This is a genomic window from Sporomusa malonica (genome assembly GCF_900176355.1).
Taxonomy (GTDB): Bacteria; Bacillota; Negativicutes; order Sporomusales; family Sporomusaceae; genus Sporomusa; species Sporomusa malonica.
In genome coordinates, this window is record NZ_FWXI01000001.1 from 288,358 (window position 1) to 345,019 (window position 56,662).

The window sequence follows — 56,662 nt, forward strand, 5'->3', positions numbered from 1 at the left end:
ACATTCTACGCTGTGTTGGTGGACTGGATATTGTTGCAATATGCGCGGGTATGATTGAGTGCGCACAGCTCAAAACACCTTTTGTTATTGATGGCTTTATAACAGCAGTTGCATTTGCTTGCGCTGCTAGAATTAATAAAGAAGTGGAACACTATGCCTTGCCTTCACATATGTCCAAAGAACCGGGTATGGCTTACGCTATGCTCCTCGGAAATATTTTGGCTGACGATGTGCCGATTAGAGCCAATCTGGCTTTAGGAGAAGGTACGGGGGCAATATTGATGATAACAATGCTAAAAACGATGACTTACACTATCTACAATATGGCAAGACGCTCTGATATTGAACCAAGTAATTCGGAGTTGCCGCAACTGGCCGCGATTTAGCGTTATTTTTGCTGGTAAGCAGGAATTGACGGTCATTGTAGCAAAATTATCCCCTTTAAACATGTTCTAAGTTGAAGCAGGGGGAAGTTTTTGTGCATAACTACAACAGGTTTGCTTTGGCTGAAATAGTCAATACTCAGATATTGCAAGAGATCCAGGATAAATTTTCGGAAACTACTGGAATAGCGGCCGTTGTTGTTGATGCTGACGGCAAGCCTGTAACCAAACCGAGCAAATTTACCGATTTTTGCAGCTATGTTCGTTCTTTTCCCGAAGGGTTGGCACGATGTATGGCTTGTGACGACCGGGGCGGGCGGAAGGCTATGGAATGGCAGCGCCCGTTTGTCTACCATTGCCATAGCGGGTTAACCGATTTTGCTGCCCCAATTATTGTGCAAAATGAATATGTAGGCGCTTTGTTAGCTGGCCAAGTTGTACTGCCACAAAAAGATTTTAATACCAAACATGAAATATTTAAACGTTTATCTCATATGGGGATGAATGATAAAATCTTATCAGAATTGTTTGATGCAGTTGAGGTTACACCGGAAAACCGGCTTAAAGCGGCTGCTGATTTGCTGCATATCATGGCAAACTATATTGTGGAAATGGGAGTTACCAATATCGTCCAGAGAAAGTTGATGGAAGAGCTCAAAGCAAAAGCTGAGCTGGAGAACTTGCTACGCGCCGCTGAAATGAAAGCCCTTCAATCACAGATTAACCCGCACTTTCTCTTCAATACACTAAATACCATTGCCCGCCTGTCTTTATTGGAGGGAGCGGAGCGGACACAAGAAGTTGTTCATGCTCTCGCAGATCTGTTGCGTACTAATTTGCGGGATATTGAGGAAATGCGCACACTCGAAGAAGAAATTAAATCAATTGATGACTATTTAACTATTCAAAAGGTGCGCTTTGGTGACCGGATCCAGGCATTTATCGATATCGACTCTACCATGCTGAAAACATCGGTTCCCGCCTTGAGTTTGCAACCATTAGTCGAGAATGCCATCATACACGGTCTTGAACCGAAACGAGATGGCGGGTCGATTCGGATTAGCGGACACACCGAAAGCGATAAGGTAGTCATTGTTGTGTCAGATACTGGGGTCGGTATTTCACCAGAGCGGATTAGTACCATTTTCAAAGTGGAAAAACGGGCCAGAAAAGGCCATACGACCGGACTCGGAGTAATCAACGTACACAAGCGTATTCAGCATTATTTCGGCGATCAGTTTGGTTTAAGTATAGAAAGCAAAGTAGGCGAGGGTACTGATATATTTATACACTTGCCCACCTGCTCCTAATTGCAGAACATAAAAGGAGAGGTATGTATGTATACACTCATGATTGCCGATGATGAACAACTTGAACGCCAGGCGCTCAGATTTATCATTGAAAAAAACTGCCCGGATATACAGGTGATCTTAGAAACTGGAGATGGCAAAAGCGCTATAATGGTAGCTGCTGCAGAAAAACCGGATATTGTTCTCATGGATATTCGGATGCCGGAAATGAGTGGTTTGGAGGCAGCCCGCACGATACGGTCAGAACTGCCAGATACGACTATTGTTATGCTTACTGCTTTTGATGAATTCAGCTATGCGAAAGAAGCCCTTTCGATCGGAGCTGTGGAATATTTGTTAAAGCCGCTGCGACCTAAAGATTTATTGGAGACATTACATGCGGTTACCGAGAAAATCGGACAGCGAAAACGCAAAGAACAGCAAGAAGCTGAGCTCAGGAAGAACCTGGATGAGGCCATGCCGTTTATCAAAAACTCCTTTATCCACGACCTTGTATCAGGCAAGGTAACGGACTTAGCCAATTTCCGTGAGCGAGCGGCTTTTCTTGGTATTACAGCCGATTCTGGCGCAATATTGGTTGCTAATATTGATAATTTTAGGCAAATCACCTGTAGTGCTTCAGAATTGGAACGGCAGGTAGTCAAACAGCGCGTATACCAGCAGGTTTGTAAAATTGTTGGCAAAGAGATTCTGGTTATCCCTTTTGGCGGTGACGAGATTATTATTTTGATGGGTTATGAGGGTGAGGTTAAGCCAGAGCAGGTTGAACACCAGGTAAGAGAGACGGCCCAGAAGATTAGAGACGGCATAACAGAGCTTGGAGTTAGCCTGACGATCGGAATTGGCCGCTACTATAGTGATCCGCTGCAAATCCATAAGTCATATCTTGAGGCAGTAAGCGCCGAACAGCAAAAATTTTATATGGGAGATAATCAGATTATCCACATTGATGATCTTCCTCACCTCAGCGCGGTATCATTTCGGTACCCCTTCAATTATGAGCGGAGTCTGCTTGATAAAGTTCGCTGCGGTGAGCGGCAGCAGGCGAAAGAAGCCTTGCGTCAGCTTTTACACGAGATTTTTTCGGCCAAGGCCAGTATTGAAACAGTAAAAGCCTGTGTATTAGAGCTCTTAATTGTGTTATCAAGAGCTGCTGTGGAGGGCGGAGCCAATCTTGAGCAGCTGACGCTGCTAAATTTTAACTGCATTAATCACTTAATGGGCTGCGCTGACCGGGAAGAAGTACGCCGCTGGATTTTGGATGCTTTGGACCAATTTATGGATAATATGCTGGAACACCGCACAAGTATGAATGTGAGATTGATTAACAAAGCTTGTGCATATATCGTTGAAAATTTCCATAAAAGTATATCCTTAGATGAGGTTGCGCAGACAGTTCATCTGAGCCCCTATTATTTCAGCCGGATTTTTAAGGCAGAAAAGGGCTGCAATTTTGTCGACTTTTTGACAAAAGTAAGGATTGATAAAGCAAAGAAACTGCTGCAAAACCCGGAGCAGACGGTTGTTCGTGTAGCAAGCGAGGCCGGTTACCAGGATGCCAGCTATTTCTGCCGGGTATTTCGCCAGGAAGTTGGGGTTACACCCAATCAATACCGGACCCAACTTAAGAACAGTAATAAAGCTAGCAAAGTGGATAATCTTCCACAACAACAACCTTCTAAAATACAACAATAAAATACGATTGACCTGCCTGGTGTTGCCAGGGGTTAAGATGACCATAAAAAAGACTGTGAAAAACAGTCTTTTTTTGTTTTTATCCGCAAAAGAACAATACATCACAACGAAATACCATGAAGGTAAAAAAACAGCATTGCTTGTGGAAATAGTGCCTTGCCGGAGTGCGCAAATATGTCCTGTGGTCTGGCGACTTCATCTCAAGGTAATTTTGCAAAAAAAGCAAATTAGTATGGAGAAAGGAAATATTCAGTCAATCCACATTGGTACGATTGTGAGGTATTGGTATGATTCAAGAAAAGCCGCGAGTGGTGCAGGAATACGTGCCAGGCAAACAGGTAACGCTGGCACACCTGATCGCCAATCCCAAAAAAGAGTTATGTGGAAAGTTAGGTATTGTGGATACCGGCGCAATCGGCATCTTAACAATTACCCCCTGTGAGGCAGCCATTATTGCGGCAGATGCAGCCACAAAAACAGCAGCTGTACAAATTGGCTTTATGGACCGCTTTACCGGTTCGGTGGTGATCACCGGTAATGTCTCAGCTGTGGAAGCCGCGTTAAAGCAGGTCATCAATCTATTAGCAGACGGACTTGGGTTCTCAGCCTCCAAACTGACAAGGTCGTAATAGCAATATGATTATGTTGGTAGGTCCTGTGGGCGCAGGTAAAACATCTTTGATCAATGCACTTAACCAAGATTGCCGCAAAGCCGAAAAAACATCAAGTATTTGTTTCTGCGATGGAGCCATCGATACACCTGGCGAATATGCACAAATGCCGCGCTTCTACTCGGCATTGGCGGTGACAGCCACCGAAGCGAAAATGGTGCTTATGGTGCAGGATGCTACCGATATCCGGATAACACTTCCGCCAGGTTTTGCCGCCATGTTTCCGCGGCCGGTAGTGGGAGTGGTCACAAAGATAGATGCCCCTGGCGCTGACCAGGAAAGAGCTAAGCTTCGTCTTTTAGAGGCGGGAATCCAAGAGCCTTTCTTCTATGTTTCCGCATACACTGGAGCAGGCTTGGCTGATTTAACAGAATATTTCGTACGAAAGGAGGTGTAAACAGTGAGTGAAGCGTTAGGTATGATCGAAACCAAGGGTTTGGTAGGAGCTATTGAGGCTGCTGACGCGATGGTAAAGGCAGCGAATGTTGTATTGGTAGGTTATGAAAAGATTGGCTCTGGTTTGGTCACTGTTATGGTACGTGGTGATGTCGGTGCCGTTAAAGCTGCTGCTGATGCTGGTGCGGCTGCCGCCAGAAATGTTGGTGAAGTTGTTTCTATTCATGTTATTCCCCGTCCTCATGTGGACGTTGAAAAGATTCTTCCTAAGGTTAAGTAAGTCATAATTTTGGAGGTGTAATTACATGCAAGATCAGTTGATCGAGAAAGTAATGGATGAAATTAAAAAGCGCATGGAAACAGGTGCGCCAGCCGCTCCTGCTCAAGAGGCAGTAAAAGCAGCTGTTAACCCTGGTATTACCGAATTTGTTGGAACAGCCATCGGTGATACCATAGGTTTGGTTATCGCCAACGTAGATCCCATTCTGCATGAAAAAATGAAACTTGATCCTAAATATCGCTCAATCGGTATTCTCGGTGCCCGTACTGGTGCTGGTCCGCACATCATGGCTGCTGACGAAGCTGTTAAAGCCACCAATACCGAGATCGTAACAATTGAGCTCGCCCGCGATACCAAAGGCGGCGCAGGTCATGGTTGCCTAATTATATTCGGAGCCGAAGAAGTATCAGATGCTCGCCGCGCGATCGAAGTTGCCCTCAAAGAGCTTGATCGTACATTCGGTGATGTATACGCTAATGATGCTGGCCATCTTGAAATGCAGTACACTGCCCGTGCCAGCTATGCCATAAACAAAGCTTTCGGCGCTCCTATTGGCAAAGCATTCGGATTAATCGTTGGCGCACCGGCTGCAATTGGTGTTCTGATGGCCGATACAGCTGTAAAAACTGCCAGTGTTGAAGTGGTTGGTTATGCTAGCCCTGCAGGCGGCACCAGTTATTCCAATGAGGTTATTCTCATGGTAACCGGTGATTCAGGCGCAGTACGTCAATCAGTCATTTCGGCCAGAGAAGTAGGCAAAAAATTACTAGAAGCTATGGCTGGTCCGGCTCCGTCCGTAACAACGCCATACATCTAAGAACAGGGGGGAATTGAGATGAAAAGATCAAAACGTTTTGAAATGTTGGAAGCCCGCCCTGTAAACCAGGATGGTTTCGTAGTCGAGTGGCCTGAAGTTGGCTTGATGGCTATGGGCAGCCCCAACGATCCTAAACCCAGTATAAAGATAGAAAATGGCAAAATCATTGAGATGGATGGAATTCCTCGTTCGCAGTTTGACTTTATCGATCAGTTTATCGCTGATTATGCGATTGATACCTCGATCGCTGATAAAGCAATGGCTATGTCAGATACTGAAATAGCCAAAATGCTTGTTGATATTAATGTATCGCGTGACGAACTTGTAAAAATAATCCGTGGTTTGACTGCAGCTAAGATTGTTGCTGTACTCAACACTATGAATGTTGTGGAAATGATGATGGCTCTGCAAAAAATGCGGGCCAGAAAGATTCCTTCCAACCAGTGCCATGTTACTAATCCTCAGGATAACCCAGTTTTGATTGCTGCTGATGCAGCCGAGGCTGCTATGCGCGGTTTCGATGAAATGGAAACAACCGTAGCTGTTGTTCGCTATGCACCGTTTAATGCTCTGGCTCTGCAAGTCGGCGGCCAGGTTGGACGCGGCGGCGTACTGATCCAGTGCGCTCTGGAAGAAGCAACAGAATTGCTCTTAGGTATGAGAGGCATTACTGCTTATGCCGAAACCATCTCGGTTTATGGTACTGAAAATGTATTCGTAGACGGTGACGACACTCCTTGGTCTAAGGCATTCTTAGCCTCAGCATATGCTTCCCGTGGTCTGAAAATGCGTTTCACCTCCGGCACAGGCTCTGAAGTTCAAATGGGTTATGCTGAAGGCAAATCCATGCTGTACCTTGAAGTCCGCTGCATCATGTTAACCCGCGGCGCTGGCGTACAAGGTCTCCAGAACGGTTCTGTCAGCTGCGTTGGTGTACCTGCTGCTGTTCCGTCTGGTATTCGCGCCATTCTTGGCGAGAACCTCACAGCTGCCATGCTTGATCTGGAAGTTGCTTCCAGTAATGACCAAACCTTTACCCATTCGGATATTCGCCGTACTGCCCGTACCCTGATGCAAATGCTGCCAGGCACTGACTTTATTTGCTCAGGCTATAGCGCAACTCCGAACTATGATAACATGTTTGCCGGCTCTAACTGGGATGTTGACGACTATGATGACTGGAACATCATCCAGCGTGACCTCATGGTAGACGGCGGTCTCAAGCCGGTATCAGAAGAAGCTGTTATCGCTGTTCGTAATAAAGCAGCTAAAGCCATCCAGGCAGTGTTTAAAGAGTTTGGCTTCCCGGCGATTACTGACGAGGAAGTGGAAGCTGCCACTTATGCTCACGGCACCAAAGATATCATTAAGCGGAATGTCATTGAAGATTTAAAAGGCGCCGAAGACATGATGAAGCGCGGTATTACCGGTGTGGATATCGTAAAAGCTCTTGCGAAAAACGGCTTTGTCGATGTTGCTGAAAGCGTACTTGGCACTCTCAAACAGCGTATTTCCGGCGACTATCTCCATACTTCAGCCATTCTTGACAAACAGCTCAAGGTTATCAGCGCCGTAAACTGCAAAAATGACTATAGCGGCCCTGGCACAGGCTATCGCCTCAGTAAAGAGCGTTGGGATGAGATCAAAGACATACGTCAGGCGATTAAACCGTCTGATTTTGACGTGTGATTGTAGGGGAGAGGTGGAGAGAAAATGCAAATTAACGAACAATTGATTCGCGAAATAGTTGGGCAAGTTCTCGCCGGCATGGTACAGCCAGCAGCTGCTCCAAAAGCAGTAGCTGGACGCTCCATGACTCTGGTGGAAAAGGGTGAAGCCCGCCCTGGTACCAGATCTGATGAAGTTATCATTGCCCTGGCTCCGGCCTTTGGCAAATATCAAAATAAAACGATCGTGGATGTACCCCATAGTGATGTACTGCGCGAAATGATCGCCGGTATTGAAGAGGAAGGCGTAAAAGCAAGAGTTGTCCGTGTCCTTCGGACATCTGACGTAGATTTTGCTGCTCATGACTGCACTAAGCTTAGTGGCTCGGGTATTGCCATTGGTATCCAGTCCAGAGGCACTACGGTAATTCATCAAAAGGATTTAGCGCCGCTCAGTAATCTTGAATTGTTCTCTCAATCCCCGCTTTTGGACTTAGAAGCTTACCGGCAAATTGGTAAAAATGCGGCCAAATACGCCAAGGGTGAGTCTCCGACTCCGGTACCCACCAAAAACGACCAAATGGCACGGCCTAAATATCAGGCAAAAGCGGCAGTGCTTCATATTAAAGAAACCGAACACGTCGTTCCCGGCGCTAAGCCGATTGAACTCGAAGTACAGTTTTAACTAGGCGGAGGTGAAAAGAAATGTCTGAAAATAAAATGTTAGAAGATATTGTTCGTGAAGTATTAAAGTCGATGGTTGGTGCTCCTCAAGCTGCCGGAGTCAAAGCTGCTGCGCCTGTTCCTTCAGCCACTCTTTGCCCGGAGCGTGATTATCCGCTTTCCCAAAATCGTCCTGAACTGCTCAAAACTCCTACCGGCAAAACCCTTGACGAGATTACTCTTGATAAGGTTATGAGCGGTGAGGTTAAATCTGAAGACGTTCGTATTACCCCTGAGACCCTCAGACTGCAAGCCGAAATTGCAGATGGTGTTGGCAGATACCAATTTGCCAATAACCTGCGCCGGGCTGCTGAAATTGTTGCTATTCCTGACGCTCGCGTGCTCGAAATTTACAATGCACTGCGCCCCTACCGTTCTACTAAACAAGAACTATTTGCTATCGCTGAAGAAATGGAAGTAAAATATAGCGCAAAAATTAACGCCGCTTTTGTGCGAGAAGCCGCAGAAGTTTACGAACGCCGGAATCGTCTCAGAGCGGACTAAGGTGGGAGCCACATGCCTATAATTGCAGGCGTGGATATTGGAAACTCCACAACTGAAGTTTGTTTGGCCCGGATTGAGCAAGGTCAAATAAAAGAATACCTAACAAGCAGTATTATCAAGACAACAGGGATCAAAGGCACGCTGGCTAATGTACCTGGCATTGTTATCGCCCTGCAGGAGGCACTGAGAAACTCCGGTTTGAATTTGACTCATTTGGATGAGATCAGGCTCAATGAAGCTACTCCGGTTATTGGTGACTTGGCGATGGAAACAATTACTGAAACCATTATTACCGAGTCAACCATGATCGGGCATAATCCTTCTACTCCTGGAGGCATTGGTTTGGGTGTCGGGATGACCGTGACCTTTAACCAGCTTCCGGGGGTAGCCTCAGGCGAAAAGGTCATCTGCCTGATCCCTAAGGGAATTGATTATGAAGATGCGGCTGCGGGGATAAACTCGGCAATGTCTCGGGGTGTTCACATTCAGGGCGCAGTTGCCCGGCAAGACGACGCTGTGCTTATTGTCAACAGACTTAAGGTTAAAATCCCTGTTGTTGACGAAGTAACCTTGATTGAAAAAGTCCCGGTTGGCATGCTGGCTGCAGTTGAAGTGGCCGAAGCCGGCCAAACCATTAAAACGCTGTCAAATCCGTATGGCATTGCTACTGTGTTTAACCTAACCCCTGAGGAAACAAAAATGGTTGTTCCGATAGCCAGGGCCTTAATTGGCAATCGCTCGGCAGTTGTTGTCCGGACACCGGAAGGTGATGTCAAAGCCCGTTCCATTCCGGCAGGCTTCATCACTGTTGTGGGACAGAAGGGCAAAGCCGATGTCGATGTTGAAGCAGGTGCAGCCGCCATCATGGAAGCTGTGGAACGTGTACAACCGGTCATAGATGTACAGGGAGAAGCTGGTACCAATGTCAACGGTATGCTGGAACGGGTTCGCCAGGTCATGGCTGAACTGACCAGTCAGCCGGTTACGGAGATGAAAATCCAAGATGTATTAGCTGTTGATACCTTTGTGCCGCAAAAGGTGCAAGGCGGTTTGGCTGGTGAATTTGCGCTGGAAAGCGCAGTCGCTCTGGCGGCTATGGTCAAAACCAGCAGGCTCCCGATGCAGCAGATTGCCAACAAGCTGAATAATGAGCTGGGTGTACGTGTCGTTATTGCCGGTGTGGAAGCTAATATGGCCATCCGTGGCGCCTTAACAACACCAGGCACCGATAAGCCGTTAGCCATCCTGGATATGGGCGGCGGCTCAACTGACGCGGCTATCATTACCAGAGACGGACGGGTGCATTCCATTCATTTGGGCGGCGCTGGTGATATGACCACAATGCTGATTAACTCCGAGCTAGGCTTACATGATTTTGACTTGGCTGAGGACATTAAGAAATATCCCCTGGCCAAGGTTGAAAGCTTGTACCATGTCAGGCTGGAAGACGGTACAGTAAAGTTCTATGATAGTCACCTACCCCCGCACGTATTTGCCCGGGTAGTTATTCTTAAAGAGGATGGTATGGTTCCCATTCCATTTGATCACGCCCTTGATAAGATTAGGCATGTGCGGCGGGAAGCTAAGAAACGCGTTTTTGTCACCAATTCACTTCGTTCCCTGGCACGGGTTGCACCTACCGGCAATATCAGACACATTGAATTTGTCGTATTAGTAGGCGGTTCAGCCATGGATTTTGAAGTAGCTGATATGGTGACAGATGCACTGGCTGAATATGGGATTGTTTGCGGACGAGGCAATATCCGTGGTAGTGAGGGACCGAGAAATGCCGTTGCTACCGGTTTGGTACTGTCTTATCTCGATAGTGAGGCGTAAATAATATGCAGTCAGATAAAACATCCCAAAAACCTAGCATTATTATTTGCATATTTCCTCATGAAGGGTGCGCAGCTAAGCTGCGTGAAGTTCAGGCCGGTATGGAGGAAGAAGGGGTGCCTTGTTCTCTCCTAACCGGTGAAGAAGTGGATGCCATCGCTCTTGCCTACAGGGGGGCTTATGCTTCGCCGCTCGGGGTAGGAGTAGGCATCAGTACTGAGGGAATGTGTATTCATTACCAGAAACTGCCTGAGCGCCAGCCGCTGTTTGTTTTAGATGGTGAGGACAATTTGGCAGAATGGCGGCGTTTTGGTTATAATGCTGCACGTCTGGTCAAAGGGCTTCCTTTTAAAAGCAAACAGATAGAAGCAGCAGGTAACCAATTGGATACCTCTCAATTATATGCGAGTGTTCGCGAAATTGTCCTTAAAGTACTGCAGGAATTTGCTCAAGGCCATGGGGAGGTGAATACATGGTCAAAAACGCCTTAGGTCTGATTGAAGTAGTGGGCTTGGCTGCCGGTATGGAAGCAGCCGATGCCGCGATTAAAGCAGCTAATGTTGAATTACTTGGCTACGAACTTACCAAAGGTGGCGGAATGGTTGTTATCAAACTATGTGGAGATGTAGGAGCTGTCAAAGCGGCCGTTGATGCGGGTGCTGCTGCAGCCAGTAAGGTCAATAAAGTTTTTTCCACACACGTGATACCCCGTCCGCACCATGAACTGGGCGCAATTGTAATTACTAAGGAAACTGTAGGCAGAAAGCAGGCTGACCCTGCACCAGTAGAAGCCTCGCCACAGTGTGAACAGTCAGCTCCGGCTGAGACTGTAACTCTGGTCGAGCCGGAATCAACTGTGCAGGCAGAGGAGAGCCCGGATATCGAGCCTGCTGCTGAAGCAGAAATAAAAGAGGAACCGGTCCTTACAGTGAATCCGGCTGAGATTTGCAACCTGTGCGGCGATCCTGCGTGCTCACGCAAAAAGGGCGACCCCAGGGTGACTTGCATCCATTACGACAAGAATAAGGAGGATGAATAGTATGCGCGGAGAGGCATTAGGAATGGTGGAAACCAAAGGTTTAGTTGGCGCTATTGAGGCTGCTGACGCCATGGTAAAAGCCGCAAACGTAGTTTTAGTTGGTTATGAAAAAATTGGTTCAGGTTTGGTTACCGTGATGGTGCGCGGTGATGTAGGTGCTGTAAAAGCAGCTACTGACAGCGGTGCTGCTGCTGCCCAGCGTGTTGGTGAACTGGTATCTGTTCACGTTATTCCCCGCCCTCATACGGATATTGAGAAAATTCTTCCTAAGGCAGAGTAATCAGTATAAGTGCTAAGCACTGGAGGTGAGAGGATGGACCCAAAATTACTTGAACAGATTGTCAGCCAGGTACTGGCTGCAATACCTAATGTAGAGCAGGCAGAAAAAGGTATTCCGGTAGGTGTATCAAATCGTCACATCCACCTCTCTGCCGAGCATATTGAAACCTTGTTTGGCAGCGGTCATACCCTTACCAAGGAAAAAGACCTGAAACAGGTAGGTGAATTTGCTGCCAAGGAGACAGTTACCTTGGTTGGTCCTAAGGGTGTTATGCGAGGTGTCCGGGTATTAGGCCCGGTTCGCAAGTTTACCCAGCTGGAGATATCCCGAACTGATGGATTTAGTTTGGGTGTAATACCGCCGCTTAGAGACTCAGGCAAAATTCAAGGATCGCCTGGTATTGTCCTGGTCGGACCCAAGGGCGCAGTTACGCTTACAGAAGGTGTTATCTGTGCTGCCAGGCACATTCACATGCAGGAGGCCGATGCGCGGCAGCTTAAGGTTGCCGATGGTGATCGCGTCACTGTTCAGGTGAATGGCGCCCGAGGTGGAAGCTTCGGCAATGTACTGGTTCGGGTACATCCGGACTTCCGTCTGGAATTTCACATTGATACAGATGAGGCCAATGCCGCAGAGCTTAAGAACGGCGACATGGTTACTCTGTGTCAGGTGGGGGAGAAATAGCGTGGACAATGAAAAACTTGTGGAGTTAGTTACCGCTGAGGTATTGCGCCAGCTTAACCTAAGGGCTGGCTCGGTATCCATGCAGCCTGACGGCCCGCACTATAAAGCGCTGGCTATTTTCACAGGTGGAACCATTGGACTTGAAACAAGCCTGGAAGAACTAAGAGCTCTGCAGGCCATAAACACTGAGCTTACCGTTGTTCTTTCAGAAGCCGCTGAAAAAATCATAGGGATAAACTGGATAAAGGAAAAACTGGGTAGTCACGTGCAGGTTGTTACTACCCAGTCCCCTTATCCAGGGAAATATTTACGGGCCGCCGATATTGTGCTCGTCCCTGTGTTAACCCAAAATACAGCGGCAAAACTTGCATATACCTTGTCAGATACAATGGTATCTACCTTGATTTTTCAGGCTTTAATGCTTGGTAAACCGGTAATCGCCGCGCAAAATGCGGCCGATCCGGAGGATGGCTGGCGGATACAAAAAAGTATGGAAAAAGCCTCGCCGGCGCTTAAGGCAGCACTGCGGGGAAATCTGAATAAGCTTGAAACCTATGGAATTCAGCTTGCGCCTGTGGCAAGCCTGGCTGAAAAGGCAAAAAAAGTATTAATCCCAGTGATTAAGCCGCAAGCGGTGCAGAGCCCGGAAAAAGTCTCAAAAAGAAAAGTAATTGATGCCGATACTGTTAGACGTGCTGCACAGAGTGGGGCGGCTGCTCTTAGTGTTCCACAGGGGACGATTATCACTCCTTTAGCACGCGATATCGCCAAAGAATGTAATATAGAGATTATTTACAGCTAAAGCAGGAGGGTGAATAGAGATGTGGGTAGGAAAGATAATCGGCACACTTGTAGCTACACCTAAAGACGACAGCCTGACCGGTAGTAAACTGCTTATCGTGCAGCCGATACGATTCGGCAATCGTCCGGCCGGTACCCCGATTGTTGCGGTAGATACAATTGGCGCCGGTACTGGTGAAACTGTACTTGTCGTTGATGGAAGTTCTGCCCGGCATGTAACAGGCAACCCGCAAGCAGCAGTGGATGCAGCCATTATCGGCATTATTGACAGCATCGAAATCAATAAAAGCTTACTCGAGGAGTAATGTACCATGAAAGTGTACACCAAAACAGGTGACGAAGGAAAAACCAGCCTGCTGAGCAAAGAGCGGGTATTTAAAGATAGTATCAGGGTACACGCTTACGGTACTGTGGATGAAGCCAATGCGGCCATGGGCCTGGGGAAATCTCTCACAGATAAAGAGTGGGTTATTGATATCATTCATCCGATTCAGCAGGAACTAATATTGCTAAACGCTGATTTGGCGACTGACAGTGTAACCGGCAGCAATAACTATCGTATTACCCCTACTCATGTCGAGCGCTTAGAAAGCATAATCGATACATTAGAACAGCAGCGTATTCCGCAACCGTACTTTGTTACACCCGGGGGAACGTCAGCCAGTGCTGCGCTTGATCTAGCACGTACCATTGTGCGACGGGCTGAACGGTGCATTGTCAGACTTAGACGCACAGAAACGGTACCCACACCTGTTGCACTTTACTTAAACAGGTTGTCCGACTTGCTGTTTGTTTTAGCAAGGTGCGTCGAACAGGAAGAGCTGGTCGCAAAAGTGACCAAAGCTGTAAAGCAGGTTCTTCAAAGTCTAGAGCAAAAAGATGGGGGGAAAGACGTGATGTTGGAAAAAGCCAAAAAGATGATTGAGGCTGCCGAAAAGAAGGCAATTGAAATCGGCGTACCCATGGTTATCGCTGTAGTCGATAATGGTGGCAATCTTGTTGCCCAAGAGCGAATGGACAATGCCTTATTAGCCAGCGTTTCGATCGCACTTAATAAAGCCTATACTGCAGTTGCGCTCAAAATGGGTACAGACCAAGCAGCGGCGGTATCCCAGCCTGGTCAAATGTTATATGGTCTAAATACTACCGATGGCTGCCGGATGATTGTATTTGGCGGCGGTTTCCCCATCTGGGAAAATGGTGTGTTAGTTGGTGGAATTGGTGTAAGCGGCGGATCAGTTGATGACGACATGGCTGTAGCTAAAGCCGGTCTGGCTGCCTATTAAAAAAGGCGGCTGGCACGGAAGGAGGAAGATAAGTGACTATTGATCAAAGCTTAATTGCAAAAATTACAGCAGAAATAATGGCCAGAGTACAGGAGCAAAAACAGGGTGCTGCTGGTGATGGCGGTATTTTTACAACAATTGATGAGGCTGTGGCTGCAGCACGAGCTGCGCAAAAACAGCTGAAGAAATTGTCAATAGAAAAGCGCGAAGAACTCATCAAGGCTATGCGCCAGACTTCGTGTGACAACGCCGAGAAGTTTGCTGAAATGGCGGTAAAAGAATCCGGTATGGGACGCGTAGCTGACAAGGTTCTGAAAAATAAGCTGGTCGCTACCAAGACGCCTGGAACCGAGGACCTGAAGAGCGAGGCCTGGAGCGGGGACTGCGGCTTGACGCTGATTGAAATGGGACCCTATGGGGTAATCGGCTCAATCACGCCAACAACTAATCCGTCCGAAACCGTTATCTGTAACGGAATCGGCATGGTTGCCGCAGGCAATGCTGTTGTTTTTAGCCCGCATCCTACAGCCAAAAACACATCATTGCTTACTATTAAATTGTTAAATGAGGCCATTGTAAAAGCAGGTGGTCCGGCTAACCTGTTAACAGCAGTTGCTGAACCTTCACTGGAAGCAACAAATGCTATGATGCAGCACCCGGACATTAATATGCTTGTAGCCACAGGCGGTCCTGCGGTAGTCAAGGCTGTCATGTCTGCCGGTAAAAAGGCCATCGGTGCCGGTGCCGGCAATCCGCCGGCTGTTGTCGATGAAACAGCTGACATTGAAAAGGCAGCGAAGGATATTATTGCAGGCTGTTCTTTTGACAACAACCTGCCTTGCATTGCCGAAAAAGAGGTTATCGCCGTTGGCAGCATTGCTGATAAACTGATGGCCTATATGCAGCGTTATGGCGCTTACTTAATATCAGGTCAGGATATTGACCGGTTGGCTAAAGTCATTTTGACTGAGAAAGAAGAATTGGTTGCTGCCGGTTGCACGGAGAAGCCCAAGAAGATATATGGAGTTAATAAAAACTATGTCGGTAAAGATGCTAAATACATTTTAAGCCAAATCGGCATCAATGTACCTGACAGCATCCGCGCCGTCATTTGTGAAACCAACGCCGACCATCCGTTTGTTATCGAAGAACTCATGATGCCGGTATTACCCATTGTTCAGGTAAAAGACATTGATGAGGCCATTGAATTGGCGGTCAAGGTCGAGCATGGCAACAGGCATACGGCCATCATGCACTCCAAAAACGTCGATAATTTAACAAGGTTGGCTAAAGCCATTGAGACCACGATATTTGTAAAAAATGCTCCTTCATATGCTGGTATCGGTGTTGGCGGCGAAGGATTTACTACTTTTACTATCGCAGGACCGACAGGCGAAGGACTTACCTCTGCGCGCAGCTTTACCCGCCAGCGTCGCTGTGTTCTTGTTGATGCTCTATCCATTGTGTAACATGATACCGCAAAGGGAGTAGGTGACAGTATGCGGGAAGAGATTATTGCCGCAGTAAAAGCGGCAGGAGTAGTGGGAGCCGGCGGTGCCGGCTTCCCCACGCATGTAAAAATTAACGCCAATGTTGACACTGTTATTGTCAATGGCGCTGAATGTGAACCCCTCCTAAGAGCTCACCAGCTTATCATGGCCAGTGAAAGCGAAAAACTTATCATTGGTCTGAGGGCAGTTATGGTAGCTACCGGCGCCCGCCGCGGGGTTATTGGCTTAAAACGGAAGTATGAAGAGGCCGTAACCAGGCTGCAGGCATCATTAAAACAAATGAATGCGCAAGAAATCGAGCTGTTTTTCCTCCCAGACATCTATCCGGCAGGAGATGAACAGGTACTGCTCCATGAGGTAACAGGCCGGGTTGTCCCTGAAGGCGGTATTCCACTGCATGTTGGTGTTGTCGTCGCCAATGTCGAGACACTGATCAATGTAGCCGAAGCACTCTCAGGCAAGCCTGTTACTGACAAATATGTCACTGTAACAGGGGCGGTTAACAAACCTGCGACATTCAAAGTACCTATAGGCATGGCCATTAGAGAGTTAATTCAGTTGGCAGGCGGCGCAGCTGTGCCCCAGTATGCGGTTATTGATGGCGGACCCATGATGGGGAAGCTTACTACTGATGATCAGCCAGTTACCAAAACAACGGGCGGCATTATCGTGCTGCCGCAGAATCACTCGCTCGTAGCCGAAAAAAGTACGCCCTGGGCAGCCATAGCCAACAGGGCAAAGGCTGTTTGCTGTAACTGCCGGGCTTGTACTGATGTCTGCCCGCGCAATCTCTTGGGACATAGCCTGGAGCCGCATCGAATCATGCAGGCCATTGGCAGAGGACAGTATCACGAAACAGATGTTGTCACTAAGGCGTTTTTATGCTCTGAATGTGGTGCCTGTGACTCCTTTGGCTGCAGTATGGGATTATCGCCGCGGCGCGTTAATGCTGAACTAAAGCGTCAATTTAGCCAAGCGCACATGAAAAATCCTCATAATGCCAAGCCACAAAATTCTCGTTCAAACCGGGAGTATCGCCTAATTCCGACAAAAAGGCTGCTCTACCGGCTGGGACTGGGGAATTATGATGTTAAAGCTCCGCTGCAAACTGAACCAGTCACAGTTAAAGATGTCAGAATATTGCTATCACAACATATCGGTGCTCCGGCAAAGCCTATTGTTGACATTGGCGCTATCGTTAACGTTGGTGATCTAATAGCCGTAATTCCTGAAGGAGCTGCGGTAGGAACCAACCTTCACGCAAGTATTTCAGGACAAGTATATGCTGTGGACCGTTCGATTGGAATTCGGACAATGTAATGCAGCAGGGGGAGAATAAAATGAAACGTGCCATAGGATTATTAGAGATTAAAAATATCACAAAAGGTATTTTGGTCGCCGACACCATGCTAAAAGCGGCTAATGTTGAGTTGATTATGTCTCAACCCCTGTGCCCGGGCAAATATGTTGTTATGGTCGGCGGTGATGTTGGCGCTGTACAAAGCGCCGTACGGAGCGGTAAGGGTGTTGGCACAGAGAATATTGTGGATGAATTTGTTCTTCCTAATATTCATCCTGATGTATTCCAAGCTCTATCAGGTTGTACCGAGGTTAAGCAAATAAAGTCGTTAGGCGTTATTGAGAGTTACTCGGTGGCATCAGCCATTATTGCTGCAGACACAGCAGCCAAGGCAGCCGCCGTACAGCTCTTAGAGGTTCGCTTAGCGCGCGGGATGGGTGGAAAAGCTGTGGTATCAATGAGTGGTGAGGTCGGAGCCGTAACTGCGGCAGTCCGTGCAGGCAGTCATGCCATACAGGACAGCGGGTTCCTGGTTGATCAGCTTGTTATTCCTGCACCACACCAGAGTCTTCATCAGGCGTTATTTTAATAGAATTAGGAATTATTTAATAAAGCGTTTCAAATAGTGAACGCTTTATTTTTTTATGCGCTGTGTAAGCTGTTTCACTATATGGGTAATTTTTACAAAGGGGGGTGGTTTATTGTATTGACTTGATATCGGCGATATATTATCATATTAATATATCCATAAACGTAAATATATTAATATGAAGGCGTAATTTAATATAGCAATCATATACTTTTGTATGACCTAGATGAGTATGACGGTATGTTGAGAAAGGAGGGGGAAGATGTCTACTTAATGTAGTATTGCGTATGCGTGCCTAAGAATCGACTCTATACTATATATTGTTTTTGGAGGTGTAGGACTAATGAGTGAAAAACGATTAGACTTTTTTGAGCGTTATTTAACAGTTTGGGTTGGACTATGTATTGTAGTTGGCATTACTCTGGGTAAGCTGTTTCCTGATGCGGTAAATGCGTTAAGTAAAATGGAAGTAAGCCATGTAAACCTTCCCATTGCTATACTAATCTGGTTGATGATTTATCCGATGATGATTAAAATTGATTTCTCAGCTATCTTAAAGGTAGGTGAAAAGCCCCGGGGACTTTTAATTACATTATTTATTAACTGGATAGTAAAGCCGTTTAGTATGGCATTCTTAGCTTGGCTATTCTTTAAACATATTTTTATCGGGTATATTGGAGAAGATCTGGCAAATGAATATATTGCTGGGTCAATTATTTTGGCAGCTGCACCTTGTACAGCAATGGTTTTTGTATGGAGTTATCTAACAGATGGAGATCCAGCATACACTTTAGTGCAGGTTGCTATTAATGACTTAATAATGTTGGTCTTATTCGCGCCAATCGTTATGTTTTTGCTAGGGGTGTCTGACATTGTTGTGCCGAAAGATGTTTTATTTATGTCGGTGCTGCTCTACATTGTTATTCCTCTAGTGGCAGGTTATCTAACTAGGCGAATTCTGCTTAAGTCGAAAGGCGAAGAGTGGTTTAATACCAAACTCTTAGCCCCTCTAAAACCGGTTACAATTCTCGCACTGCTAGCAACTCTGGTGATCATATTTGCATTCCAGGGAGAGACTATTTTAAGCAATTGGTTCAACATCATCTTAATTGCTGTGCCAATTACTATTCAGGTTTACTTCAACTCATCCCTAGCGTATGGTCTTGCCAAATTCTTAAATGTCCCCCATTCTATCGCGGCTCCCGGTGCGCTAATTGGCGCAAGCAACTTCTTTGAACTGGCTGTTGCGGTAACAATATCGCTTTTTGGATTGCAGTCAGGAGCAACATTGGCCACCGTGGTTGGTGTACTTGTAGAAGTACCTGTAATGCTATCTGTATGTAGCTTCTGTAATAGAACACGTGACTGGTTTCCGAAGGAAGAGAAACAAAAAGCTGTATAGTAAGTAGCAACAAAAGCAGGCGAAGGCCTGCTTTTTTATTTTGAGTATATCATTATTATGATTAACGTGTGGATAATCTGCAAGAATATAAAAAGCTTCAATAGATTAAGGGAGTTATAAACTTATAAAATGCAAAATAGTGACAATCTAAAGCAATCTAATACAAGGAAAAGCAGAACAGGAAGTATTTGTCCATGGTTTAGGAAATAGTTAACTGAAAGTTATTCAATCGCAAGTTGATCTAGGTGGAAATGGCAATGTCAGAATATTTATATTTACTAAATTATACATAAACATAGCAACTATTCACTATGCCTTCGGATTTATAATTAAGATGTAGTATAAACCTTGTGGGGAGGAGGTTTTAGCGAAAGAATTGCAGGCCAGTAGATAAACTAACAACAGATGAAAAAAGGAGGTTTACTATGACAACTCCGTATTTAGGCGAATTTCTTGGTGTGGCTACCCTGATTTTTTTTGGTAATGGTGTTGTTGCGAATTCCCTGCTCAAACTGTCAAAAGCCGAAGGTGCTGGTTGGTTTAATATCATCACCGGCTGGATGGTGGGTGTTGGTATGGGCGTGTATGTTGCCATTGCCTGTGGCGCACCACAAGCCGATATTAACCCAGCGGTAACCTTTGCTAAACTGCTTAATGGTGTATATACAACGCCTGAAGCTCTCATGATAATGATTTCTCAAGTTGCGGGTGGTTTTGTTGGCGGTTGTATGACTTATCTGTTCTTCCGGGGTCACTGGGAGTTAACTGAAGATCAGGGTATCAAGTTAGCCATTTTTTGTACAGGTCCGGCAATTCGCAATTATGGTCAAAATCTACTGTGCGAAATTATGGCGACCGTTGCTTTGATTTTTATAATTTTTGCTATGTTTTCCAAACCAGTCGGCGGCATGGCGCCAGGCTTTGGTCCTTTCATGGTTGCAGTTTTAGTATGGGGCTTGGGTTCTAGCATAGGCGGTACTACCGGTTACGCCATGAATCCGGCTCGTGACTTGGGACCAAGACTTGCGCATGCCTTTTGCCCAATTCCCGGCAAAGGCTCGTCTGATTGGGCTTACGCTTGGGTTCCGGTTGTTGGACCTTTCATTGGCGGCGGTATAGCTTTTGCCCTCGCTAAAGGAATAGGTATACTATAACCAATCAATCTCGGCAAGGAAGGGAGATTACCGAAAGGTAGTCTTCTTTTTTGTTACTGCGCTATTGACAGGTGAGGCGATAAGGGTTATTGTATTACACATATTTAATGTTGTTTATTTGTTGCTGGTATGGTAATCTAAAATTTTTTTATGGAGTGTTAGTGATGAAAAAGGTTGCTTCGATTTATAAGGCTTTGGGTGACGAGACTCGGCTGGAAATAATCAAGATGCTTTATGGAAAAGAACTATGTGTATGCGACATTATTGACGCTTGTGACAAATCTCAACCCGCAATCTCGCATCATCTGAAAATTTTGAAGCAAACCGGTTTGTTGGAGGATAGACGAGAGGGAAAGTGGATATTTTATCGAATCAATTATGAGAATTTGAAGATTATTAAAAGTTTTATAGACGATACAATGAAACATGAGACTGAGTTGGTAAGGTGCATACCCTGCTCGCCGAACCGGATGTTGTAGCATAGTTGAACCACTCCCATCTGAAATAGATGGGGTTTTTTTATTGGCATTCTCTCAAGAAAAAGAAAATCCTCCTGCTTTATTACCATATGCGATGTTAGTTGCTCATCACATATGGTAATAAAGCAGGGGCTGCTCTGATTTCAAAGAGTGTTCTCCTCTTTTATGTTGGTATTTCTATCGACAGGGTAAGGTTCTCAAAAAGTTTACAAACTTTTAACATAACGTACATTGACTATATGGAAGCTGTGACCTATGATGAAAACATATTTACACTGTTGAATATGATAAATAGTTTTGCACAAACAAGCCTGAACTATGGATGATTAGGCAAGCTCAAATAAAGGTAATAGAGGGGGATGGCGATGAAGAAACTAAAAGTGGTGATCATTTGTACACAGAACAGTGCCCGTAGTCAAATGGCAGAAGCATTTTTCAAAAAGTATGGCGAAGATATTATAGAGGTCTACAGCGCTGGTTTAGAACCAACTATAGTAAATCCCTATGCCATCAGAGTTATGCAGGAGATTGGCGTTGACATTAGCGGCCAGCGGTCGAAAGGGGTTAAGGAGTATTTGGGAAAAATGTCTTTTGGCTATGTGATTGCCGTGTGCAAAAAGGCGGAAGACCGATGTCCGGTCATCTTTCCAGGTGTGCGAACGCTGTTGGCGTGGCCGTTTGATGACCCTGCCGCTGTGGAAGGGTCAGAAGAAGAAAAACTGCAACAGTTTAGACAAGTGCGCGATGCAATAGAGGCGAAAGTTAAAGACTGGACTATAGACTACCGGAACAGTATTTAGTTGACAGGAAGAAGGCTGCACAGCATGGGTAGACGTACTGTAACAAAGGCGTCACCGGGAATGCCGCCCAAAATATCTTGCTAAACCATGGCTTTAAGCAGGTGTTTAATCTCTCGGATGGATACAAGAATTACGGTAAACAACATCAAAGCTCGCCCATCAACCATCCGAATAAGTGTTTTTCGAGATCAGCTCATCGATACAACCTGAGAGATCCCCACGCTTAGCGGGGATCTCTTTCTTATCCTGTAAGAAAGTATAACTTTCCGTCTGGATAAGGGCAACATCGGCTTCCGCTGTCGCTAAGGCTCGGCGCAAGCCGTGTTTTCTTTATCGTTTAGTTGAGGATGTACGGAAAGTAAGATACGATCTCACTCAGCACCAGCCTTTTTAAAAACTTGGTATAAAGCAGTACTAAAGATTTGAATTCCTTCCAGTGTTGTATCACGCTTTTCCTTGGGTATATTCTCCAATATAGCTTCAAAATAGCGATCCGAGTTTAGCTCGATCTCTTTAAAAGTAAGTTTTCCTCTTTCTGTAAGTTCGATATCCACATATCTGCGGTCATCAGAGTTAGGTTTTCTCTGAAGATAGCCCTTATTTACTAAGTCTTCCACGGTTCTACTTACTGCACTTTTACTAATGTTTAATCGGCCTGCTAGCTCATTTACCGAGATCTTTTTCTCTTGCGCGGTTTCCCAAATAACATGGCATTGGGCATATGTACAATCGTAGCAAAATGTTTTTTTGCCTTCCAGTACACCTAAACTTCTCATAAAAATTTTTATAGTATTTCTCACAATCGAAATATTAGTAGGCTCCTTTGTCATTGCATCTACCATCTTTCTATTAGTATGATTAATTAACAACAAAAACTGTTGACTATGTTAACTATCGATGATATGATTTGATTATACATATAATTCCAGAAGATGTAAATAGAGTTGATGCTTTTTATACAAATCTTTGTTAAATCACACACGGATAAGCGAATGGTATGAAGTGTTCCTGGCGATGGATTCATCGAAATGAACAAAAGGTGGTTGACTATGCCTATCTACCTTGATAATGCAGCTACATCCTACCCAAAGCCTGACGCAGTAGCCGACTCTGTGTATCATTTTATGAAGCATATTGGTGCTAATGCAGGTCGGGGGGCATACGCTAGGGCGAGAGACGCCGACGATAGGGTCTATCAAGTTAGAAAGCTGCTTTGTCGGTTATTTAACCATACTGATCCAGAGCATGTTATTTTTGCATCCAATGTGACTGAGGCCATTAATTTAGCGATACGCGGTATTGTTAAGCCCGGAGGACATGTCATTACCAGTAGTATTGAGCACAATGCGGTCTGGCGGTGCTTAAAGATGTTGGAACGGGACTACGATATCCGAATTTCTACTGTTCCTTGTGATAGCAGTGGCATGACTGACGTTGGGATGATTGAAGCACTGGTACAGCCAAACACCCAGCTTTTTGTATTTACTCACGCTTCCAATGTACTGGGAACTATCCAGCCTATCCGACAAATTGGGAGAATTGCTAGGCAGCATGACATTCTGTTCTTAGTAGATAGTGCTCAGACTGCTGGTGCCTACCCAATTGATATAGAGGAAGATTATATTGATATATTGGCTTTTACCGGCCACAAGAGTTTACTGGGCCCTATGGGTACCGGGGGACTTGTGGTAAATTATGAGGGAATGATTCGTCCACAAAAAGCAGGAGGTACAGGGAGAGACTCAATTTCACCATATCAACCTGACTATCTCCCCGATGGTTTAGAGGCAGGTACTCTTAATGTAGGTGGAATTATCGGATTGGGGGCAGCGGTAAGTTTTATTCTGGATGAGACTGTTGAAGAAATCAGAAAGAAAGAGCGGTTCTTGACTCACTATGCACTTAAACAATTGCAAGATCTAGACCAAGTAATAATATATGGGCCAGGTGATCCAGACAAGATGGTAGGAGTAATTTCTTTCAATTTACTAGACACTCCGGCGGTTGAGGTAGCTTATATATTAGATGAGGTATACGAAATTATGGTCAGGGCTGGATTGCATTGTGCGCCGACTGCTCATCGATTAATTGGCACGGAATTGGTTGGGACTGTTAGGATGAGTTTCGGATACTTTAATGAGAAGGAAGATATTGATATTATCATGTCTGCTCTAGCACAGATCATTTCGAAATTATGAAAGGGGATGATGCGATATGGGCAAAGTGTTTGTATCGTTTGATGAGTCTGAGCAATTATTGCTAAAAAGCATCTATTACGATGAAGACCCTGACGAAGCCCTGGAATTCGTTCTAAAACACATTATACCTAAGGTTAAAAAAGATATGTCTTGCCTGGCGAACACGTTGTCGGCCCAGAAAGGGTAAAAAGCGATAGGGGGCTTGCGAATATGTCAATCAAATGTGTAACTTGTGGTATTGCAGATAAAACACCTGATGGTAAGTTATGGTGTATTAAGTACAAATTTGAGATATCTGACGAAACTGCAGCAAACAGGTCTGATTGTTATTATTTTATTAAACCTCAGTTCGAAGATGGGGAGCCTATGTCTGTGTTACAAAATCTGATGATCAAGGAATGCGAACTTTCGTCTAGGCGAATGCGAGGCCCGGTTTAGAATTCGACGTCTAGTATGAATGTATGTCTACGTTTTCGCTGGATGGTGCGGACATCCAATGCAATTGGCAAAAGAATTACATGATAATTTTTGATAGAGTCATTCGTGCCTATGAGTAACTGTGATGATAAGAGCATAAGTGGGCAAATCAATAGGGGGTTGCTGAAAGCAATCCCCCTGTTTGTTTTTTATTTCAAGTTCCTTGACATGCGCATCGTGAATAATTGTTTGATTTTACAGGTCTTACATATCACTAACGAAAATTTACTTACACGGAGAGCAACTACAGCAACTAGGGGCTAAAGTGCTCACGTTGATATCATTTCCTTGAAATTTCGTTTGTTGAACATGATCGGCAACCTTTTGTGCGTATTGATCTATTTCGGCCCTGGGCATGTCGAAAATTTCAAAGTATTTATCGCGATCGAAACTATAGAGCCGAATAGCTTCTACAATCGTTGGGTTAAAGTCGGGAATACGTGTTTTCATGATTTGTGTACCGCAGTGCAGGAAGCACCCTTCAATAACGATGGTTTCAGGGGCTTTTTTCACTAAATCTACAAAACCGGAGTCGCCAGTAACCGCATCTCCCAGGCAGATCCTGACTGAAGCATCTCTTTCCGATTGGTAAGCCAAAATATTAGCGGCAACACGAGCTATTTCACCCTTGATACAACCGCCTTCACAAGCCATTATGGCTGTTTTGGGCGAACCGCGCAACACCTTTTCTACATAGCGTGCACCTTCGGCACAGATTCTTCTTCCTCCGGTTAATTCTCCACACCCATTTGACAACTGCTATTCCTCCTCAGATAAACTTGTAATAATGAATTAATATACTGCGAATTAGCAACAAGAACCACCGCTGCAATCACATACATTGCCTGTCGAACCAGGGTTTGCTGACGGCTTACCTTGTAGGGCAGCGGCATGTTCATCCATTTTAAAAGCGGCACCTTTTCTCACTGTTTTGCCAATGTTGATTGCGGCACTTATTTCTTGTTCACTGGCGCCATGATCTTTTGCCTTGTTGACATGATAGTCAAGACAAGGTTGGCAGTTTGCACCAATTGACGCCCCAATAGCGATAAGTTCAGTAAGTTTTTCATCAAAAACCATTCTGCGTCACCTCCTTTTATTACTATAGACGGAAGTCACGCCGAAAAGGATACAACAAATCAAGTACTTTTATTTTTTAATGGCCCCTTTGGTTCGCATGCAAGTACATTTCGCTCATCCCGGTAGAAGTTACAGTTTTTTGAGTAATCTTCCTTGAGCTTGGCCTTTGCCCGGTGAAGGCGGATTTTTACCACATCCAGACTAAGACCTAAAACTTCAGCAATTTCTTTGTTTTTAAGTCCCTCGAGTTCACTTAGAATAACTACAGTACGATACATTTCGGGTAAATTGTCGATGAACGAGCGTATGCATGAATTCATTTCTTTATAAATAAGTTGCGATTCTGGCAAAGAACTTTTTGGAACTTCGGCTAGTTTATTAATGTCTATATCAATCTCAATAGCCTCTTCTTGAGGCCTGGGTTGTTGTATTGTTTTCCTAACTTCTCGGCTATAGGGGGCACTACGCATTTTGTCAATAGCAGCATTGGTGGCAATGCGGTAAATCCAGGTAGAAAGCTGAGATTCGTTTCGGAAGGTATCAACTGACTGACCAATTTTAATGAAGATTTCCTGAGTTAAATCCTCTGCTTCCTGGTGGCCGACTAGCTGGGTGACATAGCGATGTATTTTAGGCCAAAATGATAAATAGATGTCCTCGAAGTTGACTGGTGTTGAGCAGTTAGTTATCTCTGCGTCTTTGTCCCTGTTCACTTAGACACCTTCCTTCTTTTAAATATATTTACTGGAGGTAGTTCCCAAAAAATTCAACTAATGAAGTCAAAAGTCCTTTCGGTGTTGAAGAAGAAATGGCAAAGATTATCGTTCGAGAATTGAGGGTCTAAGACCTGAGAGCATCGTAAAAATTATTAAGTTTTTTACTACAGTAAGAATTAGATTACAGGGTATTGACCCGCCTGGAATATAATGTTAATATATTATAAATTAATAATATATTGATGGATAGTACGAAGGGGTTACTCTATGAGTAGATGTACCTGTGGAGCAGCCCAAGAGGTGTCTGAACTACTAGGGGGGATTGCGGAATGAAGATTGAAGTATTAGGCATGGGTTGCGCAAAATGCCATACTCTTACCGGGCTGGCTATGGAAGCGGTTGCGGAACTGGGTATTACCGCCGAAATTGTTAAAGTTGATAACATGAAAGACATTATGGCCTATGGGGTCATGACAACTCCGGCGCTTGTTATTGATGGCGTTGTTAAAGTTAAAGGGAAAATTCCAAGTAAGGATGAGATTAAAGCATTTATTAAAGGCTAAACCATAAACAGTAGTGCTTTTTTGCAGCAAAAGTGTATTGCTTCATAGAAAGCATAGTGAAAAGACCAGTAAATTCAAATAGATTACTGGTCTTTTCTTTGATTTTAATTGACAGAATTTTTAAACGCAAATAATATGGTATTAAACAGAGATATATAAGGGGGAGGGAAACTATGGCAGACTGGGATAGGATAAAGCTAATTGCCTGTGGCGGGCAGGATAAAGTTAATGGATTAATTGCTCATGAAGCAATAGTGCAGGCTGGGGCTGAGCTAGCCGAAAATCAGGCCGAAGTCATGTGTCTAGCAAGAATTGTTGTGGGTAATATTGAGGCTATTGCTAAGCTTGATGGAGTAGCGTGTATAACAGTAGATGGCTGCGCGAGAAAGTGCGCATCAAAAAACGTAGAGATCTACGGCGGGGATATCAGGCGGCAGATTGTAATAGCTGATACACTTGTAACATTAGAATCAGAAGATGTAGGCTCAATTGCGGGATTAAACCAACGAGGGTTGTCATTGGCTGGAATAGTCGCTCAGGATGTGGCGGCTGCTGTCAAAGAATTGGGACCAAAAGGAGGAAATGTATGATGGAGAGCGGCGCTTTCCGCGTTGGTATAGTTGCTTGTAGTGGTGTTGACTGTCTGGGCGGGGTAATAGCCAGGATGGCGGCAGGGAAAGTCATTAGCGAACTACGGCCTGGACAGACTGTGGGTCAGTGTCTGCCGCTCTTTTTAACTGGGAACATGAAAGAACAGGAATTTGCCAGGATTTATCCAACAATAACGGTGGAGGGATGCAGTCAGGCTTGCGCCTGTGGTGTGGTGGAAAAATATAGTGGCAAAGTTATTGTTTCCGCATCAGTGCCCGATGTTCTCGGGAGTGAGATCGCTGCTTTGCCGGCTGCAACAGAGGCGGTTGTCGCTAGCACATATGCAGAAAAGGTTAATGCAGTTATCAGCGATGTAACAGCTAAGGTTGATGGATTGCTGGCAATGTTGGCGCGTATGACCGGGGAAAAAAGTAAACATACTTGTAACTGTGGCTGCGGTAGTGCTGACAGCAAAAATTGTGATTGTAGCAATGGCTGTAATTGTATATAAGCTGAAGATGCAACTGAATTTGTCTATGTCAAATGGAGTAAAAGAGTAGTAAACTGGAGTTTACTACTCTTTTTATATGGAAAAAAAGTCGAAGATTCGGGAAAGAGCAAGAAGTTTATATAATTTCATCAAATTTATCAAGGGAATCTTAGCTTAAAAAACGAAATCAACATATATTGAGAAAATTCAAAATATATGTTGGAGGTCGAATTGATGAGTACAAAAGTAGTAGATCAGAGTCAAGGTTTGGACAATTCCAACACCGTTAAATTGCAGGACATTATCGATATGGACTTTCTGCAAAAGTTCCAGGATACTTTTGCAGAATCTTTAGGAGTGGCAAGTATCACCGTTGATATGGAGGGCAACCCTGTTACTAAGCCCAGTAATTTTACCAGGTTTTGCATGGAATACACCAGAGGATCAAAAACTGGCCTTGCCCGTTGTATGGAGTGCGACCGCAAAGGCGGAGAGGAATCAGCAAGAACCAATAAACCTGCTATCTATGACTGTCATGCCGGACTAGTTGACTTTGGTGCACCCATTATGTTGGAGGGACGGCAAATTGGTTCTATCCTGGGCGGACAAGTTTTGACCTCGGTTCCAGATGAGTTCTATTATCGCAAGGTTGCGCAGGAAATCGGCGTTGACCCTGACGAATACATAGCCGCGTTACGCGAAGTGAAACAAATATCGCGAAAGAGTCTTGAATCGGCAGCTACTATGTTATATCTGGTTGCTAACACACTCTCTAAGACTTGGTATCAGCAGCATAAACTCAAGCACATGGCAGGATTAATCAATGATAGTGTGATTCAAATATCGGCAACAATGGAAGAATTAGCGGCCTCGGCCAGTGATGTGAGCAATAACCAAAATACCTTGAATGCGGAAATCCAGAATGTAAATATTGTTTCAGGTAAAATTAACGAAGTTATGGACTTTATTAAAGAGATCGCTGATGAAACCCGGCTATTAGGTCTTAACGCCGCCATTGAGGCCGCTAGGGCTGGGGATGCCGGCCTGGGCTTCGGTGTGGTAGCACAGGAAATCCGGAAACTCTCTGGTGATTCCAAGCAAACGGTCGGCAAAATAAAAGAGTTTACCACTATTATTCAGGAATCAGTCAATAAGACTGTGACTATGGGGCAGGCTACCTCAGTAACCGTAGAACAACAAGCTGCCGCCATCGAGGAAGTGACTGCAAGTATCCAGGAAGTAACAACAATGGCCGAGCAGTTACACACAATGGCAAATGAAAAGTGATAGGTGAAGGGAGGGGGCATAATGGCACGTATTCAAATGGTTGTATTTGATATTGACGGTAGAGAGTTTGGCATTGATGCAAAACTTGTGAATGGTATTATGAGAGCGAATAAAGTCAGTATTCAAACAGTCCCAAGTTCTTCTGATGCCATTGAGGGAATGATTAACTGGCGCGGAAAAGTCAGTTATGTACTCAATCTGCGCAAGAAGTTCAAGCTGGATAGGCAGTCTTTCGCAGAGGAAAGAAAAATAATGATGGCATATGCCAATGATTCAATAGTGGGATTCTTAGTTGACGAAGTGACAGATATTATCACATTTAATTCAGAAGAGATTGAGCCGGCTCCTTCATTTATCCAGCAGTCTTTAAATCAATGTATAACAGGCATCGGAAAAATCGAGGATAGATTAGTTGTTATGTTGGATCTGGATAAAATTCTGGTTAGTGGAGAAGTCGATTCAGCATTACTAGGTAGTCTTATTGTTAGTTCATGAACCATATCCTTGCATGCCCCGCACCTCCAAGGTGCGGGGTTAGTGCGTCTTATATAGTAATCGAGAGACTGAAAGGCTAGAACGAACATGAGATTTTTTGTTGTGTATTGACGAAATTGCGAGAATAATGTAGAATTGGCATAGAGTGAGATAGAGGGAATGAGCATGAATCAACTTGATCGGCCGTTTATGGCGGAGAGTATCAAAAGTGTTGGGACGGCTGCAATGCTGTTGGCGTTAACTAGAACCATGGCAGATGAAGACTTTGTTAAAAAGATGCTTGCTGCTCAGGGCTATAAAGTTGTTGTGACTGAAGTGGGCGGAAATTCGGCATTATCCGAATTTCAGGGAAAGGTTACTAAGGCGGTACTTGGTGCTGCGCTTAATACTGGAATAATCTCTAAAACGCCAACAAACTACCACGCGTTGCTTCATGCGACAGATGAAGCTAAGCGCGGAGTCATGGTCAACGTAGCCAGCAGTGCCAGTATCGCTGTCAAAATAGCCATTGTTCGAGATGACCAGTGGGTTGCGGTTGCTTTGTTCGGGGAATCGGCTATTCATCCGTTGACTAACCATGAACGAGCTGGGCTGGGAATTATGCACTTAGGCGTATAAAACTATATAAGAGTGAATGAGGGACAGAGTGGAATGTATATTCCATCTGTCCCTTTATGTTTTTAACCCTCTATACCACGGTAATTTATTGATAAGGGAGAGATCTATTGTGAAAGCACTTGAAGGAGTTCGGGTATTGGATTTAAGCCGGGTGTTGGCTGGTCCATACTGCACCATGATGTTAGCTGATTTCGGAGCAGATATTATAAAAATTGAACCACCGCAGGTAGGAGATGATTCCAGGGCATTTGGGCCTTTTATTGGTAAGGAGAGCGCTTACTTTATGAGTCTGAACAGAAATAAACGCTCTATTACCTTGAATTTTAAACGTAAGGAAGAGTGTGATCTATTTAAAGAATTAGTAAAACATGCTGATGTAGTTGTGGAGAATTATCGGCCTGGCACTATGGAAAAATTTGGGCTTGGTTATGAAGAACTAAAAAAGATTAATCCCAAGCTGATCTATGCTGCATGTTCTGGTTTTGGCCATACCGGGCCTTACCGTGATAAGCCTGCCTATGATATCATCGTACAAGCCATGGGGGGAATTATGAGCATTACCGGTGCAGAAAACGGGGAGCCCACTCGTATTGGCGCCTCAGTAGGTGATGTTATTGCCGGTATGTTTACCGCATATGGCGTTATGCTTGCCATGTATCACCGGGAACGGACAGGCGAAGGGCAAAAAGTCGATGTTGGTATGCTGGATTGTCAGTTGGCTATATTGGAAAATGCCATAGCCCGTTATGTTACATCTGGCGTGGTACCCGGACCGTTAGGCAACCGTCATCCTTCTATTACGCCTTTCGCATCCTATACCGCCGAGGACGGTTTTATTATTGTCGGCGCTGGTAATGATCGCCTGTGGGAGCGTCTGTGTAATATTCTAGGCCGTTCAGATCTAATAAAAGATGCCCGCTTTGATACTAATTCTAATCGTACCGCTAATGCCAAAGAATTGGGTAACATCCTCAATGAAATCTTTAAGGTTAAGACAATTAATGAGTGGCTTGAGATTCTAGAGGAGGCAGGGTTGCCTTGCGCCCCGATAAACACCATTGATAAGATCGTCAATGACCCTCATATTAAGGCCAGAGAGATGATTGTAGAAGTAGAACATCCGGTAGCAGGCAGTCTTAAAATGCCTGGCGTACCTGTTAAAATGTCAGCTACTCCCGGATCTGTCGAAACCCATGCGCCGCTCTTAGGGCAGCATACCAGTGAAATATTACAGGAAATACTCGGTTGGGATCAAGCTCAAGTTGATGAATTTTTTAACAACAAAAGCTGATTAGCTGCCAGATGACAAGGAATTCAAAAGCTCCCGGATTACTCGGGAGCTTTTTGATTATTAAAAAACACATATTGTCATATTTCCACAAGCATGACATAATTAGGTAAACTAGCCACGAGGTGATCGGTATTGAGTACAAAATATAAACTGGCCGCAGGTTATGTTTTAATTGTTGTTGTGGTTCTAATCTCGGGCTTACTTAGTTATGGTGATTTCGTAGAACTTGAGCAGAATGTTGATCAAATCCAAGTAAATCATATGCCGAGTGTGGAGGCATTGGGCCGGATGAGTATTACGGCCTCTGCGATTCAACGCCTGTTATATGACCTGACAACTGAGCAGGATAGCCTGAAAATTGAAGAAGCACGCCGAAAATCACTGGATATTATGACTGAAGTCAATTCCCGGCATATGATTTATAGTTTACGATATATCAGTAGTTTGGAAGAACAGAGACTGTTTGATGAGGTTAAAAAAGCCTGGGATAAATTTTTACCTGAAGCAAAAGCAATAGCATCAGATCCCTGGTCGGCAGCACGCTGGAACGATTCGACGCAGTTGAGCCAGTTGATGGGGTATTGGCAGCAAATTGATGAGAAGATCATGTCCCTTATTGAATACAATGCCGCAGAGTCTAACAAAGCCACTAAGGATTCGGCAGAATTGGTAAGAGCAGTCAAGGGAAAATATTTGGCCGGTGCATCAGTTGTTATTATACTCATATTAATTATCTGGATTGTAACCTCCAGAATTATTACCCGGTCAGAAGAGCGGTTGTACAGGTATGCGTATTATGATAGCTTGACAGGTCTCCCGAACGCTAGCCACTTCAGTGAAAACGTGTCTGTTGCATTGGCCAAGAAAGAATTGGTTAGGGGCGGATTATTCTATATTGATCTTGATAACTTTAAACTTATTAATGATTCGTATGGCCATGACTGGGGTAATTTAGTCCTGATTGCCCTGGTAAAGCGGGTTGAACAGGTTATGCCGCCGAACGGGATTTTTGCTCGCTTAGGCGGTGATGAATTTGCGATATCGCTGCCAGGCGTTTCTCAGGAAGAGGCGGTTGCATTTGCTAAAAAGATTGTAGCTGTGATGCACGAACCTTTTGAAATTAAAAATACCTTGTTTTTTACTACGACAAGCATTGGGGTTGTGTTATATCCTGAACATGGCAGGGATGTTGCCGGATTGCTGCGTAAGGCAGATATGGCTATGTACCGGGCTAAAGAATCAGGAAAGAACAGTTTTTGTCTGTTCGACAGCTTTATGGAGGCCGTGGTCATGGAGAGACTCGCGATAGAGAGCGGTCTTAGGCAGGCGCTTGTCAATAATGAACTGGCGCTGCACTATCAGCCAATTATTAATTTGGCAGATAACCAGGTCACAGGATTTGAGGCATTGCTCCGCTGGAATAGTAAGGACCTTGGTTCTGTGCCACCGCTAAAGTTTATTCCGGTAGCTGAAAGTACCGGAATGATTATTCCTATTGGTGAATGGGTCATAAGGCAGGCGTGCGGGTTTATTAAGAAATTGCATGAGGCCGGCTATGCGGATTTGAAGATTGCAGTAAACATTTCGGTTAACCAGTTGGTTGTGGGCAACGTAATTGAGAATGTTAAAGAAACTCTGCAGGAGTTTCAGCTTGAACCCTGGCTCTTGGAGCTGGAGATAACCGAATCCATTTTAATGGAGTCCTCGGGAACAAGCCTCAAACAGCTTGACGAGCTTGCCACCATGGGTGTAAGTCTGGCGTTAGATGATTTTGGCACTGGGTATTCCTCGCTGACGTATTTGCGGCAATTGCCTATCTGTACACTAAAGTTGGATAAAACTTTCGTAGATAATCTGCCGCAAGTGAATAATACCGCGACTAGGGCCATTGTTGAAGGTATTATTACCATGGCTCATAAGCTTGGGCTGATTGTTGTTGCCGAAGGTGTTGAAACAGGGGAGCAACTGAGTTATCTGTATCACCATAGCTGTGATTTTGCTCAGGGCTATTACATTAGCAGGCCTATACCGGAGAATGAGGTTAATGTTTGGCTTATCAATCGAAAATTTCTGAATAATAACGCTTGCCAAAATAGTGAACTTATGTTATTATCTAAGTAAGCACCATCCTTATAGCGCCGTAGATTCAACCCAGTGCAGTAGGTAGGAAACTTTCCGTTTTCCGTTTGTTGCAAATAGGTTCGTTAATCTGGCAGGGTAGTGTTTTTTGTTTACCCAAAAAGTATTTAAACCGCGTTTGTTCCATCCAAGGTACGTGAATTGCAGGTGTACGAATAATTATCCAGTTTCGGGAAGTAAGTGGTGTAAATCTGGTAAGTATCGTGTGTCATGAATGCTATAGGGATGGGCGCTCTGGTTAAGAGGGGAAGGCTTTAGGAGCCTTCCCCTCTATTATTGTATCTTTAATATCCTAATTCTTCGCCAACCACCCAGACATGAATATCTGATGCCGGCGGACGCTTGTGAATGATGGTAGTAACATTGCAAAGCCGCGTTGGGCCTTGGCAATCCACACAGTAACCGGTTTTTACACAGGGATTAGGGCGATTTAGGCGTTTGTTGTTAAGTGGTGCTGCTGTCGTCCGGATACGCTCTTGTGCCTCATTCAGGGTATCTACAATTTTGTTAACGCCTGCAAGAATAATAACCTTTTTGGGGCCAAATATCATTGCCGCAACCCTGTTTCCGGTCGCATCGGTATTGACTAGGCGGCCATCTTCTGTGATCGCATTGGTGCTTGTCAAAAACACGTCGCAGGTAAGCTGCTTACGGCGTATGTCCAATACTTCCTCTGGGCTTAAGCCGGGTTTATGATGGCAAAAAACCGTATTCCCACGTGCCTCTAACTTTTCAACTAACTCAAGCTGAATCAATGTCCAAGAACCACCAATCCCAACCGTTGCATTTGCTGGAATTGCGGAAAAGAGTTGTTCCAAAGCCTCTTGAGCAGTCTGAAAATACGCAGAAGCGAATCTGTTTTTTTGTAAAGCCTCAACTGTTTTTAAGGCAAGTGTCTCATTATGCATCTTGTATTCCTCCCTAAATATAGCGATATTTATTGGTGTTCTGTAGTTGTTGATATGTTTAATGTATCATGGTATGATAATATTTGTAAAATTAATTGTAAAAATATATACTATATAAAATTTTTATCGAGAGGATTGTCATGGAATTTAGGCAACTACAATCACTGATTGCTATAACGAAAAAGGGCAGCTTTGCACAGGCGGCAGAGTTTTTGGGTTATACACAGCCTACCCTAACAACCCATATTCAATCCTTAGAAAAAGAGCTAAATGTCAAATTATTTGATCGTCTTGGTCATCGCGTCCGCTTAACCCGAGAGGGAGAATGTTTTCTAGGATATGCAGAACGAATCCTCAAACTTACCGAAGAAGCTGCCGACGCAGTATCTGCCGAAAAAACGCCATATAGCAAAATTATCATTGGGGCAAGTGAAACTTTTTCGGTGGTTCGACTTCCTGGATTACTCAAGGAGTTTCGCCAAGAGCATCCAAGTATTCATATTGAATTAAATTTTGGTGATATTGCTAAGTTTCATGATGACTTAAAAAATAATGTCATCGATATAGCGTTTATTTTTTCGGGTAAAGTCCCATACCCTGATCTCACTGCAGAAATACTATGCCCAGAGACTATGGTATTTATCGCTTCTCCTGAGCATTCTTTGGCACAACAGACTGAGATTGAGGTATCAGATTTTGCGATAGAAGATTTCATTGTACCTCAAGCAGGGTGTGCTTATAGAGCATTCATTGATGATTTATTAAACAGTAACAATATACTGCCCAGGTCATTTATGAAAGTGAAAAATATTGAGGCAATTAAGCAGTTTGTAATAAGTGGACTGGGTCTTGCTATTTTGCCAAGGATTTATGTAGAAAAAGAATTAGCGAATAATCTTTTGATTGAGCTGCCTTGGCCGAACCCCAATGGTGGGATGTATACCCAAATTATTTACCATAAAGACAAATGGCTATCTCCAACATTAGAAAATTTTCTACAGTCAACTCGACGTAAGTTTGCCGACAAGAACTGAAAGCCGCTAAACTCTCGAAGGAGGTTAGCGGCTTTCAGAGATGGTTTTTCAAGATGAATATTCTAGAGCTGGTGGCAATTTGCCGTTAGTCTACTATTTGTGAATATCATTAAGGGAAACCCCTGGTGCTTTGTAGCGTCTAAAATACTTTGTATGCGATAGGCCGGCCAGCAACGCCGCAACAGGCTTTATTCGCAGAACATGGTGCAGTATCCAGCACACAAGCGCTACACTGATAAGTGTATAGAGATATTGTACCGCGAACTGGATTATTCCGGGTGGATTTGTCATTAATACATAACCAATCTTACCAGTTATCCAAGTAGTTACTGGGAATGAGAGCACATAAGAAAAGAGAAAGACTGTTAGCGGACTAACCTGAATTGCTTTTTGCGGACAATAATTCATACAGGCCATACAACTGTCGCATGAATATGTCCAATGTGGTTTATTGCCTAGCATTTTTATCGATTGTTTTGGACAGATTTTTTGGCACAACCTACAGCCGTTACATGTGTTTGAGGCAAAGAAGAGCTTAGATAAAACTAATTGCGCAATAATTAAATACATAAAAGAGATACGTGCTAGCAAAATTCCAAGGATAAGAGGAATAAAACCACTGTAAAATGAATGCCCTGATAATACTGTATTGGCAATCCTTGTTACTTTTGCTTCCCCTTTAGCTGATATAACCCGGACATTCTCATCAGTTAAACCCCAGTGAACGGCTGTCCAATTAGAGGGCATATCAACAGCCGCTACTCCTTTTACTTTGTATCCTCTCAACAAGAGGAGTAGAGCAATAAGATATCCTGCCGTTCCCTCCATTCCCGGTAATGACAAGCCAAGTATTCTTGTACCCGCCCGCGTCGGCAGCAGTACTACATGAGTACCGTTGCCTTTTGGCAGCCGAAATATATGCTTCATCATTAACCAAGGAGCCGTAAATCCATGGGTAGGGTAACTGAAAACTAATAAATTATTTTCTCCGATACGAAAGTCTGCTGGTTTTTCTCTTACTTGATAAAGCTCGGTTTTAACTTTATCAACAGACGCTAAAAACCAGTTTGCAACTTTATAAGAGTTGCCTGTTCCTGTCATAAAGAATGCAATTATTTTAGTGTACAAGCTACTCACCTCGCTATTATTATATAATAATTCAGCAATCGTTGTTATAATGTTTTACCAGATAATAACAAATCATATACTCTTTAAGACAAAAATCCCAAGGAATTTCGTTAGAGGTAAGAGAACTGTAATTGTCGAATTATATTTATTGAAATATTCTATGAGGCAGTTAGTAAAAACTAAGCTTCCTTAAAGAAGGATGAGGAACAACCACTCTAAAATGAAAAGAGGAGAAACAATGAAAAGATCAATCAGTATACTCATTATCTCGATGCTGCTGCTTGGTTTAGCAGGTTGCGCCAGCAACAAGCAGGAAAGCTCAGGGCAAAAACAGGTTCAACTACAGAATATTAATCTTGGGCTTATGCCTGATGTAGATTCTATTCCTTTTATCATCGCACAAGAGAAGGGATATTTTAAAGAAGAAGGTTTAACAGTAACCCTGAAACATTTTAAAAGTGCTATGGAGCGCGACAGTGCGCTTCAAAGCGGCAACTTGGACGGAGCTGTCTCTGATATGTTGGCCGAGGCCTTTGCCAAGGCTGGCGGATTTGATACGGTTATTACCTCTTTGACAACTGGAAGCTATAAGCTGGTTGTGAACAAAGATGAGAAAGCCGCATCAATCCAGGACTTGAAGGGCAAAGATGTGGCGATTTCTAAGAATACGATTATTGACTATGTAACAGATAAAGTTGTGACCGAGGGTGGCTTAACCTCTGCCGATATCAATAAAGTTGTTATCCCTCAGATTCCGGCCCGCTTGGAAATGCTGCAAAACGGCAAGATTGCCGCAGCAACTTTGCCAGACCCTTTGGCAACAATTGCTGTTAAAAATGGCGCAAAGGTGATAAAGACTTCAGAACAATTGGGGCTAAACCCGGGAGTTTTGCTATTTACTACCAAGGCTGTGAAAGAAAAAGAGAAAGAAATTCAGGCCATGTATCGAGCTTATAGCAAAGCGGTTGATTATTTATCGCGCGAGCCAATGGACAATTATATTGACCTGCTAATCGAAAAAGGCGGTTTTCCTAAAGACGTTAAAGGGGTGCTAGTGCTGCCACAATATAAAAAAGCGGCAGCACCTCAGCAAAAAGATGTTGATGATGTTGTAGCCTGGCTCCAGGCAAGACAGCTGATTCAGAAGAAGTATTTGTATACAGACTTGGTCGATACCCGGTTTGTAAGATAGCTAGTTATGATTCGAATTAAAGATTTGACCATGACTTACGAATCTGGAGGGGCCTGCTACGATGCTCTCAGAGATATTAGCCTGGAGCTTTCCGCAGGAGAAACCTGTGCGATCATTGGCCCTTCAGGCTGCGGTAAATCAACACTGTTAAAAATACTGGCCGGAATTATTACAGACTTTGACGGAACTGTTGAAATTAATGGGCAGCCTGTTATGCCCAAACAGCAAATCATTGGCTTTATTCCTCAAAATTACGGTCTGCTGCCATGGAAGAATGTATATGAAAACATTCGCCTAGGCGTAAAGATAAAGCATAAGAAGCATCATGAGCAAGAAGAACACTTAGCTTCGATGGTTCAACTGCTGGGTCTAGGTGGTTTGGAATACCGGTTTCCAGGGGAGTTAAGCGGTGGTCAGCAGCAACGGGTTGCTTTGGCTCGAGCCTTTCTTTTAAAGCCTGATTTGCTATTGATGGATGAACCATTTTCCGCCTTGGACGCAATGACCAGGGAGGAGATACAGAATGTATTTTTAAGTGTTTGGAGAAAACATTCGGTTTCAACCATCCTCGTCACCCATCATATGGAGGAGGCCGTTTATTTAGGCCGGAAAATTGTAATTCTATCTGCTGCTCCTGGGAAGGTCAGTAAAATAGTGGACAATCCTCTATTCGGAGTAGATGATGTTCGAAATCATAAGGATTTTTTTCAGCTATGTGTAGAGCTGCGCAAGATGATAAAAGAGGATTGGTCAATGTGAAAGAAAAAGGCCCGGGAGTTTGGTATATTTATGGTATATTAATTTTTCTAGCCCTGTGGCAGGTTATTTCCAGCTGGGTCCAGCTGCCGATTATTCCGCCTCCTGGGAAGGTAATGGAAAACTTAATAGCCATCTTTATGTCTCAAATCGCTATTCATGGTTTTTACAGTTTGTGGCGCATTATTGCTGGGGTTTTTCTGGCAGTGGTTGTTGGTATTCCGCTCGGCCTCTGCATGGGTTACTTTCCAGGTTGGGACAGGCTGTTATCCCCAATCGTTTATCTGACTTACCCAATTCCTAAAATTGCTCTTTTACCTGTGATGATGCTGCTTTTTGGTTTGGGAGAGCTGTCAAAGATACTGATGATATTCCTGATTGTTGTTTTTCAAGTCATCATTGCCGTACGGGATGGGGTTAAGGGGATTCCCAAGGAAACCTATTACCCCTTATACTCGCTGGGGGCCGGTTTCTTGGACGTATTTAGGGAAATCCTTATTCCGGGCTCGATGCCGAAGTTCTTAACATCGCTGCGGGTGGCTATGGCCACGGCTGTATCTGTACTGTTCTTTACCGAAACCTTTGGGACAAAATACGGCATGGGGTTTTTTATCATGGACGCATGGATGCGGGTGAACTATCTGGAGATGTATTCTGGTATTGTGGTTTTAAGTAATATAGGGCTGATCTTATTTGGCGCCATTGATTATCTCGAACGAAAAAAATGTAGCTGGCAGTATAAATGACATGAAAATCGGGTCAAACTCTCATATTTGAATTGCCTTTGGTGAAAAATTGATCATCTGAAAAACAGAAAGACTGAGTAATCTTCGACTACTCAGTCTTTCTGCAAGTTCAATAAAGCGAAATGGGGAGTCGAGACAAAATGTTCAATGCCTATTTGTTTGCCGGCGTAGCAATGCTGTTTTGGGCTATTGCTCCGATCTTTGGGAAATTAGGGTTAAATGGTATACAACCGCTAGCTGCACTGACTATTCGCAGCCTAGTGATTAGTGCAATTCTATTAATAGCAGTGACTGCAGCAGGGCAATGGGGAAGTGTCACATCAGTAACCACAAAAAACGCTGTATACATTGCGCTTGAAGGCATCTGTGCAGCGCTATTAGGACAACTGGCATATTATTACGCATTAAAGTTTGGGGAAGTAGGTCGTGTATCACCGATCGTAGCAGCATTCCCCCTAGTTGCCCTGTTATTCGCGATCCTATTTTTGGGAGAAAAGCTGACATTGTACAAAGTTGTTGCAGCCCTTCTCATTGTTGCAGGAATAGCTCTGCTAAAATACTAGATAGGCCGGAAGTTTTGCCAATATCAAGAAATTCAGGGCTCGACATTAACAGGATTATTCTCAGATAACGGCGAATCTTCTGGCAAGTAGGAAACCATGTTTAGGAGTGACATTAATGACTTTGAACCCCAAAAATTGGTCTCTGCCAGATATTCCAATGCTAAAATCGTTTGGACAGCAGTTAACTGAGTTCAATCAGGCTTATACTGCAAAAAATATCTTCAATCAACTTGTTGAGCGTGTCCAAGATTTTGAAGCAAAGCTTGATCAAGAGCATGAGGTCGGTATGCGCCTCGTGAGTTTTGGCAAGTCAACTGAATTCAGTGTAGCTCGTATCGGTTATATGGACCCAAGCCTAATTTGGTTTCAGGGGACTTTGTCTGATGGATCTGATGTTGAACTTGTTCAGCATGTTAATCAAATTAGTTTTATGCTGATTAAAATTAAGCGCGAGTCGCCTCAGGAGCCTCGCTGTCCAATTGGCTTTTGTTCAAATCTGCCATTACAAGAGACACCGGATTCGGAGCTTGATGAGCCTATCAAGGTGCAGCCCATGGCAAAAGGCTAGTTATCCGATTGTGGCTAAAAAGTTATGTTAGCAGGAGGTTTGCACAATGACTAAAATATTGGCGCTGATAGGAAGCCCCAGAGCTAATGGTACAAACAGTCAGGTTGTAGATGAAATACTTCGAGGGGCGGCTTCGTGTGGGAACGTAGAAGTTCATAAAATTTTACTGCACCAACTCAAGATCGTACCCTGCCAGTCCTGTAACAGGTGCTTTAAAACCGGACGCTGCCATTTGCATGATGACATGGAGCTTATTTATGAAAGAATACTAGATATGGATGCATTTATTTTGGCTGCACCTATTTATTTTAACGGCATAAGCGGCCAGGCAAAACTGGCGATAGACCGCTGCCAACCTTTCTGGTCGGCAAAGTATGTCATGAAAACAGATGTGTTTGCCGGCAGGAAACGACCAGGCCTTTTTATAGCAACTGGTGGACAGCCACTTTATGACGGGCAGTTTATCGGTTCGCTGCATGTAGCGAAGCTGCTTTTCAAGATGATCGGTGTGAAGATGATTGGTGACCTTACTTTGCCTGACCTTGACGCAAGACCGTTAGCAGCGCGTCCTGACGACTTGGCGCAGGCCTTTGAATTTGGCCAGAAGTTAATGAGAGAGTGATTGCTGAATAGCTGTAAAAAATGACGACCTTTCGCACAGGTGCTGTGTGAAAGGTCGTCATTTCTTTATCTGCCAAATAAGCTGAGTGTTAAAAATGCCGTTATAAGAATAATTGCGCTAGATCGTCTCACTAACAATGGCAGACCAGTTCTTTCCTTTATATGCATTGTAACCACGTGTGCGGGCATAGCCATAAATTTTAGTATTGCCGCGAGCATCTTTTTCTATGGTGTATCCGTAAGTTTCACCACTCATAGCGCACTGCGATGCCTTAAGGGAACTTAAGTTATCCACTAAAATACCTTTTCGGCTGGGGCAGGCAATAACATAGCCGTCCTTATTAATGATCGCTATGTCTCCCTTATTGCCGATGCGCGCTGAATCCAGAATGTCGTAAATATATTCCCAATTAAAGCGGGAAGAAAAATAGCCTACAATCTGCCCGGCATCACTGCGGATCGGACAAGAATACGCAACAGTATGGCGATTTTCAACAGAAGAAAAATACAGATCTGTGACAGATATGGCATTTGCTGCCTTAACTTCCTGAAACCAGCCACGATCAGACATGTTTTTGCCAATAAGCTCGCGGTGTACACCGGCTGCTACGATTACACCTTCAGTATCAAATACATATAGATCAAAGTAGACTTCATAAATATCAACAAGTGTTTTTAGCAGGTTGTTAGCCTGCTCAATACGATCAGCGGCGGTAGAGCATAAGGCATTTTTTACTTGAGTAAAACCTGCCCAGGCCTGGGCATCACAATTGCGCTCAAAAAGGTTGCGGTCAATTTTGTCTATTGTATCATAAGCTACGTCAGCTGTTCGTGCGGCCATAACTTCATTGGCCTTTGATTGAATATTTTCGATGATTTTGGTGCTTTCTTTTGTTGTAGTGAAGCTGCGGGTAGCTAACTTTTTAATTTCTTCTGCTACAACGCTGAATCCCCGACCAGCTTCTCCGGCCCTTGCCGCTTCAATGGCTGAGTTTAAAGAGAGAAGGTTGGTTTGTTGTGCAATTTGCTGGATAGTGTTTATAACTTTGCTCATTTCATTGTTCGCATATTTAAGGTCACTTAGTAGGACTGATGCATCAATGATCTTATTGTTTTCGCTAGACATTTTTCCTCCTCATAAAACGCAAAAAAGGCATTCTGAATAACAGAAGGCCTCTTTGCCATACACAGATTCATTATAATAGGAATTTAGTATACTGGTCAAGCACTATAAATAATATTGTCTTAAAGGGAGTGACAATTGTAATTTTAATCATAAGTTTGCCGTTTCGGCAAGCTTATGATTAAAAACGCATTGACAATTTGATTATGTTAAAGTGTTTTACCAAGGATGATATCATAAGACATAATGACTCAAGTTGAATGCTTTTATCAACATTTTGCTTTGATAGAAAAGATATCGGTTTATGATGGGGGCAGATTAATTGTAAGTTTGCTTGATGGTACTGATATAGAGTGCGTAATTTAATAAAGGTAGAAAAAATCTGGTTGGGTGAAATCAGTCACCGTAACCGGATTGTGGCTTAGTGTGCGGTTATACTGTTCAATAACTTCCCCTGGCCTAGGGTAATGTATTTATTCATGAAGAATAGATGAATAATATTAACCATAACATTGAATAACATGAACTTTACTAAATTGTAATCTTTTTTTATAATGATAATAAGTAAAGACACAATTTTATATCAAATTATGAGAAGGAGGTGCTACTATGGCACAGAAAAAAACTATTTTAGATTTGTGCAAGATGAAAGCGACTGGCGAAAAAGCGGTATGGGTGACGGCTTATGACTGTTGTTTCGCAGCCTATGCAGAAAAAGCAGGTATGGACATGATCCTGGTTGGTGATTCAATGGGAATGGTCGTATATGGATATCAGGGAACCATTCCAGTAACGATGGATATGTGTATTAATCATTGTCAAGCTGTACGACGCGGTGCACCGAATACGTATATAATCGGCGATATGCCTTTTGGTTCATACCATGAGAGCGTAGGAGACGCAGTACACAATGCTATTCGTTTTGCAAAAGAAGCGGATGTTGACGCTATTAAATTGGAAGGCGGCGTTGCTGTAGCGGACGTAATAAAAGCGATTGCTCAAGCAGGTATCGTTGTTTTCGGTCACATTGGTTTAACACCTCAAAGTTCAGCTGCTATGGGCGGCTTCAGAGCGCAGGGGCGTACCGCTGACAGTGCACGGGGCGTTATTGAGGATGCTATCGCTGTTTATGAAGCAGGTGCACGTGCTGTATTGGTGGAAGGTGTTCCAGAAGAAGTATGTACCATCATTCATAAGACTCTTCCCATCCCGGTATATGGTATTGGTGCAGGTTCCGACACAGACGGACAAGTATTGGTTGTTGGCGATGCTTTAGGTATGTTTGAAGCTTTCAAGCCTAAGTTTGCAAAGAGATATGCGGATATAGCAAGTGTTGCAACAAAAGCTTTTGCCCAATTTATTAAAGAAACAAAAGAAGGATCATTTCCTGCATCTGAACATAAATACAGTATTTCAGGAGATTCTGCAGAGTTCAAAACATTATTTAAGGAAATGGAAGCCAAATTCAAAGGATAAAATTCACGCATATACGTTAAACGTCGTCGTTTTTTTAAGAAACAAAAATTTTGTTTACTTGTGTACTCATTAGTGTTACACGTTTATTATTTTATTATCTTCCAGGTATTTTAAAATATAATTTTGAAGCCTTGAGGCAGCAGGAGATAAAAGTTGCTTGTTTATTGAAGCTAGGCCGAGTATCCGGTATTCTTCCGGCTTAAAGATGTAGGCATCCACATTACTAATATGCAAATGTTTGATTGCCAGTTCCGGCATAATACTAATTCCAAATCCGCTTTCTACCATCGCAATAAGGGATTGGTCGTCTACGATATGGAATTGAGTAGTTACTGTTAGACCATGTTTGTTTATAAACTCTTTGGTTTCAGTATCATAACCTTCACGTTGGCGGACGATGTTTTGATTTTCCATATCTTTGCTGGTGATGTAGCCGGAATGTAGCGATTGAAATCCCTTTGGCACGATGCACAGCAACTGGTCTTTGTAGACGGGAGTTACCTGGAGAGAATCGGCGTGGGATATGGAAATAAACCCGATATCTACGGTGTTGGAGTGCAGCCAGGAGACAACATCATCATAACCGCCTTGAAATATATTAAGTTCGATCCTGGGATAGAGTTTTGAAAAAGAACGGATGATATCAGGAAGCCAACTCACGCAAACGCTGTTAATGGTGCCGATTCTTACAGTGCCTTTTTCCAGTCCATTTAATTGAGCTACTCGTTGATTGAGGTTTTCAACATCACTAAGAATTGTGCGAATATAAGGAAGCAGTTCTTCACCGCTGTTTGTCAAGTGGGCTCCGGTTTTACCTCGGATAAATAGGGGAAAGCCAATCGTGTTTTCCAACTTAGAGATCGAGTGGCTGATTGCCGATGGTGAGAGCTTTAATATCTCTGATGCGCGTAAAAAACTTTGGTGTTTAACGACAGCTTCAAAAATTTCATAATTTATTAATGACATAGTACTCTCCTTTTTACAGGTGAATCTCTTTCACTATAAAGGTCATAACAATTTATTTTATAGAAATATAGTATACTAAAATTAGCAAAAAAAACAATGGACTTTTACTCAAGTTACGTACAAAAGTGGCTCTATAGTCACAAATAGAAATAAGAGAGGAAGATGAAAATGAAAAAAAATCAAATTCACACAGACAAAGCGGGTAAAGCCGTAGGACCTTATTCACAAGCGATTGAGTACAATGGTATCATATATGTTTCTGGAGTTACTGCCATTGATCCTCAGACAGGCGTTCCATCTGGTACAGTTGAGGAGCAAGCAGAAAAGATTCTGACCATCATTGAGGCGATTCTTGAAGCAGCGGGTAGTTCTATGGATAACGTACTTAAGGCAACAATATTCCTCGACGATGTGAATGATTTTGCAAAAGTAAATGCAGTTTACGGGAAACATTTTAGAGAACCATATCCAGCACGCATCTGCGTGCAGGCAGCAAAAATACCATTCGGTGCATTGGTTGAAATAGATGCCGTTGCACATAAATAGCTAAGGGGGAAGAGATATGCTGAAATATTATGTAGCCGATGCATTTGCGGATAATATTTTCGAAGGAAATCCAGCGGGAGTATGCGTAATGGATGAATGGATTCCTATAGAAAAGATGGAGAAAATAGCAATAGAAAACAACCTGTCAGAAACAGCTTTTGCTGTAAAGGAAGGAGATACATATGGATTAAGATGGTTTACTCCTGGTGGAGAGATAGACCTTTGCGGTCATGCAACCCTTGCAACGGCTTATATTTTATTTAGGTTCGTCGAAACTGATACCAATGTACTCCATTTCAATACCCAAAAAATGAATCATCATTTGCTGGTTACCAAGAAGGATGATTTATATGAAATGGATTTTCCAACCATCATACCTGAAAAGTATCACTTGACCGATCTGATGGTTGATGCATTAGGTGCGGTTCCAATAGAGGTACTTAAGACTAGTAGGGATTTAATATTTATCTTTGATTCTGAGGATACTGTGAAGAATCTAACTCCAGATTTCTCAAAGATAAGGCAATTTCCAGAAGGTTTATCTGTGTATATAACCGCAAAAAGTGAGGAATTTGATTTTGTTGCTAGAGCATTTTGGCCAAAGCTAAATATTGATGAGGACCCTGTGTGTGGTACAATGTACTGTTCTCTTATTCCGTACTGGAGAGAAAGAAATGGACTTGATAAAATGGTCGCGAGACAGGTATCTAAGCGTGGTGGCACGGTTTACTGTGAGTTCTGTGGCGAAAGAGTGAAACTCAGTGGTAGAGCAGCTCTTTATGCCATTGGAAATATCTGTGTTGATGAAAAATAGATAATCGTAAATTTCTTTGAGAACGCGCATTCTGGCAATTTAAAAATGTCTAAAATGTAATACTGTAATGAATTTTAGCTGCGTACGTTACACTATCCGGAAGCGTTATCACTGTATGCTCAAAGGTAGCTAACCAGGCGGGAGCATATAGAGGAATTTTCGCCGGAAGTATGGTTATCATAATTTTTCTCATTCGCGATTATCGTACTAGCTCTCAGTATTTAACGAAGTATTAGATAGCGAGCGATTGATTGTGAGTTTGCTCGATGGTACAGATATCAAATGTAAAATTGAATAGTGATAAGCGAAGAGCAGATTGAGGTGACACCTTTATCGGCTCTTTTTATTATCCTGTGTCAATGTTCCTTAAAGTGAAGTGGATAAGGGGACAGATAAAATGCTTGATTGAATAGAAATAATTACTTGAAAAATACTGGAAAATTAATTATAATTAATAAAATTAAATATAAAACATTGCAAAGGAAGGAAGAGTGGTATGAATACTAATGATTTGAAAGTAATACAGCGGCTTATGGAACAAGCTCGAGCAACATGGGCAGAGCTAGGAACACTGCTTGGGCTATCGGCTCCTGCCGCCGCTGACAGGGTCCGTAAGTTGGAAGAGTTAGGAGTAATTAAAGGTTATGCCGCTTTAATAGACCCAGATGCAATCGGCTGTGGCTTAGCCGCTTTAATATCGGTAACTTTAGACCGACCTGAACAGAAGTTAGAGTTTTTGGAGACGGTTAATCGGTTGGCAGAAATACAGGAGTGTCATCATATCGCTGGTGCGGAGGACTATGTTCTGAAAGTACGGTGCGCAAGTACTCGCGACCTTGAACGATTAATCACGGAAGAGATAAAGTCTTTGCCAGGTACTCGAACTCGAACAACCGTAATTTTATCTACTGTTAAGGAGACTCCGATATTACCACTAAAAATCGAGAGAAGGTAGATATACTATGGAGTTGTATTTTTTTATTAAAGGTATAGTCTTAGGGTTTTCTATAGCCGCCCCAGTAGGGCCCATCGGAGTTCTTTGTATTCGGCGGACTCTGTCAAATGGGATGTTAAGTGGTTTTTTGTCAGGCTTAGGCACAGCAACTGCTGATGCTTTATACGGCTGCATAGCTGCTTTCGGCTTGACGGTTATTTCTACGTTTCTAGTAGATAACCAATCATATTTTCGTTTGATTGGAGGACTATTCTTGCTCTATTTGGGTTACACAACATTTAGATCAAATCCTCCGGAGTTAGCTGCTGCGGACGGGAGCGGCAAAGGGTTTTTAGGTGACTATGTATCTGCTTTATTTTTAACATTGACGAACCCAATGACTATAATATCATTTGCAGCTATTTTTGCCGGATTAGGAGTAGGGCAAACTGCTGGAAACTACATGCTGGCAGGCTTATTAGTTTTTGGGGTTTTTGTCGGTTCAATGCTTTGGTGGCTGATATTAAGCAGAATGGTAATTGTACTTCGTTCGAGATTTGACCAAAAACGGCTTAAATGGGTTAATCAGTTTTCAGGGATTATTATTGCTGCCTTTGGGATAATGAGTTTAATTATGGTTTAGTTAAAAAAAAAATCTGCCAAACAAGGTGTTTGTCGTTAAATATCGAAAAAATGATGTAAGTGGAATAATCGCAGGTCGAAAGTTTTAGGAGAAGAGGTATTTTTGTGCAAGCTTTGGCATTGTGGTTAGACAAAACCTTGAGCAGAATTTTACTTGCCTTGCTGATATTTGTATCAGGATTATTGTTTGCTGTCGGTTTTATCACAAATAAATTTGAGGCAAATATCTATGATTATCGCCGGCAAGAGCTTAAACGCATTGTCGAGGTTGCCCGGCATTCGATAGATCCTGTTATTATTCAGTACCGTGCTGGGCTATTATCCCGCCAGGCGGCGTTAGACAAAGTTAGGGACAATGTTCGTAGCATGACTTATAGCGATTTATTTGGAGCAAATTATGTATTTATGAGCTCTTACCAAGGTATTATGCTTGTACAGCCTTTTGAACCAAGTCTGGAAGGCAGTGATCAAAGTCAACTTAAAGATGCGTATGGCTTACCCATCATTACCTCGCTTATTGACACAGCGCGTCAAGGCGAGGGCTATGTTACCTACTACTATCATCCACCTGAACGCACCACCCAGCCTCAACAAAAGGTGTCTTATGTAGTGGGTATTCCCGAGCTTGAAGCTTATATCGGTACAGGTATGTACGTAGAAGACATTCAAAAAAGCTACAAAGCGTTTCAGCTAAACCTTCAAGGAATATTCTTGATCTTCTTTATGCTGATAATGGCGGCGCAATATACCCTGCTCCGGCCGATGTTTAGTAGCTATCAGTTGTTAATTCAGGCTTTTGACCGGCTAAGGAATAATCCGGATACAGCCCTGCTGCTTTCGCCCTTAATCTATCGTAAGGGTTCGGAAGCCGAACGGCTAGTTACCGGTTTTAATGCCTTGCTTGCCGACATGTGGGCGAAAAGCGCGGCCATGCAGCAGGCTCATGAGGAATTAACCCAAAGTCACGAAGAGTTAACAGCTGGCAATGAAGAGCTTATGGCTTTGTACACACAATTAACAGACGCTAATGAGTTACTCCGAAAGAGTGAAGAACGGTACCGCTTGGCGATGGAAGGAGTTAACGATGTTATCTATGATTGGGATTTGCGCAACAATAAAATAGAACTGTCAGCACGCTTAAATGATATACTGGGCTTGTCTGGTGTCGAGGGCGGGGACGGTTATACACAGTGGGCAGCAAGGATACACCCCGAGGATAAAGGCGTCAGGGAGCAGGCGATGCTCGATCATTTTGCCGGGAAAACTCCCTATTATGCTGCTGAATTTCGTGTTATGAGCCAGGCAGGAGAATACCTCTGGGTATTATCACGGGGAAAAGCTCTGTTTGATACAGCCGGCAGAGCAATCCGCATGGCAGGCTCTTTTACTGATATTAGTGAGCATAAAAAGCGAGAGGCAGAAATATGGAGATTGGCATACCGGGATCCACTAACCGGACTTGCTAACCGGCGGTTGTTAACCGAGCGGCTCAGGAGCGAGCTGGTAATGGCTCAAGGTGGTCAAGTCTGTGGCGCCATGCTCTATCTTGACCTGGACAATTTTAAGCTTGTTAACGATTCTTGCGGCCATCTGCAGGGAGACCAACTGCTTATTGAGGTTGCAGATATGCTTGGCAAGGTAGTTGACGAACACCACCTAGTAGCCCGTTTGGGTGGTGATGAATTTGTAGTACTATTGACAAATGTTTGCCAGACTGCAGATATTGTCCAGTATGCAGAAAAACTGCTTAAAGCCTTATCAAGAGAGGTTAATTTGTGCGCGCATTCTTTCTTTTTGTCGGTGAGCATTGGTATTGTATGTTATCCGCTTCATGGCGCTGAAGTTGACGAGATCCTAAAAAAAGCCGATACGGCACTTTACGCTGCTAAAAATGCGGGTAAGAATGGCTACCGCTTTTATGAAGCCTCCATGCAGGAAACACTGATTCATAAACTCAATATGGAGCGCAGTTTGCGGGCCGCAGTCAGTAATGAAGAGTTTTTGCTGTATTTTCAGCCGATAGTGTATTTGGAAACAGGACTGGTTTCCGGATTTGAGGCCTTATTACGATGGAATAATCCTCAACAAGGCTTGGTAGCACCGGGAGAATTTATTCCGCTGGTGGAAGAGTCGGGGCTTATTGTCCCCATTGGTAAATGGGTTATGCGGGCAGCCTGCGCTTTTGCCCGCAAGTTGACTAACATGGCTTATGCCGATACTTATGTTGCAGTTAATGTTTCGGTTAAACAACTTGCCAGTGAAGACTTTGTGCCGATGGTTAGGGCAGCTTTGCACGAGGCGGCTGTACCACCCACGATGTTAGAGCTTGAGATTACTGAAACAATCCTGATGAATTCAGAATGCCTTACTACCAATATCGCCAAACTGAAGGAGCTAAAAGATATGGGAGTCCGTATTGCCCTTGATGATTTTGGCACAGGCTATTCCTCATTAACTTATCTGAAACAATTGCCTATTGATGTTGTAAAGATCGATAAGGCATTTGTGGATGATTTGACTGAGGGGGGGAAAAATGGCCCGCTTATGGGTTCTATTATTGCTCTGGCACATAACTTGGGTCTCAAGGTAGTGGCCGAAGGTGTAGAGACCGAGGAGCAACGAAAATTGCTGAGGGAGTGGCAGTGCGATTCTATCCAAGGATATTTAATCAGCCGCCCTGTGCCGGAAGCCGAGGTGTTGAAGGTCTGCATGAAATCTAAGGATTCATAAAAACACCAGTGGAGATGGTTGAATACTACAATAGGCTGGTGGAAGAATATCCAATAGTCTCTATTGAGGATGGCGGCGAGAGCTGATCGGGACTGCTGGGCTTTGATTAAGCTGTTTAAAGAAAGGACGCTGCTATGGCGTATAAACTAGTCTGTATTGATGTTGACGGGACGCTTTTGAATAATAAGCATGAAATTACAAAAAGAACGAAAGAAATACTGTTAAAAGCACATAAGCTGGGCGTTCATATAGTGATAAGTACCGGACGAATGTATACTGATGCCGAATATTATTCTAATCTTATTGGTGTAAAATCCCCGGTGATCGCATCAAACGGAGCTTTCATAAAAGAAAAGGATAATGGTAAGGTTATTTACCAGGATGCTCTCGGCGAAAGCTTGTCACTAGAACTGCTGGAGATATTTTATAAACACCGCACAAAGCCGTATTTTTGTACTCCGCATAAATTTTATTATGGAAATATTATGTTTAAACTTTTTTATATTGCAACTAAAATATTAGGTAGCAGAAGCAATAATCTAGATATGGAATATGTTTTCTCCTGGCAGCAATGGCGAGAAATATTATGTAAAGAAAAAGATAATATTGTAAAATGCGAGATTATCTATAGAGATGCAGCATTAATTTACGAACTGCGGAATGAACTAAAGAAGATAGAACAGCTAGAAATCGTAGATTCTTCCAAGTATAATATTGAAATTACGCGTAAAGGGGTCTCCAAAGGAAAAGCTGTAGCAATGCTGGCGTCACTTTATAATCTGAAGAGTGAAGATATAATAACCATAGGCGATAGTGAAAATGATTTATCGATGATAGAATATGCCGGCCTGGGCATCGCTATGGGAAATGCTTCGGATAGCGTGAAACAAAAAGCAGATTACATAACCGATTCTAATGATCACGAGGGAGTCGCTAATGCTATCGAGCGGTTTGTTTTAGAAAACCGTTCATCCTAGAACAAGTGTCATATCAAACCACTGAGATCCACCATGGGTTGATCCTGAGATGCCGTTATTGACATAGCCAAATGACTCATAGTAATGAACTAACCGTTCCTTGCATGTTAGAATAACGCTTCTTCGACCAGTGTCTTTGGCCAGTTGAATAAAATGATTCATTAACTGGGCCGCAATTCCCAGGTTGCGGTATTCAGGAATTACATCCAGGCCAAAAACAGTTAAGTTCTTACCATCCGGTATATGGTGCGACGTACTATGAAATAGCTCGTCATAGATAACTGCGCTGTTGGTGACGCAGCCATTGATAAAGCCAATCAAGATTCCATCTGCTTCAGCTACCAGGAAGTATTCAGGGAAAGCTGCAATCCTCTCCCTGAACGACTCCCGCTGTGCTGCTTCAGTCGCAGGAAAACAGACTGACTCGATTTCAGTTATACGATCCAAATCTTCTGGCCGAACTCCTCGAATTGTTATCTCTATCATATGGTATCCTCCATTTCATAATCTCAAGAGTACAGATCAAAACTAACATTCATTATATCATGGATCGTTATTATTGCATGCAATGTCTCAACTATTAGCATTTCTGTCAGCGCACATTCAGTGCTTCAAGCATACAATAGGATAGATATACCTATTAAAGGAGGAGTTTTGATGGATAATCGACAAAATTTTATCGGTCAGAATTTCTTTAATAATAATGGTAACTTTATTTGGGTTATCCTTATTATTATCAGTTTCTTTTTCTTATTCTGCGGAGATAACGACACCACTTTCTAAGCAGTTAAAAAGCACATGCTCTGTCCCACTAAATCGAGTAAACATACCTCCTTCCACTTAAGAGATAGCAATCTGCAGATTGCTATCTCTTAAGTTTTCCTGTAAGTTATGCGGTAACATGATTACCGGCTTTAGAATAGTATAAAGTAGAATACAAAAAATTGTCTTGGCAAAGGAGGAGTTAGGATGTTTTTTGGTACTAATAGAGAGCTCTGGTTTGTCATTTTGGTTATTAGTCTATTCATCTTATTATTCCCTGACTTCGGGGATGATTGTACCACTTGATAATCCATAATTATGGTGTCCTTATAAAGAAAACACGGCTTGCGCCGAGCCTTAGCGAAAGCGGAAGCCGATGTTGCCCTTATCCAGACGGAAAGTTATACTTTCTTACAGGACATTAAAACCGCGCTGAAAATTCAGCGCGGTTTATCTTTCTGGGATAATTTTCTAAAGGAAATAGCTTTTTTAAGGTGGAATTTCTCAAGAGAAGAGCAGGTAAACTAAATGCAGGTCTAAGCGTGAAGGGAGTCTATCTGTGCAGGAAAAATTGCAAAATTTGAGCTACTATAAATGGTTGATCTTCGGCGTAGTTTCTACCGGAACGTTTATGGCAACAATGACCGCATCCATTGTCAATGTTGGTTTGCCGCCGATTACGACGGCACTCGATACAAATATTGCTACAGCACAGTGGGTGGTAACTGCCTATTTACTTGTCATTACCAGCTTGCTGCCGCTGGTAGGACGACTTGGCGATATCTGGGGGCGGCGGAAGGTATATGGCTTTGGCTTTATCGGCTTTACCGCCGGTTCTTTGTTATGCGGTATTGCCGACTCGATCGGTCTCTTAATTGGGTTTAGAATACTTCAAGCCATAGGTGCGGCTGCTCTAATGGCCAATGCCATGGCCATTGTGACTGGGAGTTTTCCTCAGAACGAGCGAGGCAAGGTATTGGGGATGATTGGCACTATCGTAGCGCTAGGCAGTTTAAGCGGGCCAGGCTTGGGCGGGGTGCTTGTTGAACATTTTAGTTGGCATGCCATATTTTTCGTTAATATTCCGATCGGGTTATTAGGGTATGCTGGGGTGCATTATGTCTTGCCTTTTGACCAAGAACTGCGTCAGGAAAAAATTGATTATTTGGGGGCCGCACTGTTTACGACTAGTGTGGTAAGTTTTCTCTTGGCCTTGAGCTATGGGACCGAGTGGGGCTGGGCTTCGCCTAGTACCATAGGCTGTATTGGTTTTGCGCTCATTGTGTTTGGAGTTTTTATCAGGTATGAAAAAAAGATTGATCAGCCCATGCTGGAATTAGCAATTTTCAAGAATAGGGCATTCTCAGCAGGAAATTTAGCTGGGCTTCTTTCGTTTACAGCCATGTTTACCAGCACTATGTTATTGCCGTTTTTTCTTCAGAATATCCTTGCCTTTGCACCAGCCAAAACCGGATTGATTATGTCCGCTTTTCCTTTAGTTATGGCGATAACAGCGCCGGTCAGTGGTATACTGTCAGACAAAGTGGGCTCGGGGACTTTAACAACCGTCGGTTTGGGGTTGATGGCTTTAGGCTTGGTACTGACAGCTAAACTGCATGTGGATGCTACGCTATGGCTGATTATGGGCTCACAGGCGCTCATGGGATTGGGGAACGGCTTGTTTCAGTCACCCAATAATAACAGTGTAATGAGTGCTGTAGAACCCCGGCAATTTGGCGTGGCTGGTGGTATTAATGCGCTGGCTCGGAACTTTGGCATGGTTTGCGGTACGGCATTGGCTGTATCTATTCTGGAATACCGGCGTGCGGCCAGTCTGAGTGGGATTAGTCAGCCAACGGCTGATCAGCAGGTAACCGCATTTATGGCTGGCTATCAGGAAGCGTTGCTTGTTGGCGCCTGTTTAGCTGTGCTTGGTGTGGTCATTTCGCTGAAACGTGATGGAAAGCCAGCCAAGAAGTAGCTTCCACTTCGCCGGAGGCTCGGCGCAAGCCGTGTTTTCTTTATTGATTTATAGTGACGGTGGGTTTAGTGGGTTTAAACGACTGGATGATTTTTCGCACCAGTGGGTCCCAGTAACTCCGTTCGCTGTCGGTAGTTAACAGGAAAGCGGCAGACAAAAAACCGTCGGCATCAAAGGCATACCCTTTTAAATAATACGGTATGGTTATTCCATACATCGAAACCACAGATCTGGCGCTCAGGCCGTAGGCTTGTTTGTTATTGATTTGTAGGTAATCAGGGCGGCTAACATCCAGAAAAGTTACACCGACATTGGTTTGTTTGTAACTGAGGTCAAGCTGCTTTTTCATTAATTGAACGGAAGAGTCGATTTTGGTCTCCATCTTTTGTTTTTGCTCATTGGAAAGTTTTTTGGAAAAGTACAGTTTGCCTTCAAGGCTTAAGGGTTTATCGTCCCGGTAAAAGGCCATGAACGCCGTGCGGTAAGCCTTACCGTCGTTCATGGTAACTTGGTACATTTGATAGTTGATATTTTTCAGTAGGGCGAACGGGTCGACCGGCGGCACTGGCAGAGGTGTTGCCGGCGTTTTTGCTGTTGCATTAGCTTCTTTCATGATTGTCGCCAATACCTGTACCAGATCTGCTGTTTGCCAGCCCTCTGGGACGGCAAATGCGCCGATCTTTTGAACTTGCCAGTCGACTTGATCTGAAGCGTGGGTACTGCTGATGCCGGTAAAAAGAATCAGGCAAGCTAAAAACATTGTGAGAAACCAGTTTCTGTTCATCGGTCAATCCCTCCGGTGATTTTTTTTCAAATGGGGCAATTTGTACGATTGTGATTCGTTATTCTAATTATTCAAGAAAATACAGCAATTCCCTGCCTGCGGTCAGTTTTATCAGCTAAGAAAGTCGCATTGTACTCCAGGAAAACATTGACAAGCTCTATGTACTTAATTTATAATATATTTAAAGTTAAGAAAATTACATCAATGAATTATAGGAATGCCTACAGCTATTAGATATTAGGGGGCAAAACTCTATTTGAGTTTTGCTCCTTTTTATTTTTCAGAAGACTTTTGCCAAGGCTCTGAAATCCCGGGATAAACTGGCAAACTTAATAACAGAGAGGAGAAAACAAAGTGTCCGAAAATTCCCAAGATGAAAGCTTGCAAAGAGGATTGAAAAACCGGCATATTCAGTTGATTGCCTTAGGAGGGGCTATTGGCACAGGGCTATTTTACGGATCAACCAAAGCGATTCAAATAGCAGGGCCAGCAGTAATGCTTTCCTATCTTATCGGCGGTATCATCATTTTTTGGATTATGCGCCACATGGGCGAAATGCTTGTTGATGAACCCGTATCAGGCTCGTTTAGTCATTTTGCTTATAAGTACTGGGGGGATTTCCCGGGTTTTCTGTCAGGGTGGAACTATTGGATCGCCTATGTGCTGGTCAATATGGCGGAACTGACGGTAGTCGGGAAATACGTCCAGTTCTGGTGGCCGGATATTCCTGTTTGGGTTACTGCCCTGGTATGCTGGGCTTTTCTTACAGGGATTAATCTGATTCATGTTAAGTTATATGGAGAATTTGAATTCTGGTTTGCCATTATCAAAGTAGTAGCCATTATCGGTATGATTGTTTTTGGTACGATGATCCTTCTCAACGGACAGGCGGGTGCCAGCAGCGGTGTGGGCAATCTCTGGAATTATGGCGGCTTTTTCCCGAATGGGCTGGAAGGTTTCCTCTGTTCTTTGGCGATCGTCATGTTTGCCTACGGCGGGACTGAATTGATTGGGGTCACGGCCGGGGAAGCGGATAATCCTAAAAAGACCATCCCCATGGCCATTAATCAAGTGATGTGGCGGATCTTGATTTTTTATGTGGGTGCCCTGTTGATCATATTGATGATCTATCCCTGGAATCAGCTGGGTGCTGGTGGCGCAGAAGGCAGCCCGTTTGTACAGATTTTCTCGAAAATAGGCATTTCCTCTGCAGCGGCTCTGTTGAATGTCGTCGTGATTACCGCAGCTCTTTCCGCTTATAATAGCGGTCTTTACAGCAATGGACGTATGCTTTACAATTTGGCGCAGCAAGGGAACGCCCCGAGCATGTTTAAAAAATTAAACAAGGGCGGAGTGCCGGTAGTGGGAGTACTGTTTTCATCCTTCCTTATGGGATTGGTGGTATTCTTAAACTATCTTATTGAAAGTCAGGTCTTCACCTATCTGATGGCCCTGGTTGTCTCTGCGGATATTATTAGTTGGGTGATGATCAGCGTCAGCCATATGAAATTTCGCCAGGCAAAGATAGCAGAAGGGGCAAAGATTGAATTTCCAGCGGTATGGTATCCTGTTACGAACTATATTTGTATCGGCTTTTTAGCGATGATATTTGCCGTGATGTGGTATTTAGGCGAGGACTGGCGAATTTCTATGTACCTGACACCTATTTGGCTTGTTATTTTGTGGATTGGCTATAAATGCAAACCACAGGCTAAGCAAGCACGAATCCTCAACGATAACGAGATGAACGAGATAATGCTGAAAGAATAGCAAGAGCATTATAGATTCATTTATGGTTACCCATGTTATGCGAGATAAGGGGTAGACTTAGCAATGAGTGTGCCCCCCCTTTTTTTTAT

62 protein-coding genes and 2 pseudogenes (1 of these 64 cut by a window edge) are annotated in these 56,662 nt (G+C 43.7%); 53 read left to right on the forward strand and 11 right to left on the reverse strand.

Features of this window, described 5'->3' with window-relative positions; genetic code table 11:
• The 26 genes and pseudogenes from B9A22_RS01255 to B9A22_RS26475 all read left to right on the forward strand — a co-directional run.
• Positions 1-386, forward strand: partial view of a nicotinate-nucleotide--dimethylbenzimidazole phosphoribosyltransferase gene (locus tag B9A22_RS01255; RefSeq protein ID WP_084573775.1) — the 3' end only. 649 nt of this gene lie to the left of the window's left edge; the window shows 386 of its 1,035 coding nt (coding positions 650-1,035); its start codon lies off the left edge, out of view; its stop codon occupies positions 384-386.
• Positions 387-478: 92 nt separating this feature from the next.
• Positions 479-1,693: a sensor histidine kinase gene (locus tag B9A22_RS01260; protein WP_084573776.1), complete on the forward strand. Its 1,215-nt coding sequence runs from the start codon at positions 479-481 to the stop codon at positions 1,691-1,693.
• 27 nt (positions 1,694-1,720) lie between these two features.
• Entirely contained in the window at positions 1,721-3,388 is a 1,668-nt protein-coding gene (locus tag B9A22_RS01265) for a response regulator transcription factor (RefSeq protein ID WP_084573777.1), read from the forward strand.
• A 287-nt stretch (positions 3,389-3,675) separates the two neighbouring features.
• Entirely contained in the window at positions 3,676-4,017 is a 342-nt protein-coding gene (eutS, locus tag B9A22_RS01270) for an ethanolamine utilization microcompartment protein EutS (RefSeq protein WP_084573778.1), read from the forward strand.
• Positions 4,018-4,024: 7 nt separating this feature from the next.
• Entirely contained in the window at positions 4,025-4,456 is a 432-nt protein-coding gene (locus B9A22_RS01275) for a EutP/PduV family microcompartment system protein (protein WP_084573779.1), read from the forward strand.
• A gap of 21 nt (positions 4,457-4,477) precedes the next feature.
• Entirely contained in the window at positions 4,478-4,735 is a 258-nt protein-coding gene (locus B9A22_RS01280) for a BMC domain-containing protein (protein WP_217805853.1), read from the forward strand.
• 25 nt (positions 4,736-4,760) lie between these two features.
• Positions 4,761-5,552, forward strand: coding sequence for a propanediol utilization microcompartment protein PduB (pduB, locus tag B9A22_RS01285; protein WP_084573781.1), 792 nt, complete (start codon positions 4,761-4,763; stop codon positions 5,550-5,552).
• 18 nt (positions 5,553-5,570) lie between these two features.
• Positions 5,571-7,241 (forward strand): propanediol/glycerol family dehydratase large subunit, encoded by a 1,671-nt coding sequence (locus B9A22_RS01290; RefSeq protein WP_084573782.1) that lies wholly within the window; start codon positions 5,571-5,573, stop codon positions 7,239-7,241.
• Between the two features lie 24 nt (positions 7,242-7,265).
• The gene (locus tag B9A22_RS01295) at positions 7,266-7,904 is read left to right on the forward strand and encodes a propanediol/glycerol family dehydratase medium subunit (protein WP_084573783.1); all 639 of its coding nucleotides are present in this window, start codon (positions 7,266-7,268) and stop codon (positions 7,902-7,904) included.
• Positions 7,905-7,924: 20 nt separating this feature from the next.
• On the forward strand, positions 7,925-8,446 hold the full coding sequence (locus B9A22_RS01300; RefSeq protein WP_084573784.1) for a diol dehydratase small subunit: 522 nt from the start codon (positions 7,925-7,927) through the stop codon (positions 8,444-8,446).
• A 12-nt stretch (positions 8,447-8,458) separates the two neighbouring features.
• On the forward strand, positions 8,459-10,282 hold the full coding sequence (locus tag B9A22_RS01305) for a diol dehydratase reactivase subunit alpha (protein WP_084573785.1): 1,824 nt from the start codon (positions 8,459-8,461) through the stop codon (positions 10,280-10,282).
• A gap of 5 nt (positions 10,283-10,287) precedes the next feature.
• Positions 10,288-10,773, forward strand: a complete 486-nt coding sequence (locus B9A22_RS01310; RefSeq protein ID WP_084573786.1) for a glycerol dehydratase reactivase beta/small subunit family protein — start codon at positions 10,288-10,290, stop codon at positions 10,771-10,773.
• Positions 10,755-11,321, forward strand: coding sequence for a BMC domain-containing protein (locus B9A22_RS26215; RefSeq protein ID WP_084573787.1), 567 nt, complete (start codon positions 10,755-10,757; stop codon positions 11,319-11,321). Before B9A22_RS01310 ends, B9A22_RS26215 begins: the two co-directional genes overlap by 19 nt.
• Position 11,322: 1 nt before the next feature.
• Positions 11,323-11,601 carry an ethanolamine utilization microcompartment protein EutM gene (gene eutM, locus B9A22_RS01320; protein WP_084573788.1) on the forward strand — a complete coding sequence of 93 codons (279 nt, stop codon included), beginning with the start codon at positions 11,323-11,325 and terminating at the stop codon, positions 11,599-11,601.
• Positions 11,602-11,634: 33 nt separating this feature from the next.
• The gene (pduL, locus tag B9A22_RS01325; RefSeq protein ID WP_084573789.1) at positions 11,635-12,285 is read left to right on the forward strand and encodes a phosphate propanoyltransferase; all 651 of its coding nucleotides are present in this window, start codon (positions 11,635-11,637) and stop codon (positions 12,283-12,285) included.
• A gap of 1 nt (position 12,286) precedes the next feature.
• Positions 12,287-13,087: a flavoprotein gene (locus B9A22_RS01330; protein ID WP_084573790.1), complete on the forward strand. Its 801-nt coding sequence runs from the start codon at positions 12,287-12,289 to the stop codon at positions 13,085-13,087.
• A 19-nt stretch (positions 13,088-13,106) separates the two neighbouring features.
• Positions 13,107-13,391 (forward strand): EutN/CcmL family microcompartment protein, encoded by a 285-nt coding sequence (locus B9A22_RS01335; RefSeq protein WP_084573791.1) that lies wholly within the window; start codon positions 13,107-13,109, stop codon positions 13,389-13,391.
• 6 nt (positions 13,392-13,397) lie between these two features.
• The gene (locus B9A22_RS01340; protein WP_084573792.1) at positions 13,398-14,372 is read left to right on the forward strand and encodes a cob(I)yrinic acid a,c-diamide adenosyltransferase; all 975 of its coding nucleotides are present in this window, start codon (positions 13,398-13,400) and stop codon (positions 14,370-14,372) included.
• Between the two features lie 32 nt (positions 14,373-14,404).
• Positions 14,405-15,841 carry an aldehyde dehydrogenase family protein gene (locus B9A22_RS01345; protein ID WP_084573793.1) on the forward strand — a complete coding sequence of 479 codons (1,437 nt, stop codon included), beginning with the start codon at positions 14,405-14,407 and terminating at the stop codon, positions 15,839-15,841.
• Between the two features lie 30 nt (positions 15,842-15,871).
• Entirely contained in the window at positions 15,872-17,203 is a 1,332-nt protein-coding gene (locus B9A22_RS01350; RefSeq protein ID WP_084573794.1) for an SLBB domain-containing protein, read from the forward strand.
• Between the two features lie 20 nt (positions 17,204-17,223).
• A complete protein-coding gene (locus B9A22_RS01355) occupies positions 17,224-17,772 on the forward strand; it encodes a BMC domain-containing protein (protein ID WP_084573795.1) in 549 nt (182 codons plus the stop codon).
• 343 nt (positions 17,773-18,115) lie between these two features.
• Positions 18,116-19,174, forward strand: coding sequence for an ACR3 family arsenite efflux transporter (gene arsB, locus B9A22_RS01360; RefSeq protein WP_084573796.1), 1,059 nt, complete (start codon positions 18,116-18,118; stop codon positions 19,172-19,174).
• Between the two features lie 425 nt (positions 19,175-19,599).
• Positions 19,600-20,328, forward strand: coding sequence for an MIP/aquaporin family protein (locus B9A22_RS01365; protein ID WP_084573797.1), 729 nt, complete (start codon positions 19,600-19,602; stop codon positions 20,326-20,328).
• 164 nt (positions 20,329-20,492) lie between these two features.
• Entirely contained in the window at positions 20,493-20,807 is a 315-nt protein-coding gene (locus tag B9A22_RS01370; RefSeq protein WP_084573798.1) for an ArsR/SmtB family transcription factor, read from the forward strand.
• Positions 20,808-21,172: 365 nt separating this feature from the next.
• Positions 21,173-21,607, forward strand: a complete 435-nt coding sequence (locus B9A22_RS01375; protein ID WP_084573799.1) for an arsenate reductase ArsC — start codon at positions 21,173-21,175, stop codon at positions 21,605-21,607.
• A gap of 44 nt (positions 21,608-21,651) precedes the next feature.
• Positions 21,652-21,834: pseudogene (locus tag B9A22_RS26475) on the forward strand (hypothetical protein); the annotation flags it as partial.
• Positions 21,835-21,978: 144 nt separating this feature from the next.
• Here the strand turns inward: B9A22_RS26475 and B9A22_RS01380 are convergent.
• On the reverse strand, positions 21,979-22,449 hold the full coding sequence (locus B9A22_RS01380) for a MarR family winged helix-turn-helix transcriptional regulator (protein WP_245823743.1): 471 nt from the start codon (positions 22,447-22,449) through the stop codon (positions 21,979-21,981).
• 207 nt (positions 22,450-22,656) lie between these two features.
• Between B9A22_RS01380 and B9A22_RS01385 the strand changes: the two genes are divergently transcribed.
• Together B9A22_RS01385 and B9A22_RS25175 are read left to right on the forward strand one after the other, a co-directional pair.
• A complete protein-coding gene (locus tag B9A22_RS01385; protein WP_084573801.1) occupies positions 22,657-23,805 on the forward strand; it encodes an aminotransferase class V-fold PLP-dependent enzyme in 1,149 nt (382 codons plus the stop codon).
• A gap of 16 nt (positions 23,806-23,821) precedes the next feature.
• A complete protein-coding gene (locus tag B9A22_RS25175) occupies positions 23,822-23,992 on the forward strand; it encodes a hypothetical protein (RefSeq protein WP_176215338.1) in 171 nt (56 codons plus the stop codon).
• A 515-nt stretch (positions 23,993-24,507) separates the two neighbouring features.
• Here the strand turns inward: B9A22_RS25175 and B9A22_RS01395 are convergent.
• The 3 genes from B9A22_RS01395 to B9A22_RS01405 are packed head-to-tail and all read right to left on the reverse strand — an operon-like array spanning position 24,508 to position 26,075.
• Positions 24,508-25,038, reverse strand: a complete 531-nt coding sequence (locus tag B9A22_RS01395) for a putative zinc-binding protein (protein ID WP_084573803.1) — start codon at positions 25,036-25,038, stop codon at positions 24,508-24,510.
• Positions 25,039-25,089: 51 nt separating this feature from the next.
• On the reverse strand, positions 25,090-25,362 hold the full coding sequence (locus B9A22_RS01400) for a carboxymuconolactone decarboxylase family protein (protein ID WP_084573804.1): 273 nt from the start codon (positions 25,360-25,362) through the stop codon (positions 25,090-25,092).
• A 59-nt stretch (positions 25,363-25,421) separates the two neighbouring features.
• Positions 25,422-26,075 (reverse strand): RNA polymerase sigma factor, encoded by a 654-nt coding sequence (locus tag B9A22_RS01405; RefSeq protein ID WP_084573805.1) that lies wholly within the window; start codon positions 26,073-26,075, stop codon positions 25,422-25,424.
• 332 nt (positions 26,076-26,407) lie between these two features.
• Here B9A22_RS01405 and B9A22_RS01410 point away from each other — a divergent pair, with 332 nt between their 5' ends.
• The 8 genes from B9A22_RS01410 (at position 26,408) to B9A22_RS01445 (ending at position 33,534) form a co-directional block, all read left to right on the forward strand.
• A complete protein-coding gene (locus tag B9A22_RS01410) occupies positions 26,408-26,641 on the forward strand; it encodes a thioredoxin family protein (RefSeq protein ID WP_084573806.1) in 234 nt (77 codons plus the stop codon).
• Between the two features lie 173 nt (positions 26,642-26,814).
• Positions 26,815-27,231, forward strand: coding sequence for a putative zinc-binding protein (locus tag B9A22_RS01415; RefSeq protein ID WP_084573807.1), 417 nt, complete (start codon positions 26,815-26,817; stop codon positions 27,229-27,231).
• Positions 27,228-27,743: a putative zinc-binding protein gene (locus B9A22_RS01420; RefSeq protein WP_084573808.1), complete on the forward strand. Its 516-nt coding sequence runs from the start codon at positions 27,228-27,230 to the stop codon at positions 27,741-27,743. Before B9A22_RS01415 ends, B9A22_RS01420 begins: the two co-directional genes overlap by 4 nt.
• A gap of 213 nt (positions 27,744-27,956) precedes the next feature.
• Positions 27,957-29,009 carry a PocR ligand-binding domain-containing protein gene (locus tag B9A22_RS01425; RefSeq protein WP_139796118.1) on the forward strand — a complete coding sequence of 351 codons (1,053 nt, stop codon included), beginning with the start codon at positions 27,957-27,959 and terminating at the stop codon, positions 29,007-29,009.
• 21 nt (positions 29,010-29,030) lie between these two features.
• Positions 29,031-29,504 (forward strand): chemotaxis protein CheW, encoded by a 474-nt coding sequence (locus tag B9A22_RS01430; RefSeq protein WP_084573810.1) that lies wholly within the window; start codon positions 29,031-29,033, stop codon positions 29,502-29,504.
• Between the two features lie 165 nt (positions 29,505-29,669).
• Positions 29,670-30,122 carry a HutP family protein gene (locus B9A22_RS01435; protein ID WP_084573811.1) on the forward strand — a complete coding sequence of 151 codons (453 nt, stop codon included), beginning with the start codon at positions 29,670-29,672 and terminating at the stop codon, positions 30,120-30,122.
• Positions 30,123-30,231: 109 nt separating this feature from the next.
• Positions 30,232-31,413, forward strand: coding sequence for a CaiB/BaiF CoA transferase family protein (locus tag B9A22_RS01440; RefSeq protein WP_084573812.1), 1,182 nt, complete (start codon positions 30,232-30,234; stop codon positions 31,411-31,413).
• Between the two features lie 132 nt (positions 31,414-31,545).
• Complete coding sequence (locus B9A22_RS01445) at positions 31,546-33,534, forward strand: EAL domain-containing protein (protein WP_084573813.1); 1,989 nt, start codon at positions 31,546-31,548, stop codon at positions 33,532-33,534.
• Between the two features lie 302 nt (positions 33,535-33,836).
• Here B9A22_RS01445 and B9A22_RS01450 read toward each other — a convergent pair whose 3' ends face one another.
• Positions 33,837-34,460, reverse strand: a complete 624-nt coding sequence (locus B9A22_RS01450) for a lactate utilization protein (protein ID WP_084573814.1) — start codon at positions 34,458-34,460, stop codon at positions 33,837-33,839.
• 140 nt (positions 34,461-34,600) lie between these two features.
• Between B9A22_RS01450 and B9A22_RS01455 the strand changes: the two genes are divergently transcribed.
• Positions 34,601-35,494, forward strand: coding sequence for a LysR family transcriptional regulator (locus tag B9A22_RS01455; RefSeq protein ID WP_084573815.1), 894 nt, complete (start codon positions 34,601-34,603; stop codon positions 35,492-35,494).
• Positions 35,495-35,587: 93 nt separating this feature from the next.
• Here the strand turns inward: B9A22_RS01455 and B9A22_RS01460 are convergent, their stop codons facing one another.
• Complete coding sequence (locus B9A22_RS01460; RefSeq protein ID WP_245823745.1) at positions 35,588-36,631, reverse strand: EFR1 family ferrodoxin; 1,044 nt, start codon at positions 36,629-36,631, stop codon at positions 35,588-35,590.
• Positions 36,632-36,860: 229 nt separating this feature from the next.
• Here B9A22_RS01460 and B9A22_RS01465 point away from each other — a divergent pair, with 229 nt between their 5' ends.
• The 6 genes from B9A22_RS01465 to B9A22_RS01490 all read left to right on the forward strand — a co-directional run bounded on the left by B9A22_RS01465 (position 36,861) and on the right by B9A22_RS01490 (position 41,069).
• Entirely contained in the window at positions 36,861-37,814 is a 954-nt protein-coding gene (locus B9A22_RS01465; protein ID WP_084573817.1) for an ABC transporter substrate-binding protein, read from the forward strand.
• Positions 37,815-37,820: 6 nt separating this feature from the next.
• Positions 37,821-38,573: an ABC transporter ATP-binding protein gene (locus B9A22_RS01470; RefSeq protein WP_084573818.1), complete on the forward strand. Its 753-nt coding sequence runs from the start codon at positions 37,821-37,823 to the stop codon at positions 38,571-38,573.
• Positions 38,528-39,316 (forward strand): ABC transporter permease, encoded by a 789-nt coding sequence (locus B9A22_RS01475; RefSeq protein WP_176215339.1) that lies wholly within the window; start codon positions 38,528-38,530, stop codon positions 39,314-39,316. Before B9A22_RS01470 ends, B9A22_RS01475 begins: the two co-directional genes overlap by 46 nt.
• A gap of 140 nt (positions 39,317-39,456) precedes the next feature.
• Positions 39,457-39,879: an EamA family transporter gene (locus tag B9A22_RS01480; protein ID WP_084573820.1), complete on the forward strand. Its 423-nt coding sequence runs from the start codon at positions 39,457-39,459 to the stop codon at positions 39,877-39,879.
• 157 nt (positions 39,880-40,036) lie between these two features.
• Positions 40,037-40,447: a DUF6173 family protein gene (locus B9A22_RS01485; protein ID WP_176215340.1), complete on the forward strand. Its 411-nt coding sequence runs from the start codon at positions 40,037-40,039 to the stop codon at positions 40,445-40,447.
• Positions 40,448-40,493: 46 nt separating this feature from the next.
• On the forward strand, positions 40,494-41,069 hold the full coding sequence (locus B9A22_RS01490; protein ID WP_084573821.1) for a flavodoxin family protein: 576 nt from the start codon (positions 40,494-40,496) through the stop codon (positions 41,067-41,069).
• Between the two features lie 117 nt (positions 41,070-41,186).
• Here the strand turns inward: B9A22_RS01490 and B9A22_RS01495 are convergent, their stop codons facing one another.
• Both B9A22_RS01495 and B9A22_RS26525 read right to left on the reverse strand, forming a co-directional pair.
• A complete protein-coding gene (locus B9A22_RS01495; protein ID WP_425441367.1) occupies positions 41,187-41,945 on the reverse strand; it encodes a cache domain-containing protein in 759 nt (252 codons plus the stop codon).
• Positions 41,922-42,194: pseudogene (locus tag B9A22_RS26525) on the reverse strand (methyl-accepting chemotaxis protein); the annotation flags it as partial. The gene B9A22_RS01495 and the pseudogene B9A22_RS26525, both read right to left, overlap by 24 nt.
• A 606-nt stretch (positions 42,195-42,800) precedes the next feature.
• Here B9A22_RS26525 and panB point away from each other — a divergent pair.
• Positions 42,801-43,667, forward strand: coding sequence for a 3-methyl-2-oxobutanoate hydroxymethyltransferase (gene panB, locus B9A22_RS01500; RefSeq protein WP_084573823.1), 867 nt, complete (start codon positions 42,801-42,803; stop codon positions 43,665-43,667).
• A 75-nt stretch (positions 43,668-43,742) separates the two neighbouring features.
• On the opposite strand, the gene B9A22_RS01505 is transcribed toward panB, so the two are convergent.
• Positions 43,743-44,633, reverse strand: coding sequence for a LysR family transcriptional regulator (locus B9A22_RS01505; protein WP_084573824.1), 891 nt, complete (start codon positions 44,631-44,633; stop codon positions 43,743-43,745).
• 168 nt (positions 44,634-44,801) lie between these two features.
• Here B9A22_RS01505 and B9A22_RS01510 point away from each other — a divergent pair, with 168 nt between their 5' ends.
• From B9A22_RS01510 to B9A22_RS01535, 7 genes are all read left to right on the forward strand, one after another.
• Complete coding sequence (locus B9A22_RS01510) at positions 44,802-45,179, forward strand: Rid family detoxifying hydrolase (RefSeq protein WP_084573825.1); 378 nt, start codon at positions 44,802-44,804, stop codon at positions 45,177-45,179.
• A gap of 16 nt (positions 45,180-45,195) precedes the next feature.
• A complete protein-coding gene (locus tag B9A22_RS01515) occupies positions 45,196-45,993 on the forward strand; it encodes a PhzF family phenazine biosynthesis protein (protein ID WP_139796119.1) in 798 nt (265 codons plus the stop codon).
• Positions 45,994-46,489: 496 nt separating this feature from the next.
• Entirely contained in the window at positions 46,490-46,948 is a 459-nt protein-coding gene (locus tag B9A22_RS01520; protein ID WP_084573826.1) for an Lrp/AsnC family transcriptional regulator, read from the forward strand.
• Between the two features lie 7 nt (positions 46,949-46,955).
• Entirely contained in the window at positions 46,956-47,570 is a 615-nt protein-coding gene (locus tag B9A22_RS01525; protein ID WP_084573827.1) for a LysE family translocator, read from the forward strand.
• 137 nt (positions 47,571-47,707) lie between these two features.
• Entirely contained in the window at positions 47,708-50,299 is a 2,592-nt protein-coding gene (locus B9A22_RS01530; protein WP_176215341.1) for an EAL domain-containing protein, read from the forward strand.
• A gap of 8 nt (positions 50,300-50,307) precedes the next feature.
• Entirely contained in the window at positions 50,308-50,385 is a 78-nt protein-coding gene (locus tag B9A22_RS26530) for a hypothetical protein (protein WP_371361037.1), read from the forward strand.
• A gap of 48 nt (positions 50,386-50,433) precedes the next feature.
• The gene (locus B9A22_RS01535) at positions 50,434-51,276 is read left to right on the forward strand and encodes a Cof-type HAD-IIB family hydrolase (protein ID WP_084573829.1); all 843 of its coding nucleotides are present in this window, start codon (positions 50,434-50,436) and stop codon (positions 51,274-51,276) included.
• Here the strand turns inward: B9A22_RS01535 and B9A22_RS01540 are convergent.
• Positions 51,268-51,762: a GNAT family N-acetyltransferase gene (locus B9A22_RS01540; protein ID WP_084573830.1), complete on the reverse strand. Its 495-nt coding sequence runs from the start codon at positions 51,760-51,762 to the stop codon at positions 51,268-51,270. The two genes, B9A22_RS01535 and B9A22_RS01540, sit on opposite strands and share 9 nt — an antisense overlap.
• Positions 51,763-52,597: 835 nt before the next feature.
• Between B9A22_RS01540 and B9A22_RS01545 the strand changes: the two genes are divergently transcribed.
• Positions 52,598-54,019, forward strand: a complete 1,422-nt coding sequence (locus B9A22_RS01545) for an MFS transporter (RefSeq protein WP_084573831.1) — start codon at positions 52,598-52,600, stop codon at positions 54,017-54,019.
• A gap of 40 nt (positions 54,020-54,059) precedes the next feature.
• Here B9A22_RS01545 and B9A22_RS01550 read toward each other — a convergent pair whose 3' ends face one another.
• The gene (locus tag B9A22_RS01550; protein WP_084573832.1) at positions 54,060-54,803 is read right to left on the reverse strand and encodes a hypothetical protein; all 744 of its coding nucleotides are present in this window, start codon (positions 54,801-54,803) and stop codon (positions 54,060-54,062) included.
• A gap of 354 nt (positions 54,804-55,157) precedes the next feature.
• Here B9A22_RS01550 and B9A22_RS01555 point away from each other — a divergent pair, with 354 nt between their 5' ends.
• Positions 55,158-56,573 carry an amino acid permease gene (locus B9A22_RS01555; RefSeq protein WP_084573833.1) on the forward strand — a complete coding sequence of 472 codons (1,416 nt, stop codon included), beginning with the start codon at positions 55,158-55,160 and terminating at the stop codon, positions 56,571-56,573.
• Positions 56,574-56,662 lie beyond the last annotated feature (89 nt).

Excerpts from the sequence above, each read along its gene's own strand:
- B9A22_RS01275 (WP_084573779.1), top strand. The coding sequence starts at position 4,025 with ATGATTATGTTGGTAGGTCCTGTGGGCGCAGGTAAAACATCTTTGATC.
- B9A22_RS01335 (WP_084573791.1), top strand. The coding sequence starts at position 13,107 with ATGTGGGTAGGAAAGATAATCGGCACACTTGTAGCTACACCTAAAGAC.
- B9A22_RS01470 (WP_084573818.1), top strand. The coding sequence starts at position 37,821 with ATGATTCGAATTAAAGATTTGACCATGACTTACGAATCTGGAGGGGCC.
- B9A22_RS01525 (WP_084573827.1), top strand. The coding sequence starts at position 46,956 with ATGGAGTTGTATTTTTTTATTAAAGGTATAGTCTTAGGGTTTTCTATA.
- B9A22_RS26215 (WP_084573787.1), top strand. The coding sequence starts at position 10,755 with ATGGTCAAAAACGCCTTAGGTCTGATTGAAGTAGTGGGCTTGGCTGCC.
- B9A22_RS01510 (WP_084573825.1), top strand. The coding sequence starts at position 44,802 with ATGAAAAAAAATCAAATTCACACAGACAAAGCGGGTAAAGCCGTAGGA.
- B9A22_RS01515 (WP_139796119.1), top strand. The coding sequence starts at position 45,196 with ATGCTGAAATATTATGTAGCCGATGCATTTGCGGATAATATTTTCGAA.
- B9A22_RS01540 (WP_084573830.1), bottom strand. The coding sequence starts at position 51,762 with ATGATAGAGATAACAATTCGAGGAGTTCGGCCAGAAGATTTGGATCGT.
- B9A22_RS01290 (WP_084573782.1), top strand. The coding sequence starts at position 5,571 with ATGAAAAGATCAAAACGTTTTGAAATGTTGGAAGCCCGCCCTGTAAAC.
- B9A22_RS01375 (WP_084573799.1), top strand. The coding sequence starts at position 21,173 with ATGAAGAAACTAAAAGTGGTGATCATTTGTACACAGAACAGTGCCCGT.
- B9A22_RS01550 (WP_084573832.1), bottom strand. The coding sequence starts at position 54,803 with ATGAACAGAAACTGGTTTCTCACAATGTTTTTAGCTTGCCTGATTCTT.
- B9A22_RS01305 (WP_084573785.1), top strand. The coding sequence starts at position 8,459 with ATGCCTATAATTGCAGGCGTGGATATTGGAAACTCCACAACTGAAGTT.
- panB (WP_084573823.1), top strand. The coding sequence starts at position 42,801 with ATGGCACAGAAAAAAACTATTTTAGATTTGTGCAAGATGAAAGCGACT.
- B9A22_RS01265 (WP_084573777.1), top strand. The coding sequence starts at position 1,721 with ATGTATACACTCATGATTGCCGATGATGAACAACTTGAACGCCAGGCG.
- B9A22_RS01420 (WP_084573808.1), top strand. The coding sequence starts at position 27,228 with ATGATGGAGAGCGGCGCTTTCCGCGTTGGTATAGTTGCTTGTAGTGGT.
- B9A22_RS01480 (WP_084573820.1), top strand. The coding sequence starts at position 39,457 with ATGTTCAATGCCTATTTGTTTGCCGGCGTAGCAATGCTGTTTTGGGCT.
- B9A22_RS01400 (WP_084573804.1), bottom strand. The coding sequence starts at position 25,362 with ATGGTTTTTGATGAAAAACTTACTGAACTTATCGCTATTGGGGCGTCA.
- B9A22_RS01415 (WP_084573807.1), top strand. The coding sequence starts at position 26,815 with ATGGCAGACTGGGATAGGATAAAGCTAATTGCCTGTGGCGGGCAGGAT.
- B9A22_RS01355 (WP_084573795.1), top strand. The coding sequence starts at position 17,224 with ATGAAACGTGCCATAGGATTATTAGAGATTAAAAATATCACAAAAGGT.
- B9A22_RS01425 (WP_139796118.1), top strand. The coding sequence starts at position 27,957 with ATGAGTACAAAAGTAGTAGATCAGAGTCAAGGTTTGGACAATTCCAAC.
- B9A22_RS01410 (WP_084573806.1), top strand. The coding sequence starts at position 26,408 with ATGAAGATTGAAGTATTAGGCATGGGTTGCGCAAAATGCCATACTCTT.
- B9A22_RS01340 (WP_084573792.1), top strand. The coding sequence starts at position 13,398 with ATGAAAGTGTACACCAAAACAGGTGACGAAGGAAAAACCAGCCTGCTG.
- eutS (WP_084573778.1), top strand. The coding sequence starts at position 3,676 with ATGATTCAAGAAAAGCCGCGAGTGGTGCAGGAATACGTGCCAGGCAAA.
- eutM (WP_084573788.1), top strand. The coding sequence starts at position 11,323 with ATGCGCGGAGAGGCATTAGGAATGGTGGAAACCAAAGGTTTAGTTGGC.
- B9A22_RS01455 (WP_084573815.1), top strand. The coding sequence starts at position 34,601 with ATGGAATTTAGGCAACTACAATCACTGATTGCTATAACGAAAAAGGGC.
- B9A22_RS01295 (WP_084573783.1), top strand. The coding sequence starts at position 7,266 with ATGCAAATTAACGAACAATTGATTCGCGAAATAGTTGGGCAAGTTCTC.
- B9A22_RS01490 (WP_084573821.1), top strand. The coding sequence starts at position 40,494 with ATGACTAAAATATTGGCGCTGATAGGAAGCCCCAGAGCTAATGGTACA.
- pduB (WP_084573781.1), top strand. The coding sequence starts at position 4,761 with ATGCAAGATCAGTTGATCGAGAAAGTAATGGATGAAATTAAAAAGCGC.
- B9A22_RS01300 (WP_084573784.1), top strand. The coding sequence starts at position 7,925 with ATGTCTGAAAATAAAATGTTAGAAGATATTGTTCGTGAAGTATTAAAG.
- B9A22_RS01505 (WP_084573824.1), bottom strand. The coding sequence starts at position 44,633 with ATGTCATTAATAAATTATGAAATTTTTGAAGCTGTCGTTAAACACCAA.
- arsB (WP_084573796.1), top strand. The coding sequence starts at position 18,116 with ATGAGTGAAAAACGATTAGACTTTTTTGAGCGTTATTTAACAGTTTGG.
- B9A22_RS01370 (WP_084573798.1), top strand. The coding sequence starts at position 20,493 with ATGAAAAAGGTTGCTTCGATTTATAAGGCTTTGGGTGACGAGACTCGG.
- B9A22_RS01310 (WP_084573786.1), top strand. The coding sequence starts at position 10,288 with ATGCAGTCAGATAAAACATCCCAAAAACCTAGCATTATTATTTGCATA.
- B9A22_RS01520 (WP_084573826.1), top strand. The coding sequence starts at position 46,490 with ATGAATACTAATGATTTGAAAGTAATACAGCGGCTTATGGAACAAGCT.
- B9A22_RS01430 (WP_084573810.1), top strand. The coding sequence starts at position 29,031 with ATGGCACGTATTCAAATGGTTGTATTTGATATTGACGGTAGAGAGTTT.
- B9A22_RS01280 (WP_217805853.1), top strand. The coding sequence starts at position 4,478 with ATGATCGAAACCAAGGGTTTGGTAGGAGCTATTGAGGCTGCTGACGCG.
- B9A22_RS01385 (WP_084573801.1), top strand. The coding sequence starts at position 22,657 with ATGCCTATCTACCTTGATAATGCAGCTACATCCTACCCAAAGCCTGAC.
- B9A22_RS01350 (WP_084573794.1), top strand. The coding sequence starts at position 15,872 with ATGCGGGAAGAGATTATTGCCGCAGTAAAAGCGGCAGGAGTAGTGGGA.
- B9A22_RS01465 (WP_084573817.1), top strand. The coding sequence starts at position 36,861 with ATGAAAAGATCAATCAGTATACTCATTATCTCGATGCTGCTGCTTGGT.
- B9A22_RS01535 (WP_084573829.1), top strand. The coding sequence starts at position 50,434 with ATGGCGTATAAACTAGTCTGTATTGATGTTGACGGGACGCTTTTGAAT.
- B9A22_RS25175 (WP_176215338.1), top strand. The coding sequence starts at position 23,822 with ATGGGCAAAGTGTTTGTATCGTTTGATGAGTCTGAGCAATTATTGCTA.
- B9A22_RS01435 (WP_084573811.1), top strand. The coding sequence starts at position 29,670 with ATGAATCAACTTGATCGGCCGTTTATGGCGGAGAGTATCAAAAGTGTT.
- B9A22_RS01380 (WP_245823743.1), bottom strand. The coding sequence starts at position 22,449 with ATGGTAGATGCAATGACAAAGGAGCCTACTAATATTTCGATTGTGAGA.
- B9A22_RS01450 (WP_084573814.1), bottom strand. The coding sequence starts at position 34,460 with ATGCATAATGAGACACTTGCCTTAAAAACAGTTGAGGCTTTACAAAAA.
- B9A22_RS01475 (WP_176215339.1), top strand. The coding sequence starts at position 38,528 with ATGTGTAGAGCTGCGCAAGATGATAAAAGAGGATTGGTCAATGTGAAA.
- pduL (WP_084573789.1), top strand. The coding sequence starts at position 11,635 with ATGGACCCAAAATTACTTGAACAGATTGTCAGCCAGGTACTGGCTGCA.
- B9A22_RS01485 (WP_176215340.1), top strand. The coding sequence starts at position 40,037 with ATGCTAAAATCGTTTGGACAGCAGTTAACTGAGTTCAATCAGGCTTAT.
- B9A22_RS01365 (WP_084573797.1), top strand. The coding sequence starts at position 19,600 with ATGACAACTCCGTATTTAGGCGAATTTCTTGGTGTGGCTACCCTGATT.